The organism is Streptomyces lancefieldiae, from assembly GCF_031845825.1.
GTDB classification, from domain to species: Bacteria; Actinomycetota; Actinomycetes; order Streptomycetales; family Streptomycetaceae; genus Streptomyces; species Streptomyces lancefieldiae.
In genome coordinates this window covers 1-56368 of the sequence record NZ_JAVRFH010000015.1, presented here as the reverse complement: position 1 = coordinate 56368, position 56368 = coordinate 1, and the positions used below count along the sequence as shown (strand labels likewise).

Annotated in this window: 56 protein-coding genes, 1 other RNA gene, 1 pseudogene and 1 riboswitch (1 of these 59 cut by a window edge); of the genes and pseudogenes, 28 read left to right on the top strand and 30 right to left on the bottom strand. The window is 71.3% G+C overall.

The features are described 5' to 3' along the window. From RM812_RS17430 to RM812_RS17420, 3 genes are all read right to left on the bottom strand, one after another. Positions 1-140, bottom strand: the start of a protein-coding gene (locus RM812_RS17430; protein WP_311573495.1) for a DoxX family protein. 316 nt of this gene lie to the left of the window's left edge; only the first 140 of its 456 coding nucleotides appear in the window; it begins with the start codon at positions 138-140; its stop codon lies off the left edge, out of view. A gap of 230 nt (positions 141-370) precedes the next feature. Next, positions 371-2005, bottom strand: coding sequence for an alkaline phosphatase D family protein (locus tag RM812_RS17425; RefSeq protein WP_311573494.1), 1635 nt, complete (start codon positions 2003-2005; stop codon positions 371-373). An 88-nt stretch (positions 2006-2093) separates the two neighbouring features. Next, the gene (locus RM812_RS17420; RefSeq protein WP_311573493.1) at positions 2094-2738 is read right to left on the bottom strand and encodes an HNH endonuclease family protein; all 645 of its coding nucleotides are present in this window, start codon (positions 2736-2738) and stop codon (positions 2094-2096) included. A 529-nt stretch (positions 2739-3267) separates the two neighbouring features. Between RM812_RS17420 and RM812_RS17415 the strand changes: the two genes are divergently transcribed. Both RM812_RS17415 and RM812_RS17410 read left to right on the top strand, forming a co-directional pair. Further along, the gene (locus tag RM812_RS17415; RefSeq protein WP_311573492.1) at positions 3268-3849 is read left to right on the top strand and encodes a TMEM165/GDT1 family protein; all 582 of its coding nucleotides are present in this window, start codon (positions 3268-3270) and stop codon (positions 3847-3849) included. A gap of 149 nt (positions 3850-3998) precedes the next feature. Beyond that, positions 3999-4658 (top strand): HAD family hydrolase, encoded by a 660-nt coding sequence (locus RM812_RS17410; protein ID WP_311573491.1) that lies wholly within the window; start codon positions 3999-4001, stop codon positions 4656-4658. 432 nt (positions 4659-5090) lie between these two features. Here RM812_RS17410 and RM812_RS17405 read toward each other — a convergent pair whose 3' ends face one another. Next, on the bottom strand, positions 5091-6284 hold the full coding sequence (locus tag RM812_RS17405; RefSeq protein WP_311573490.1) for a peptidoglycan-binding protein: 1194 nt from the start codon (positions 6282-6284) through the stop codon (positions 5091-5093). Between the two features lie 193 nt (positions 6285-6477). Here RM812_RS17405 and RM812_RS17400 point away from each other — a divergent pair, with 193 nt between their 5' ends. Then, positions 6478-8562, top strand: coding sequence for an MDR family MFS transporter (locus RM812_RS17400; protein ID WP_311573489.1), 2085 nt, complete (start codon positions 6478-6480; stop codon positions 8560-8562). Between the two features lie 15 nt (positions 8563-8577). Here RM812_RS17400 and RM812_RS17395 read toward each other — a convergent pair whose 3' ends face one another. After that, positions 8578-9078 carry a GNAT family N-acetyltransferase gene (locus tag RM812_RS17395; RefSeq protein WP_311573488.1) on the bottom strand — a complete coding sequence of 167 codons (501 nt, stop codon included), beginning with the start codon at positions 9076-9078 and terminating at the stop codon, positions 8578-8580. Positions 9079-9241: 163 nt separating this feature from the next. Between RM812_RS17395 and RM812_RS17390 the strand changes: the two genes are divergently transcribed. Next, complete coding sequence (locus RM812_RS17390) at positions 9242-9907, top strand: hypothetical protein (RefSeq protein WP_311573487.1); 666 nt, start codon at positions 9242-9244, stop codon at positions 9905-9907. Positions 9908-10314: 407 nt separating this feature from the next. Continuing rightward, a complete protein-coding gene (locus RM812_RS17385) occupies positions 10315-10671 on the top strand; it encodes a hypothetical protein (RefSeq protein ID WP_311573486.1) in 357 nt (118 codons plus the stop codon). Between the two features lie 10 nt (positions 10672-10681). On the opposite strand, the gene RM812_RS17380 is transcribed toward RM812_RS17385, so the two are convergent. Beyond that, the gene (locus tag RM812_RS17380) at positions 10682-11107 is read right to left on the bottom strand and encodes a DnaJ family domain-containing protein (protein WP_311573485.1); all 426 of its coding nucleotides are present in this window, start codon (positions 11105-11107) and stop codon (positions 10682-10684) included. A gap of 21 nt (positions 11108-11128) precedes the next feature. Here RM812_RS17380 and RM812_RS17375 point away from each other — a divergent pair, with 21 nt between their 5' ends. From RM812_RS17375 to RM812_RS17345, 7 genes are all read left to right on the top strand, one after another. Beyond that, positions 11129-12649 (top strand): recombinase family protein, encoded by a 1521-nt coding sequence (locus RM812_RS17375; RefSeq protein WP_311573483.1) that lies wholly within the window; start codon positions 11129-11131, stop codon positions 12647-12649. 92 nt (positions 12650-12741) lie between these two features. Further along, the gene (locus RM812_RS17370) at positions 12742-12981 is read left to right on the top strand and encodes a hypothetical protein (protein ID WP_311573482.1); all 240 of its coding nucleotides are present in this window, start codon (positions 12742-12744) and stop codon (positions 12979-12981) included. A 66-nt stretch (positions 12982-13047) separates the two neighbouring features. After that, on the top strand, positions 13048-13263 hold the full coding sequence (locus RM812_RS17365) for a hypothetical protein (protein ID WP_311573481.1): 216 nt from the start codon (positions 13048-13050) through the stop codon (positions 13261-13263). After that, positions 13253-13684 carry a hypothetical protein gene (locus RM812_RS17360; protein WP_311573480.1) on the top strand — a complete coding sequence of 144 codons (432 nt, stop codon included), beginning with the start codon at positions 13253-13255 and terminating at the stop codon, positions 13682-13684. The genes RM812_RS17365 and RM812_RS17360 overlap by 11 nt, the downstream gene beginning before the upstream one ends. Before the next feature lie 690 nt (positions 13685-14374). Beyond that, entirely contained in the window at positions 14375-14635 is a 261-nt protein-coding gene (locus RM812_RS17355) for a helix-turn-helix domain-containing protein (RefSeq protein ID WP_311573479.1), read from the top strand. Positions 14636-14651: 16 nt separating this feature from the next. After that, positions 14652-16235 carry a right-handed parallel beta-helix repeat-containing protein gene (locus tag RM812_RS17350; RefSeq protein WP_311573478.1) on the top strand — a complete coding sequence of 528 codons (1584 nt, stop codon included), beginning with the start codon at positions 14652-14654 and terminating at the stop codon, positions 16233-16235. Beyond that, on the top strand, positions 16235-17026 hold the full coding sequence (locus tag RM812_RS17345) for a hypothetical protein (RefSeq protein ID WP_311573477.1): 792 nt from the start codon (positions 16235-16237) through the stop codon (positions 17024-17026). Before RM812_RS17350 ends, RM812_RS17345 begins: the two co-directional genes overlap by 1 nt. A 454-nt stretch (positions 17027-17480) precedes the next feature. Here the strand turns inward: RM812_RS17345 and RM812_RS17340 are convergent, their stop codons facing one another. After that, positions 17481-17696 carry a winged helix-turn-helix domain-containing protein gene (locus RM812_RS17340; protein WP_311573476.1) on the bottom strand — a complete coding sequence of 72 codons (216 nt, stop codon included), beginning with the start codon at positions 17694-17696 and terminating at the stop codon, positions 17481-17483. A gap of 150 nt (positions 17697-17846) precedes the next feature. Here RM812_RS17340 and RM812_RS17335 point away from each other — a divergent pair, with 150 nt between their 5' ends. Both RM812_RS17335 and RM812_RS17330 read left to right on the top strand, forming a co-directional pair. Then, positions 17847-18158: a hypothetical protein gene (locus RM812_RS17335; RefSeq protein WP_311573475.1), complete on the top strand. Its 312-nt coding sequence runs from the start codon at positions 17847-17849 to the stop codon at positions 18156-18158. A gap of 263 nt (positions 18159-18421) precedes the next feature. Beyond that, the gene (locus tag RM812_RS17330; RefSeq protein WP_311573474.1) at positions 18422-18814 is read left to right on the top strand and encodes an FHA domain-containing protein; all 393 of its coding nucleotides are present in this window, start codon (positions 18422-18424) and stop codon (positions 18812-18814) included. 47 nt (positions 18815-18861) lie between these two features. On the opposite strand, the gene RM812_RS17325 is transcribed toward RM812_RS17330, so the two are convergent. Then, positions 18862-19533 (bottom strand): O-methyltransferase, encoded by a 672-nt coding sequence (locus RM812_RS17325; RefSeq protein ID WP_311573473.1) that lies wholly within the window; start codon positions 19531-19533, stop codon positions 18862-18864. Positions 19534-19695: 162 nt separating this feature from the next. Continuing rightward, positions 19696-21093, bottom strand: coding sequence for a glycine betaine/L-proline transporter ProP (gene proP / locus RM812_RS17320; protein WP_311573472.1), 1398 nt, complete (start codon positions 21091-21093; stop codon positions 19696-19698). A 531-nt stretch (positions 21094-21624) separates the two neighbouring features. On the opposite strand from proP, the gene RM812_RS17315 reads away from it, so the two are divergent. Beyond that, complete coding sequence (locus RM812_RS17315) at positions 21625-23934, top strand: bifunctional glycosyltransferase 87/phosphatase PAP2 family protein (protein ID WP_311573471.1); 2310 nt, start codon at positions 21625-21627, stop codon at positions 23932-23934. On the opposite strand, the gene RM812_RS17310 is transcribed toward RM812_RS17315, so the two are convergent. Both RM812_RS17310 and RM812_RS17305 read right to left on the bottom strand, forming a co-directional pair. Further along, on the bottom strand, positions 23885-25570 hold the full coding sequence (locus RM812_RS17310; RefSeq protein ID WP_311573470.1) for a hypothetical protein: 1686 nt from the start codon (positions 25568-25570) through the stop codon (positions 23885-23887). The genes RM812_RS17315 and RM812_RS17310 overlap by 50 nt on opposite strands. A 106-nt stretch (positions 25571-25676) precedes the next feature. After that, positions 25677-26267 (bottom strand): cysteine hydrolase family protein, encoded by a 591-nt coding sequence (locus RM812_RS17305; RefSeq protein WP_311573469.1) that lies wholly within the window; start codon positions 26265-26267, stop codon positions 25677-25679. A gap of 145 nt (positions 26268-26412) precedes the next feature. On the opposite strand from RM812_RS17305, the gene RM812_RS17300 reads away from it, so the two are divergent. Next, complete coding sequence (locus tag RM812_RS17300; RefSeq protein WP_311573468.1) at positions 26413-27417, top strand: GlxA family transcriptional regulator; 1005 nt, start codon at positions 26413-26415, stop codon at positions 27415-27417. 116 nt (positions 27418-27533) lie between these two features. On the opposite strand, the gene RM812_RS17295 is transcribed toward RM812_RS17300, so the two are convergent. The 7 genes from RM812_RS17295 to RM812_RS17265 form a co-directional block, all read right to left on the bottom strand. Continuing rightward, positions 27534-27947 (bottom strand): aggregation-promoting factor C-terminal-like domain-containing protein, encoded by a 414-nt coding sequence (locus tag RM812_RS17295; protein WP_311573467.1) that lies wholly within the window; start codon positions 27945-27947, stop codon positions 27534-27536. Between the two features lie 264 nt (positions 27948-28211). Then, entirely contained in the window at positions 28212-29093 is an 882-nt protein-coding gene (locus tag RM812_RS17290) for an ECF transporter S component (protein WP_311573466.1), read from the bottom strand. Then, entirely contained in the window at positions 29090-30841 is a 1752-nt protein-coding gene (locus RM812_RS17285; RefSeq protein ID WP_311573464.1) for an ABC transporter ATP-binding protein, read from the bottom strand. Before RM812_RS17285 ends, RM812_RS17290 begins: the two co-directional genes overlap by 4 nt. Beyond that, positions 30838-31977: an energy-coupling factor transporter transmembrane component T gene (locus tag RM812_RS17280; protein WP_311573463.1), complete on the bottom strand. Its 1140-nt coding sequence runs from the start codon at positions 31975-31977 to the stop codon at positions 30838-30840. Before RM812_RS17280 ends, RM812_RS17285 begins: the two co-directional genes overlap by 4 nt. A gap of 94 nt (positions 31978-32071) precedes the next feature. Continuing rightward, on the bottom strand, positions 32072-32728 hold the full coding sequence (locus tag RM812_RS17275; protein ID WP_311573462.1) for an SCO2322 family protein: 657 nt from the start codon (positions 32726-32728) through the stop codon (positions 32072-32074). After that, positions 32725-33981 (bottom strand): prenyltransferase/squalene oxidase repeat-containing protein, encoded by a 1257-nt coding sequence (locus tag RM812_RS17270; RefSeq protein ID WP_311573461.1) that lies wholly within the window; start codon positions 33979-33981, stop codon positions 32725-32727. Before RM812_RS17270 ends, RM812_RS17275 begins: the two co-directional genes overlap by 4 nt. A gap of 130 nt (positions 33982-34111) precedes the next feature. Beyond that, positions 34112-34204, bottom strand: a riboswitch (cobalamin riboswitch). A 28-nt stretch (positions 34205-34232) separates the two neighbouring features. Beyond that, complete coding sequence (locus RM812_RS17265; protein ID WP_311573460.1) at positions 34233-34913, bottom strand: TetR family transcriptional regulator; 681 nt, start codon at positions 34911-34913, stop codon at positions 34233-34235. Between the two features lie 225 nt (positions 34914-35138). On the opposite strand from RM812_RS17265, the gene RM812_RS17260 reads away from it, so the two are divergent. From RM812_RS17260 to RM812_RS17250, 3 genes are read left to right on the top strand one after another with little or no spacing between them, the layout of a single operon-like run. Further along, positions 35139-36566, top strand: coding sequence for a glycosyltransferase family 4 protein (locus RM812_RS17260; RefSeq protein WP_311573459.1), 1428 nt, complete (start codon positions 35139-35141; stop codon positions 36564-36566). Then, positions 36560-37294 (top strand): class I SAM-dependent methyltransferase, encoded by a 735-nt coding sequence (locus tag RM812_RS17255; RefSeq protein ID WP_311573458.1) that lies wholly within the window; start codon positions 36560-36562, stop codon positions 37292-37294. The genes RM812_RS17260 and RM812_RS17255 overlap by 7 nt, the downstream gene beginning before the upstream one ends. Next, positions 37291-38388: a glucosidase family protein gene (locus RM812_RS17250; protein ID WP_311573457.1), complete on the top strand. Its 1098-nt coding sequence runs from the start codon at positions 37291-37293 to the stop codon at positions 38386-38388. The genes RM812_RS17255 and RM812_RS17250 overlap by 4 nt, the downstream gene beginning before the upstream one ends. Before the next feature lie 13 nt (positions 38389-38401). Here the strand turns inward: RM812_RS17250 and RM812_RS17245 are convergent, their stop codons facing one another. The 5 genes from RM812_RS17245 to RM812_RS17225 all read right to left on the bottom strand — a co-directional run bounded on the left by RM812_RS17245 (position 38402) and on the right by RM812_RS17225 (position 43415). Beyond that, entirely contained in the window at positions 38402-38695 is a 294-nt protein-coding gene (locus RM812_RS17245; RefSeq protein WP_311573456.1) for a hypothetical protein, read from the bottom strand. 103 nt (positions 38696-38798) lie between these two features. Further along, positions 38799-39668: a DUF5336 domain-containing protein gene (locus RM812_RS17240; RefSeq protein ID WP_311573455.1), complete on the bottom strand. Its 870-nt coding sequence runs from the start codon at positions 39666-39668 to the stop codon at positions 38799-38801. 158 nt (positions 39669-39826) lie between these two features. Continuing rightward, complete coding sequence (locus RM812_RS17235; RefSeq protein WP_311573454.1) at positions 39827-40816, bottom strand: N-acetylmuramoyl-L-alanine amidase; 990 nt, start codon at positions 40814-40816, stop codon at positions 39827-39829. Positions 40817-40838: 22 nt separating this feature from the next. Then, positions 40839-41489, bottom strand: a complete 651-nt coding sequence (locus RM812_RS17230) for a class I SAM-dependent methyltransferase (protein WP_311573453.1) — start codon at positions 41487-41489, stop codon at positions 40839-40841. Positions 41490-41645: 156 nt separating this feature from the next. Beyond that, the gene (locus RM812_RS17225) at positions 41646-43415 is read right to left on the bottom strand and encodes an MFS transporter (RefSeq protein ID WP_311573452.1); all 1770 of its coding nucleotides are present in this window, start codon (positions 43413-43415) and stop codon (positions 41646-41648) included. 422 nt (positions 43416-43837) lie between these two features. On the opposite strand from RM812_RS17225, the gene RM812_RS17220 reads away from it, so the two are divergent. Further along, complete coding sequence (locus RM812_RS17220; protein ID WP_311573451.1) at positions 43838-44713, top strand: MaoC family dehydratase; 876 nt, start codon at positions 43838-43840, stop codon at positions 44711-44713. Between the two features lie 98 nt (positions 44714-44811). On the opposite strand, the gene RM812_RS17215 is transcribed toward RM812_RS17220, so the two are convergent. After that, positions 44812-44979 (bottom strand): hypothetical protein, encoded by a 168-nt coding sequence (locus RM812_RS17215; RefSeq protein ID WP_311573450.1) that lies wholly within the window; start codon positions 44977-44979, stop codon positions 44812-44814. Positions 44980-45076: 97 nt separating this feature from the next. After that, positions 45077-46243, bottom strand: a complete 1167-nt coding sequence (locus RM812_RS17210; RefSeq protein WP_311573449.1) for a hypothetical protein — start codon at positions 46241-46243, stop codon at positions 45077-45079. Between the two features lie 198 nt (positions 46244-46441). On the opposite strand from RM812_RS17210, the gene RM812_RS17205 reads away from it, so the two are divergent. The 3 genes from RM812_RS17205 to RM812_RS17195 are packed head-to-tail and all read left to right on the top strand — an operon-like array spanning position 46442 to position 49466. Then, positions 46442-47299 carry a Nif3-like dinuclear metal center hexameric protein gene (locus RM812_RS17205; protein WP_311573448.1) on the top strand — a complete coding sequence of 286 codons (858 nt, stop codon included), beginning with the start codon at positions 46442-46444 and terminating at the stop codon, positions 47297-47299. Then, positions 47296-48039, top strand: a complete 744-nt coding sequence (locus RM812_RS17200; RefSeq protein WP_311573582.1) for a zinc ribbon domain-containing protein — start codon at positions 47296-47298, stop codon at positions 48037-48039. The genes RM812_RS17205 and RM812_RS17200 overlap by 4 nt, the downstream gene beginning before the upstream one ends. A gap of 11 nt (positions 48040-48050) precedes the next feature. Beyond that, positions 48051-49466, top strand: a complete 1416-nt coding sequence (locus tag RM812_RS17195) for a bifunctional RNase H/acid phosphatase (protein WP_311573447.1) — start codon at positions 48051-48053, stop codon at positions 49464-49466. On the opposite strand, the gene eda is transcribed toward RM812_RS17195, so the two are convergent. The 4 genes from eda to RM812_RS17175 form a co-directional block, all read right to left on the bottom strand. Then, complete coding sequence (eda, locus tag RM812_RS17190; RefSeq protein ID WP_311573446.1) at positions 49441-50100, bottom strand: bifunctional 4-hydroxy-2-oxoglutarate aldolase/2-dehydro-3-deoxy-phosphogluconate aldolase; 660 nt, start codon at positions 50098-50100, stop codon at positions 49441-49443. The two genes, RM812_RS17195 and eda, sit on opposite strands and share 26 nt — an antisense overlap. A 72-nt stretch (positions 50101-50172) precedes the next feature. After that, positions 50173-50955, bottom strand: coding sequence for a peroxide stress protein YaaA (gene yaaA / locus RM812_RS17185; protein ID WP_311573445.1), 783 nt, complete (start codon positions 50953-50955; stop codon positions 50173-50175). A gap of 46 nt (positions 50956-51001) precedes the next feature. Beyond that, positions 51002-51616: a hypothetical protein gene (locus RM812_RS17180; protein WP_311573444.1), complete on the bottom strand. Its 615-nt coding sequence runs from the start codon at positions 51614-51616 to the stop codon at positions 51002-51004. Then, positions 51613-52377 (bottom strand): MerR family transcriptional regulator, encoded by a 765-nt coding sequence (locus RM812_RS17175; protein ID WP_311573443.1) that lies wholly within the window; start codon positions 52375-52377, stop codon positions 51613-51615. The genes RM812_RS17180 and RM812_RS17175 overlap by 4 nt, the downstream gene beginning before the upstream one ends. 166 nt (positions 52378-52543) lie before the next feature. Between RM812_RS17175 and RM812_RS17170 the strand changes: the two genes are divergently transcribed. The 4 genes and pseudogenes from RM812_RS17170 (at position 52544) to rnpB (ending at position 55329) form a co-directional block, all read left to right on the top strand. After that, the gene (locus RM812_RS17170) at positions 52544-53134 is read left to right on the top strand and encodes a Uma2 family endonuclease (RefSeq protein WP_311573442.1); all 591 of its coding nucleotides are present in this window, start codon (positions 52544-52546) and stop codon (positions 53132-53134) included. Positions 53135-53161: 27 nt separating this feature from the next. After that, complete coding sequence (locus RM812_RS17165; protein WP_311573441.1) at positions 53162-54010, top strand: AraC family transcriptional regulator; 849 nt, start codon at positions 53162-53164, stop codon at positions 54008-54010. A 19-nt stretch (positions 54011-54029) separates the two neighbouring features. Beyond that, positions 54030-54857 (top strand): annotated as a pseudogene (locus RM812_RS43045) (DMT family transporter); the annotation flags it as partial. Between the two features lie 70 nt (positions 54858-54927). Then, positions 54928-55329: RNase P RNA component class A (gene rnpB, locus RM812_RS17160), an RNA gene on the top strand. A 157-nt stretch (positions 55330-55486) separates the two neighbouring features. Here rnpB and RM812_RS17155 read toward each other — a convergent pair. Further along, positions 55487-55648 (bottom strand): hypothetical protein, encoded by a 162-nt coding sequence (locus RM812_RS17155; RefSeq protein ID WP_311573440.1) that lies wholly within the window; start codon positions 55646-55648, stop codon positions 55487-55489. A gap of 211 nt (positions 55649-55859) precedes the next feature. Between RM812_RS17155 and RM812_RS17150 the strand changes: the two genes are divergently transcribed. After that, positions 55860-56189, top strand: coding sequence for a hypothetical protein (locus tag RM812_RS17150; protein WP_311573439.1), 330 nt, complete (start codon positions 55860-55862; stop codon positions 56187-56189). Positions 56190-56368 lie beyond the last annotated feature (179 nt).

The following is a 56368-nucleotide window of genomic DNA, read 5'->3' as shown; positions in this document are numbered from 1 at the left end:
TCGATCGTGCCGCCGGTGCCGGAAGCGCCGCCGAGGACGCCGAAGAGGGAGGCGGCACCGTGGCAGGCGAAGAGCAGGCCGACGACTATGCGGAACAGGCCGAGGGCGTAGGGCTGGGCGCTGTTGAGGCGTTCGGACATGTGGGGGGTGCTCCTTCGGTCGGGCCGGCCGGCGGGGCCGGTGGGGGACGGGAACCGAGTGGGGTGCCCACGTTAGGTGAGCCTAACGAGTACTTGCAAGTTCAACATTTGGCCATGGCTTGGCGCGTGGTCACCCGCCCGCTGTGGCGGCTCTTGCAGGTGGGAGCGCTCCCATGGCCGGGCCGAAGCCCACTGGTGTGACTCAATTCATACTCGGCCTCGTCGGCCTCTTACGCCAGCTCCCGGTCCGTGATCGTCCGCAGTACGGTCGTCCCGTCGCGCTCCGCCCGCGTCTGCTCCAGACGCAGCCGGGCCGAGCGCCCCCGCAGGGTCAGCGTCATGATCTGGTTGCCGAACCAGGGGCCTCCGGTCTTGCGCCAGCGGACCGCCGGTGGCGCACAGCGTCCGTGCCGTGCGATGCGCCGCCCGAGGGCACGCGCGGGGGCGCTCCAGCCGAAGCGGAAGCCGAGGCGGATCGAGAGCGGTACCGAGTTGTGGACGGGGGAACAGGTCAGCTGCGCCACCCGGGCGTCGGGCGCGCGGCCCGGCCAGGTCGGTTCGGCCACGTAGGCGTGGTGGACGTCGCCCGACAGCACACTCACCGTCGCGGGCGCCCCGGGCCCCGCGGCGACCTCGGCGATCAGTTCGGCGAGGGCGTCGAAGGAGGACGGGAAGGCGGACCAGTGCTCCAGGTCGGCCCCGCGCCTTATCCTCTCCCCGAGCCGGGCCCAGCGCGCGCCCCGTTCGCCGCCGCACAACGAGGCGTTCCACACCTCCACGTCGTGCACCAGGTGGGGCAGGAGCCAGGGCAGTGAGGTGCCGATGAGCAGGTGGTCGTAGGAGTCCCGCCCCTCCAGGACCTGCTCGCGCAGCCAGGCGGCCTCGCCCGGGTCGAGCATCGTACGGCGGCCCTCGTCCAGCACGCGGGCCGCGCGGGAGTCCACCATCAGCAGCCGTACGCGGCCGAAGTCACGCCGGTAGCTCCAGCGGACGGCGGCCGGATCGGCGTCGGCCCGCGCGGCGAACTCACGCAGCGCGTCGGTGCCGTCGGGGCTCTCGCGGACGGCGGCGTGGAGGGGGTCGGTGGCCAGTTCGTCCGGGGAGAGGTTGCCCAGCTGCTGGTACACCCAGTAGGACATCAGCCCGCTCAGCAGCCGCTCCTGCCACCAGGGCGTGGCCCGCATGTCGGCGAGCCACGCGGCGGAGGTGTTCCAGTCGTCGATGACGTCGTGGTCGTCGAAGATCATGCAGCTGGGCACGGTGGACAGCAGCCACCGCACCTCGGGGTCGAGCCACGACTCGTAGTAGAGGCGGGTGTACTCCTCGTAGTCCGCGACCTGGTCGCCCGGAGGCTCCTTCGGGTCGCGGCGGCCGGCGAGCCACTGGCGCGTGGCGTCGGAGACCTCGTCGGCGTACACCTGGTCACCGAGCAGGAGCAGCACGTCGGGGCGCGCGCTGCGCGGGTCGGCCGCGATGCGGGCGGAGAGGGCGTCCAGCGCGTCCGGGCCCACCGGGTCCTTCCCACCGGCGGGCGGCGCGGACCAGCGGCAGGAGCCGAAGGCGACGCGTATGCCCGCGCCCGCCGAGGGTGTGACGATCACCGAGGGCGGGAAGCGCGAGTCGGGCGGCGGCCACACGCGGGCGCCGTCGAGGAGCACCTCGTACTCCGTCGTGGTGCCGGGTGTCAGGCCGCTCACCGGGACCAGGGCGTAGTGGTGGCCCGCGACCTGGAAGGTGCGGGTCGTGCCGTGGCTGCCGTCGGCGCAGCGCACCTCGGCCGTGCAGGGCCGGTCGGTCTCGACCCAGACGGTCGCGCAGGAGCCGTCGGTGTACCTCAGCAGTGGTCCCAGGCGCAGTCCGGCCATGGCCATCCCCTCCTCCGTCGCCCCGTACGGTACGGAACGACGGAGGCCGGCGGGGAGGCTCCGCGCCGAACGCGTGGTGGGCGGGGCCTCAGCAGCTAGCGAGGTGGTTCTGCAGAGCCGACTTCTCGGCGGAGTCGACCGAGAGGCCGTAGTAGTACTTCACCTGGACCCAGGCGCGGACGTACGTGCAGCGGTAGGCGGTGCGCGAGGGCATCCAGGTGGCCGGGTCCTGGTCGCCCTTGGCCTGGTTGACGTTGTCGGTGACCGCGAGGAGCTGGGGGCGGGTCAGGTCGTTGGCGAAGGCCTGGCGCCGGGAGGTCGTCCAGGAGCCGGCGCCGGAGTCCCAGGCCTCGGCGAGCGGGACGAGGTGGTCGATGTCGACGTCGGAGGCCGCGGACCAGGTGGCGCCGTCGTAGGGGGAGTACCAGCTGCCGCTGGTGGCGGCGCAGGAGGAGTCGGTGACGACGCCGGAGCCGTCGCGCTTGAGGACGGTCTCGCGGGTGTTGCAGGAGCCGGACTGCGTGATCCAGTGCGGGAAGAGGTCGCGGTCGTAGCCGGTGCGGTTCTCGGTGGCCACGGTGAGGGAGGCGAGGTAGGTGCGGGCGGTGGTGGCACTGACCGGGGTGGGGAGGGCGGCGGAGGCGGCCGGGCCGTTGAGGAGCCCGGCGGAGGCTATGAGCCCGGTGAACGCGGCGAGGAAACCGAGTCGTCGACGCGCGTAGAACTTCGGCATGCGAACTCCCTTTGGGTGCGGGGGCGTTGGAGTGCGGGCAGGGGAATGCTCGCGACGCCGCATGGCGTACAGGTGTGCGGTCGGTAAGAAGTTAGTGACGTGTGCATGGCACGTCTATGGGTATGACAGGACTCGCGCCGGGAAGCGGTGCCGGCTTGCGGCGGGGTGCGGTGCCGGCTTGAGGTGGGGCACGCCGGTGTCGGCTTGGGATGGGGCGCGGTGCCGGCTCGGGGTGGGGCGTCGTGTCGGCTGGGGCGGGACTTTCGCCCCTCGGGGGCGCTCCCGGGCTCGCGTACCATGGATGACGCAGAAGGGGAGTAGCTCTTCGCCGGACCGTCGACATACTGCTCAGCCCGTTTGAGCCGGCGCCCGGAGGCGGACCTCGTTCACGGGGTCGGCCAGCGAGACCTTCGGCAAGCAGTGCACGCCCGTGCCGTTCGGCGGGGGCGACCGTGTGCTGCCGTGCCGAGGTGTCCTGCGCGAAGGATCAGCACTCTCGGCGGGGCGGCCCCGACCGATAGAGGACCCCTTGATCAGCTTCACCGTGACGGCGCTCGTCTTCGGCGTCGTCTTCCTCGCCGAACTCCCGGACAAGACCGCGCTCGCCGGCCTCGTCCTCGGCACGCGCTACCGCGCCTCGTACGTCTTCGCCGGCGTCGCCGCCGCCTTCGCGCTGCACGTCGTACTCGCCGTCGCGGCCGGCAGTGTGCTGACCCTGCTGCCGCAGCAGATCGTGCACGCGCTGACCGGAGTGCTGTTCCTGGGCGGCGCCGCCGTGCTGCTGATGAAGAAGGGCGACGAGGACGAGGACATCCGCAAGCCCGAGGACCAGTCCTTCTGGAAGGTCGCCGGGGCCGGCTTCATGCTCATCCTGGTCGCCGAGTTCGGCGACCTGACGCAGATCATGACGGCCAACCTCGCGGCCCGCTACGACGACCCGCTCTCCGTCGGCCTGGGCGCGGTGCTGGCGCTGTGGGCGGTGGCCGGGCTCGGCATCGTCGGCGGAAAGGCCCTGATGAAGCGGGTGCCGCTGGCGCTGATCACCAAGGTGGCGGCGCTGCTGATGACGGGCCTCGGCGTGTGGAGCCTGTGGGAGGCGGTCGCCGGCTGAGCGGGCGAACGGACGGTGAACGGTCGCCCGGGGCGGTGGCGCGAGCCCGACCTGTTTTGTACCGTGGAGAAACAAAGTGGCTCCCGCCCGTTTTCCCTGACCGGCGGGCGGGGCCGCCTTGTCCCCACCCCGCGCCTTGGAGTCTGCCGATGACGGCCACCACCGTTCTCACCGCCCGTGCCCTGCTGCTCGACATGGACGGCACCCTCGTCAATTCGGACGCCGCCGTCGAGCGTGTCTGGCGGCGCTGGGCCGACCGGCAGGGGCTGGACGGCGACGAGGTCATGAAGGTCGTCCACGGACGGCAGGGCTACGCCTCGATGGCGCTGCTGCTGCCGGACCGGCCCATGGAGCAGAACCACGCCGACAACGCGCGCATGCTCGCCGAGGAGACCGCCGACACCGAGGGCGTCGTCGCGATCCCCGGGGCGCCGGAGTTCCTCGCCTCGCTGCGCGGCCTGTCGCACGCCCTGGTGACCTCGGCCGACGTTCCGCTGTCCACCGCGCGGATGGCCGCTGCCGGGCTCGCCCTGCCCGACGTCCGCATCACCGCGGAGTCCGTCGGGGCCAGCAAGCCCGACCCCGAGGGCTTCCTCAAGGGCGCCGCCGAACTGGGCATCGCCCCCGCCGACTGCATCGCCTTCGAGGACTCCGGCGCCGGCATCACGGCCGCGCGCGCCGCCGGGATGCGGGTCGTGGGGGTCGGCCCGCGAGCCGGTCTGCACGGGCCGGACGTGGTCGTCGAGGACCTGACGCGGGTCCGGGTGGAGGCCGGAGCGGACGGAACGCTGCGGCTGCACATCGGCTGACGGGACGACGCGAGTCCGGGGGCCGAGCCCCGCCGACGGTCGCCGTGCGCGCGGGCGGGGCGTCTGCGCTTGCCGTGCCGGGGGCTCACGTGTTCGCGCTGCCCGTGCCCGGGGTTCTCGTGTTCGTGCCGCCCGTGCCGGCGCTTCCGGTGCGTGCGCCCCGCGTTCACGGCTGCCGTGTCTGCGCTTCCCGCGCCCTCCGCGCCCGCCCCACCCCTCACCTCGTGTGTTCGGGGCCGCCGTGCCCCCGCTTGGGCTTCTGCGTAGACGGCTCCGGCGTACGAGGCTCCTGTGAACCGCGGCGCCCGCGCCCGCGCCTCCGCCGACCGCGCCGCCGTGGACCGCTGGCCCTCGCCGACCGTGGCGGTTGCTGATGCCCTCGCACCGATGTTTCCCGCGCCCGCGCCCGCGCCTCCCGCATCCGCCGTGCGCCTACCGGCCCCGTGTCTCCGACTCCAGCTGGCGGCGGGTGGCCTGGCCGTACACGCCGAGTTCGTCCGTGCGGATGCCGCGGGACCACTGGAAGTTGCGGACCGACTCCTCGACCTGCTGGTCGAAGGTGCCGTCGATGTCGCCGGTGTAGAGGTACACCTTGGTCAGCCGCTGCTGGAGTTCGGCGACCTCGGGGCCGCGGTCGCCGCGGTGCAGCGGGGAGCCGTTGTCGTGGTCCTGGTCGTGCCCGTCGGACTCCTCCGTCGGGTCGGCGGTCGGCGTCGTCGTCGTGCTCTGCGTCGGTTCGGCCGACCGGGACGGCGTGGGTGACGCGTTCGATGCCGACGGGGACGGCGAGGTCGACGGACTCGTACTGGGCGATGCGGAGGCGGAAGCGGAGGCCGACGGCGACGCGGAGGCCGGCGGGGCGGACGTGGGGCTCGGTGCGGGGGTCGTCGAGGCCTTGCCGGTCGACGGGTCCGGCACGCTCGCCCTGACCTCGTCCGGCAGCGCCCCGTCCCGCGAGGGGGCCTCGTAGGAGAACAGCCCGCCGGCGAATCCGGCCGCGCCCACCACGACCACGACCGCCGCCGCGGCACTGAGCAGTACGCCCCGGCGCCGTCGGCGCGGTGGACGCCCGCCGTCACCGTCCGGGCCGGGGTCCACGGGCGTGGCCGGTCCGGACGGTCCCGCGGGTCCGGAGCCCGTGGGGGCCGACGTCTCGAACAGGCGCAGGTCGTGCGCGCTGGGCGGACCGGCCGAGGGTGCCAGGGGCGTGGGCAGTACCGAGGTCGCCTCCGTGGCCGCGCCGGGCGGCTCGGTGCCGACGGCGCGCAGCGTCATGGTGGCGTCCGGGTCGGGCGTCGGCGCGGGTGCGGAGGCCGGTGTCCCGGGTGCCGGCGTCCTGGACGGTGGCGTCGTGTCCAGCGGCGTGGCGGACGGCGGCGTGGCGGACGGCGGCGTGGCGGGTTCGCCGGTGCCGTCCAGTTCCACGTACGGCCGTATGCGCAGCGGATCGAAGTCCTCCGCCGCGGCCGCCTGTGCCGTGCGCGCGTCGCGCAGGGCGTCGGCCGCCCGCACCCCGCAGGAGCAGGAGGGCGTGTTGTCCGCCTCCCTGGCCGCTCCGCACTCCGGGCACGGGTGCCCCGGGGCCGCCCCCTGCGGGTCCTGCGACGGCTTCTTCTGCTGCTCCACGCGTTCGTCCCTCCCCTCGCGACTCCCCTCGCGAACTCCAGAGATTATGCAGATTTTCTCCATACTCCCGCGCGTACGCCCCCGGAATACCGGCTTCCCCCAGGACTGAACAGGCCGTAAACGGACACACCGGCCAGGATGGACGAGGTGCGCGACGCGACGGCACCTGGGAGACACCGCGTGGGAGGTTTCGATGGCTCCAGATGTGCGCGAGACGGCGGACAACCCGGCGGACGACCCGGCGAAGTCCCCCGGGCGGGAACCAGGGGGCGAGGGGCAGGAGCAGGTCTCCGGTGGCGTGCTCGTCTCGATCGGAGCCCTGCTCCTCGGCATGCTGCTCGCCGCCCTCGACCAGACCATCGTGTCGACGGCGCTGCCCACCATCGTCAGTGACCTGGGCGGCCTGGAGCACCTGTCCTGGGTGGTCACCGCGTACCTGCTGGCCGCGACCGCCGCGACCCCGCTGTGGGGCAAGCTCGGCGACCAGTACGGGCGCAAGAGGCTGTTCCAGGCGGCCATCGGGATCTTCCTGGTCGGCTCGGCGCTGTGCGGCGTGGCGCAGAGCATGCCCGAGCTGATCGCCTTCCGGGCGCTGCAGGGCCTGGGCGGCGGCGGCCTCATGGTGCTGTCGATGGCGATCGTCGGCGACCTGGTCCCACCCCGCGAACGCGGGCGCTACCAGGGGCTGTTCGGCGCGGTCTTCGGCGCGACCAGCGTGCTGGGGCCGCTGCTCGGCGGAGTCTTCACCGAGCATCTGAGCTGGCGCTGGGTCTTCTACGTCAACCTGCCCATCGGCGTCGTCGCCCTCGCCGTGATCGCGGCGGTCCTGCACATCCCGCGCCGGGCCACCCGGCACACCATCGACTACCTCGGCACCCTGCTCATCGCCTCCGTCGCCACCTGCCTGGTGCTGGTGGCCTCGCTCGGCGGCACGACCTGGGCCTGGGGTTCGCCGCAGATCATCGGTCTGGCGGTGCTGGGGGTCGTCCTCGCCGCCGTGTTCGTGGCCGTCGAGCGCAAGGCCGCGGAGCCCGTCCTCCCCCTCGAACTGTTCCGCGTCCGCACCTTCACGCTCTCCGCCGTCATCAGCTTCGTCGTCGGCTTCGCGATGTTCGGCGCGATGACCTACCTGCCGACGTTCCTCCAGGTCGTGCAGGGTGTCAGCCCGACCCTGTCCGGTGTGCACATGCTGCCGATGGTGGTCGGCGTGCTGCTGGCGTCGACCGGCTCCGGGCAGATCGTCAGCCGCACCGGCCGCTGGAAGGTGTTCCCCGTCCTGGGGACCGCCGTGACCACCCTCGGCCTGCTCCTGCTGCACCAGCTCGACGAGAACAGCTCGACCGCCGAGATGAGCGCGTACTTCTTCGTCTTCGGCCTGGGCCTCGGCCTGGTGATGCAGGTCCTCGTCCTCATCGTGCAGAACGCCGTGTCGTACGAGGACCTGGGCGTCGCCACCTCCGGTGCGACCTTCTTCCGCTCCATCGGCGCGGCCTTCGGTGTCGCCGTCTTCGGCACGATCTTCGCGGGCCGCCTCGGCGACCGGCTCGCCGACGCCTTCCGGGGCCAGGGGCTCCCGCCCGGAGTCTCCGCGGACACCCTGAAGGGGGACCCGCGCGGCATCGCCGCCCTGCCGCCCGCACTGCGTCCGGAGGCGCTGCACGCATACGCCTCCTCCATCACCGACGTCTTCCTGTACGGAGCCCCCGTCGCCCTCCTCGGCTTCGTGCTGGCCTGGTTCCTGAAGGAGGACCGGCTGCGCGGCTCCGTCACGGCACCGGACGGCACGCAGACCTTCGCCAGCAACCCGGTGGAGCGTTCCTCGCACGACGAGGTGTGCCGTGCGCTGTCCGTGCTCGGCACCCGCGAGGGCCGCCGGGAGATCTACCGGAGGATCACCGCGCGGGCGGGCTACGACCTGCTGCCGGCGTCGAGCTGGATGCTGCTGCGGGTCAGGAGGTACGGCCGGGTCGAGCCGGCCGTGCTGGCCGAGCGCAGCCCGGTCCCGCTGGCCACCGTCATGGCCGCCGCCCGCCAGGTGGAGGAACGGAACCTCGCCGTCCGCGAGGGCCCCGACCTGGTCCTCACCGACCGGGGACGCGAGGTCGCCGAGGGGCTGGCGCGGGCCCGTGAGGACTCCCTGGCCGAGCTGCTCGGCGACTGGTGGGGCCCGGACCGCCCGACCGACCTGGTGCGGCTCGTGAAGGAACTCACCGGTGAGCTGTGCGGCTCGGAGCGGGAGCGCCCGCACGACCGGCGCACACCGGCGCGGGTCGGCTGACCCGGTCGGTCGGAGTCAGGCGACGGGCGGGAGCGGCTTCACGAACCAGTGCTCGGCGTACGGGCCCTCCTTGTACGCCTCGGTCTCCGTGTAGCCGAGGCGCGCGTACAGAGCGCGGGCCTCGACGAGGTCGCCGCGCGTGTCGAGGACCATCCGCGACGCCCCGAGCGCCCGTGCCGCGTCCTCGGCGGCCCGCACGAGCAGCGCGGCACCGCCCCGGCCGCGCATCCCCTGGTACAGGAAGACCCGGGTGAGTTCGGCGGTGGTGTCGTCCAGCAGCCGTACGCCCGAGGTACCGGCCGGTTCGGCGCCGTACCGCGCGACCAGCAACTGCCCCCGGGGCGGTACGAGGTCGGCGCCGGAGTCGGCGGCGATCTCCCGCTCCAGCTCGCCCGGGTCGGTGCGCCGCCCCTCGTGCAGCAGGTACCAGCGGTCGCTGACCTCCGTGTAGTACGCGCGCCAGAGGGCGGCGGCGACGGGGGAGTCGTGCGGTTCCGGGGCGACGGTCCAGGTCATGACCGGCATTGTCGGGACGGACCGGCCCGGTGCGCGAGCGTATTTTCCCATCGCTGGGCCGTCGGCGCGCGCCGGGCGCCGTTTGAGGGCGGACTCCGGGGCAACCCGGACGACGAACCGGCCCGCTCGGAAAGCCGGCGGGCCGAGAACCCGGAAGGCACTCATGTCCACAGGCGTGATCATCGCTTTGATCGTGATCGTGGCGGTCGTGCTCGTCGTCGCGGCCGTCCTTGCCCTGCGCGCACGGGGTCCCCAGCACGGCGGAAGCCTGAAGCGGCGCTTCGGGCCCGAGTACGACCGGGCCGTGGCCCGGCACGACGGCGACACCAAGGCCGCCGAGCGCGAGCTGGCCGGGCGCGTGGAGCGGCACGGGTCGCTGCACGAGAGGCCGCTGGAGCCGGCCGAGCGCGAGCGCTTCGAGGCGCGCTGGACCGCGGCCCAGGAGCGCTTCGTCGACTCCCCGCGGGAGGCGGTCGGCGAGGCGGACAGGCTGCTCGCGGAGCTGGCCGGCGCCCGGGGCTTCCCGGACGGCGGGCAGTACGAGGAGCAGCTCGCGGCGCTGTCCGTGCACCACGCGCACCACGTCGACGGCTACCGGCGCGTGCACCGCGTGACGCACGCGCGCGGGGACGGGGCCCAGGACAGCGGCGCGGGCACGGAGGAGATGCGCGCGTCCATGGTGGAGGCCCGCGCGCTGTTCGAGGACCTGGTACGCCCGGGCCGTCAGGACGGCGGCCGGCACCGTGCCGGGACACCCGGCGACGGACGGGCGCCGGCCCGCGCGCACCACACCTGGTCGTTCCACAAGAGCCGGCCGAAGGAGAGTTGAGGGAGATGTCCGAGGTGACCCGGCAGCCCGGCGGCACCCCCGCCGAGCGAGAGGGGCAGACACCCGACGCCCGCGGCGAGACGGCACTGGGCACGGGCCCGCCGAGCGGGACCGGCCCGGCGCCCGGTACCGGCTCTGCGCTCGGTACCGGCTCTGCGCTCGGTACCGGCTCTGCGCCCGGGACCGGCCCGGCGTCCGGCACGGAACCGGGGGCCGGTACAGGCTCTGCGCCCGGGACCGGCCCGGCGTCCGGTACCGGCTCTGCGCCCGGGACCGGCCCGGTGGCCGAGAGCGGCCCGGCGTCCGGCGCGGGCTCGGCGGCCGGTACCGGTCCTGCGGTCGGCGCGGGCCCGGTGGGCGGTGCGGGCTCTCGGCCTGGGACCGGCCCGGCGCCCGGGACCGGTTCGGTGTCCGGCACGGGCTCGGCGGCCGGTATCGGTCCGGTGGCCGGTGCCTCCGGTGGGACGGCGGCGGGCGGCGGGGCGCTTCTCCCGCATGAGGAGAGCGACAGGCTCGGTCAGCGGCTGCACCACGCGGTGGTGGGGTTCGTCGACGCGCCCCGAGCCTCCGTCGAGGAGGCCGACCGCGTCCTCGAGGAGCTCACCGCCCGCTTGACGGACGCCGTGACGCACCGCCGCCGCAGCCTGCGCGCGTCCTGGCAGAACACCGGCGACGACAACCGCGCGACCAGCACCGACACCGAACAACTCCGCCTCGCCCTGCGGGACTACCGCGAGCTGGCGGACCGCCTGACGCGCCTGTGACGCGCGGGCGTCACCGATCCGCCCGGCGCTCCCGCCACTGCCGTACGACCTCTTCGACGTCGTAGGGCTTCAGACCCAGTGGGGGGCCGGGCGGCGGCTTGAACATGACGTCGCGGATCTTGACGTTGATCTCCTCGACGATTCTGCGGACGATCCGCTCCGACGGCGCGTTCGCCGCCGCCTCCAGGGCGTCCTCCGCCTCCTTGCGCAGCGCCAGCGTGGGCGGCACCACCGAGAACCCTTCGCGGGCCATCTTCCGTTTGACCCACCACAGTTCGTCGTACGTGGACTCGACGTCACTCGGAAGGGGCTTGCCCGCGCCGGGCAACCGGTCGAACTCGCCGCGCGCGTCCGCATCGCGGATCTGTTTGTGGATCCAGACTGAGTGACGAAACTGCGCTACTCTGAAGACAGAGGGTGCGGCAGGGGGCCGCACCCCTGGGGGAGAGGTCAGTCAGTGCGAAGGGTCCTGTTTGCGGAGCGCATCTCTGATGACCGCAATGAGAAGTCAGATTCCATTGAGAGCCAGCACGACAAACTGACCCGGCGTGCTGAGACAGAGGGCGCCACGGTCGTTGGTACTGCGGTTGACCTCTCTGTCTCGGGTGACGTTGACCCGTTCCAGCGCAAGGAACTTGGCCCTTGGCTGACAGAGGAGAACCTGTCCAAGTGGGACGAACTTTGGGTGTCGACACAGGACCGACTATCCCGGGATGACATTCACTTCCTGCGCTTTGTCTTTTGGGCCATCGAGCACAACAAGACTGTCCTTGTGTTGGATGACCCTGGCTTCAATGAGCAGATGCACTCCCGTACCGGCCGGCTGCTCCTGCATGCCAAGGGCCTTGGCCCTGCTATGGAGCTGGACAGGATCAAGGCACGGACCAAGGACAGCCACGAACGACGCAGGTTCACCACTCGATGGACGGGAGGTATCCCCCCGTTTGGCTACCGTCCGGTCAAGCGGTACTTGGACGGGAAGACAGCGACGTACCTAGAGCAAGATCCTGACATGGTCAAGGTGTTGCAAGAGATGCGGCGACAGGTTCTTGCCGGACAGTCGTTCTTTGGTGTGGCCAAGGCTCTGAATGAGTCAGGGGAACACACTGCCCGGGACCGTGCCAGGCTGCGCCGCGGTAAGCCTGTGCACCGTCGTGGCGCGGCAGAGGGCGTACCGGAGCAGTGGAGCGAGACAACCGTTAAGTCCTTGCTCAGGGATCCTGCCCTACTCGGCTACAAGAAGCACAAGGGTGAGGTGCTGTACGACAGTCAGGGACAGCCTGTACAGGTGGCAGAGCCTATTTTCACAGAGGAAGAGTGGGAAGTCCTACAAGCAGCCGTTGAGGCTCGGATCCAGACCAAGGTGCGACGAGTCAACGGCACGTCACCTCTGTACGGTGTTGTCTGGTGTGGACAGTGTGGCAGTAAGGCAATCCACAAGTCATCCGTCCATAGCGGTGTGGACTACCGGTACTACACCTGTGGGGCGTGGCCCAAGGAAGATCGGTGCCGCGGTATTTCGGTCCGTGCTGCGGAAGTTGAAGAGTGGATTGAGATCTACTTCCTACAGCGCTACGGACAGGAGCGAGTGACCGAGAAAGTATGGGTCCCTGGGACGGACAACACTAGGGAGCTGGAAGCTACCCGCAAGCGCATCTCTCGTCTGCGGCACCTGTACGTAGAGGGGGAGTTCGAGGACAACCCCAAGGAATACAGGGATCGCATGCATGCTCTGAGGGCGCGAGAGACAGAGCTAGCCGCGGAACCTGTGGTTGAGGGCCACTGGTCTGAAACAGACACAGGACAGACGTTCCTAGAGCTGTGGGGGACTCTGGACTTGGAAGGCCAGAGGAAGCAACTGATCAAGTCTGGCTACCGGATTGAGGTAGGGCGTAAGACGTTTGACGTCACGCCGGCCCCGGAATCCTGGCCAGAGCGCAAGACAAGGATGGAGCACCTAGGCCTGTCCGGGGAATAACCCACGCTACACCGTTGTTACATTGGCAGAGGGGCGCCCTGTCGCCAAACTGAACGCCCCTCTGTCTCTCGTGAGAGAGAGGTAACCCTAACATGGGTCTGTACGTAGACGAGAACGGTGAGGAACTGTCAGACTGGGAGGAAGGACAGTTGGAGACGTTGACCGAACTGGTCAACACTTTGGGGGATCACTGGAGTGCAGGAACCTTGACCCTAGGAGCAGCGGTCAAGATCTACGCACAGACTGCATGCCTGTCTGAGGACGAGTCCGCAGAGTTCCTGACAGGGATATGGGCAAACCATATGCTTGAGTCTCTGAGATACAACAACTGAACAAGTAGTAGAAGCAGGGCCCGTGACACACGTTACGGGCCCTTTGTCGTGTCTGGAGAGGACAGGATGACTAAGGCAGAAAAGGAACTTGCCATCGAACGTGTGGGATCGATGGTTTGGCGTGGAGCTATGGACATGACTGCGGCTGTCTGGTTTGTGGCCGGCCTGTACAAGGTGGATTGGCCTGAGGCAGAAGACATGATTCATGACGCCATGGTCAATTCCATGGCAGAGGAGATTGACAAGGTAACCGCAAGGATGGGAGACAAGCGTGACCACTGAACAGATCAATAGCGGGAAGGTAGATTGTGATCCTTGGGCGGAAAAGAGCCCTTGGATAGTCGATCAAGAGCGACGGGAGGCTGCGGAGAAAGCGGCTGAGGCTGCTAGAGAGAAAGAGCGCTTTAAGGCCGCATGGGTGGACATGACCAAACGCCCTAATGAATGGCTTCAGATAGTCAACCGACAGGATGTCAAGGACTCCGCGGTACGTGTAGCCGTGGCCTTGGCTAGCTTCGGAGGAAACGGGAACACCCAAGGCGTGTTCCCCACTATCGACACGGTTACAGAGATGCTGCCCAAAGGCCGGCGAACTGTGGAACGAGGGTTTGAGGCTCTGAGGGAGGCAGACCTCATCCGAGAGCAGAGCCGAACCTTTAACGGACCGGTGACCTACCGACTTGGAGCTATGCCGGACGCCTAGGGTGTACGTCAGATCTGACGGGGGGTGTACGTCAGATGTGGCGTACTAACTTCTAACACTAACTTCCTCCTAGTCTCCTTAAGAGACTAGGAGTATTTACCTTGGCTAGTAGGAACAAGATCCTTTGACTGTCTGTCTTCGATTAGGGATCTCAGACAGCCACGGCAAGGAGGGAACGGAGAGACCGACTGTCAAACTAGTCAGCCTTCAAGGCTGGCAGTGAGACCAGCCATTTAATGGCTGTGAGGAACGAAGGTGACGACATACCTTGTCCCGCGCCCCTCAGAGCCTCTGTATGGCTCTGAGGCGGCTTCAGAGTGGTTCCCTGGCCTCCTTGGTCATCTGAGCCCCTGGGAGGCTCTTAGAAGGCCGTACAGAGCCTTGGTAGCTCTGTGGTCCCTCCTGGTGTGATCTGTGCCTCACTTCCCCCCTTGGGTGTCACAAAGGGGTGTCGAGTGACACCTACGTCATAGGTAGGGAGAAGAGCGGAGAAGTTCTCACCCCTAGTCGGCATCAGCAATGCTGACGCCTCTTCCGCGGTTTGTAGTCATGCATGATCCCCCTCCTTGCTCAGCGCTGGTCCCGAATTGCCCAGGGAAGTGGCCCCGGTCTTTCTGGCCGGGGCCATTTTTCATGCATGCTGATACCCCTTTCACACCGCATGACACCTCACAGACAAGGAAGCAACCAATGAGCGATATCAACGTGTGGGACCCCGGTAGCTGGGGCGTCATTAGGAAGGTCCGTGGCATCTCTTATTGCGAGATAGCCAAGGCATGCCAAGTCCATGACCACACACCACAGAAGTGGTTTACAGGCGCCACGGCCCCCACATTGTCCCATCAACTCAAGTTGGCCAGGGTGCTGGGTATCTCCCTGGAAGACGCCCTCTCTGGCGTTTCTGACCCTGATGTGCGTAGCGCCATTCGCTACGCCCTGAACAACGACTGACCAAAGGGGAACTTGTATGGCTAGGAACTTGTTTGGCGGCACAGCCGCAGATGTGGCCGAGAATATAGATGGTTCTCGGGCCCCCGGTGCTGAGGGGACCGTATGGAACGGTCCCACAGAGGAAGCTACACAGATCACTGACCTATTGGATTCCTCGGGTATTCCCATGCAGGTGCTTACCGCGGACTCTCAGGGCATGGTGGGGCCTTTTTACGGCCCGGATAATATCACCCTGGTCTACGCCGACTTTGGCGCCGGCCGTGTGGCCATGGTCCCGATCAACACTGCCGGAGTGCTGGCCTTCCACCTGACCGCGGATGACCCTCACGGCTCCAAGCGAGCTGCTGTTGCCGAGATTACGACTCAGAGGGGCGTTGCAAATGGCTTTGCCACTCTTGGCCCTGATGGCAAGGTACTGCCTGCACAGCTCCCTGACGCCCTCGGAGAGGGCGGGAGTAGCAATGACTGGCACAACGTCAAGGCAGCTTCATATGGGGCCCTAGGAGACGGTATAGCGGATGACACCCCGGCCATTCAGGCAGCTATTGAAGCTGCTGACTATGGCGGGGTTGTCTACTTCCCCAAGGGGGTCTACAAGGTCTCACAGCCCCTAGACCTTCCCCGCGGTGTGACTCTCCTGGGGTCCCACAGCAACCTAATGGTGGGCCCCGGGATGGTTGGTGACGAGTGGCCGTGCTATTTGCAGGCTGCGCCCACGTTCAATACAGGCGCCATGATTACCATCATTGGTGAGGACGATGGGGATCATCCTGCAATCAATGGGGAGCAACGCATCATTAATCTGATGCTTGATGGCTCTAAGGTGCCTACTGGTGGCCTTGACGGTATCTATGCCAAGGGTAATGTGCAGAACGTTGTGCTGAGGGACGTCTGTATTCGTCAGATGCCGAACAACGGCATCATTACCGCAGGTGCTGCCAACGGTGATTGGCCTTACTCGTGGCGTCTTCACTCCGTGATGGTAGACAACTGTCACGTCAATGGGATGGTGTTCGAACGGAACACTGATATCACCCTGGAAGACTGCCAGGTAATTGGATGTTGGTCTACGGGATTTAAGCTCATCAACTGTGCAAACGGCATAGTGACTCATTGTCGTGCCGAGTGGAACGGCAACTATGGGTTTCACATTGCCGGGGGTTGGGGTAACTGGCCCGGGTCGGGCTCCATGTCCCTAATCGGATGCTCTACCGACAGGAATGGTTGGGATGGGGTGCGCCACGATGCTAGCGGCAATGGTGGCTTCCTTATCCAGGGGCTCATGACCCGTAGGGATGGCCGTAATGGTGGTCCTGGTGGTGGAGGTTATGCCGGCCTACGTCTTAGCGGTACTGCTCCTGTAGTTGTCACTGGTCTTACTTGCTATGTGGGTACGGATGACGGGGGTACCGCGAACACGTCCCCTGACTACGGAGTGCACATTTCCGGGGCCAAGGATGTGAGTATCAACTCCGCCTACCTCCATGCCCTCTTGGAAGGCATCCACAACGACGGTACCAATGAGCGGATCAGGCTTGGTACTGAGATTACAACGACCGTAGGGAACAACTTCTCTGAGGACCGGACACCGATCGTTTAATGGGAGACAACATGACTACGAATAACTTTGAGCCCCCGAAGGACCTTTCGCTTTCCTCTAAGGTTAAGGGGCTGCGTAAGGCGTATGAAGATGCCGTGGCTAGGTTGGAAACGTACCGGCAGGAGAATGCCCGGTACGCCCCTCGTAGGACTCTCAATGCCTTGGATCAGTACGTGTACCACGTTTCCGCAGTGCAGGAGGCTGAGAGGGACCTCCGAGAGCAGGAGATTGAGGCCGCTGCGGCAGGTAAGGCGCTGCCTGACCGCGATAAGGTGCTGCGCGCTATCCTGACCAAGGTAGACGAATACAAGCGCATGGTGCCGGCTCTTGAGGCTCTGGTTACCAAGGCTCGTAAGGCCTTTGAGGACGGGGTCCGGGAAGAGCTCGTGCCGATGGGCCTTAGGGAAGCTGCCAAGGCTGTCAAGGCTCGTGAGGAATGGGAGCGACTGTATAAGGCTGCCATGGAAGCCAAGGCGACTCTGGAGAGGCATGCAGGGCTGTTCTCATGGGTTGTGACCGCCGGCGATATCGACACCGTTCCGCGGCTCGGACACTCCCAGGGTGACAACCTGGAGTATTGGGAACTCAACTCCGATGGGATGCTTACTTGGGAAGCATCCCTGGCCCTGGAATATCAGAGTGAGACCGTTGGGATTACGTCTCTCGTCAAGGTTCCTGGCCTTATTGAGCCGAACCCCAACCCGCCGGTTGTGGAGGAGTACAACCACAATCCCAAGCCCCGGCATTTCCTTGCCAAGGCGAATGGCTATGGAGATGATTGGGAACACTGACACTGGCAATTGGGCCCCTGCTTCGGCGGGGGCCCTTGTTCTGTTTCTCGGGATTTCAAGCCAAGTAGAAATAGAATGTCTTCCGCTGTCTCATCTGATAGTGGAGGGGCTTTCTCAAGCCACTTTGCAATCCACTCTTCTTGGTTCAACCGTACTGCTCCTCAGACTTCTGAGAATTTCAAAACCCGTACATGACGGGGTGCAAGGACCACGTACGGGTATGTTCGTGATCTTGAACGAGAACAACCCGTACACGATTGAAGGAAGGCCACCCCGGCGGGTCTCACGACATGGAACACAAGCATTACCCCGGGTATGTGCAAGGGAATAAAGCGTGTGAGTTCATAGCGTGCCAGCATGTCCTAGATGAGTGGCGCCTGAAACAAGTGCAGTCATCCCAAGGGCAAGCAGGAGACAGGGCGCCTAGACAGGGCCAAAGTGTCCCTAGGAAACGTCAGGCGACGAACGTGCCCCAACCTGGGGAGGCTATGAGCAGTCCACGGTTCTTGAGGTCACGTACAGCCTTGGCCACAGTCGACGGAGCGACGTCGAACTCCACACTGAGAGGCACGGCACCAGGAAGCTGTGAGCCCTTGGGGTAGGTGCCGTCGGCTATCCGCTCCTCAAGTGCCTTGGCTACACGTCGCCACGGCGGCAGTGCTGCGTCCATGCGGATCATGCTCAGCTATCGCGCTAGATACTGCATCCGCGCTATGCTCGCTATGCGCGATTGGCTTGCTACGAAGCAAGCTACAAAGGACGGGCCGGCAGGGAGCTAGCGACTCACCTACCGACCCTTGCCCCTATGGAGGTAGGGACCATGAGCATCATCCCAGAGGGACAGGGAGCGCCGGGGAAGACTGTCATCTGTGAGGCAGGTGGCAGGGTCGAGCAACTTCTACAAGGGGCACTCCTCGTGCCGCGGATCTCTGAGGCTCAGGATGTGCAGTCCCGAGAAGAGACAGTGCTCAGGGTTGCCAGGCAGGACATCGCACGGGCTCTGTCTGTGGCAGAGGACGGAGCGGTGACCAAGGCTGAACTCACTAGGGCTCTGTTCTTCCTGGCACAGTCCACCAGGGCCGCTGTCGACGTGGCGGAGTCTCGGCAGGAGCGGATGGACGACATGGCCTAGCCGGCCCCCACACCCTGAGACTGACCCCCTGGTGAGCCGATGACCAGGGGGTCTACTCATGCCCAGATCTACGGACAGTCATCATCCCTGGTCACGAGCGGTCTTTGTGTAAAGGTCTGAATCTGTTTGTCGACCCAGGACTCGAAGTCGACGCCGGGTGGCTTTCGCTCGGTCATGACCCCATTGTGCCGGACACCGCCGCGCCGGCCGATCTATCATGCGGCGGCGATACGCCAACGAGGGACCTCTCCGAAGGAGCGCACGTGCTCGAACTCACCATGGCCGCCGTCACCGCGGCGGACGCGGGCGCCACGGCCGGCATGCAGATGGCCGACGCGCCCAGCGAGCCGGGCACGGTGCTGCGGGTGGGCCGGGACAGGTCCGTGTGCCGGCTGGTCACGCCGGACGACTGGCTGTTCGTCTCCCGGGTCCACCTGGAGTTCCGGTGCGGCCCCGACGGCACGTGGCAGGTGACGTGGCTGCGGGGCTCGCAGCCGGACCCGTCCTCCGACGTGCGGCTCACCGTCGGCACGTACGCGCAGTCCCTGGCCTACGGCGGCACCGCGCCGCTGCCGAGGGGCGGCAGCGGCGAGATCGTGGTGCAGGACCGCACGGAGCCGCGCAGCGTCAACGTCGGCTTCTACCACGAGGCCTGAGACGCCAGGCTGAGACGCGAGGCGTGACACGCGAGGCCTGAGACGCGTCAGGCGAGCACCCGCGCCAGCGCGAACCCGTCGTACCCCTTGCTGCCCACCGTCTGGACGGCCGTGCCGCTGAGCCGCGGGTGGCTGCCGATCAGCTCGATGGCGGCGCGGGTGCCCCGCACGTCGTCGGCGGTGCTGTCGGCGTCGGCCACGCGGCCGCCGCGGACCACGTTGTCGACGACGATCAGGCTGCCGGTGCTGGTGAGCTTCAGGGCCCACTCGAGGTAGTGCGGGTTGTTGCCCTTGTCGGCGTCGATGAAGACCAGGTCGAAGGGCGCCGGGTTCTCGTCGGCGAGCTCCGGCAGCGTCTCCAGCGCCGGGCCCACGCGCACGTCGACGAGGGCGTCGAGTCCCGCGCGGGCGATGTTGCGGGTGGCGACCTCGGCGTGCCGGTCGCTGTACTCCAGCGTGACCAGGCGGCCGTCGGCGGGCAGGGCACGGGCCAGCCAGATGGTGCTGTAGCCGCCGAGGGTGCCGATCTCCAGGATGGTGCGGGCGCCCTGGATCTGGGCGAGGAGCTGCAGGAGTTTGCCCTGGTTGGCGGTGACGTTCACCTGCGGCAGCCCGGCGGCGTCACTCTCCCTCAGGGCGGCCTCCAGCGGGTCGTCGTTCGGGCTGAGGTGGTTGATGAAGTAGGCGTCGACGTCGTCCCAGAGCCGCGACTCGCTCATGCCGGGGGCCTTCCGTGTGCGTCGTTAGGGTTTCTAAGTAGATGCGCTAACGAAGATAGCCCCGGGGCGGTGGTGTGTCAGGCGATGGCGTGGGCGTGTCCCCCGCGGGGCCCGGCCTGTCGTGGCGACCTGATCCGAACGACAGGCCCTGGGCCCCTGTCCTCAGGCCTCCACGGCCGGCGCCGACCCCGGCAGCGGCCGGCCCGCGGACTCGCTCATGAACCACACCGCCACGCCACCGACCACGGCCGCGGCCATCATGTAGTAGGCGGGCATCATCATGTTGCCCGTGGCCCCGATCAGCGCGGTCACCACCAGCGGCGTCGTCCCGCCGAACAGCGACACCGACACGTTGAAGCCGATCGACAGCGACCCGTAGCGCACGCGGGTCGGGAACAGCGCCGGCAGCGCGGACGGCATCGCCGCCGTGAAGCACACCAGCAGCAGGCCCAGCGCCGCCATGCCCAGGGCCACCGCCACCAGACTGCCCTGGCGGATCAGCAGCAGCGCCGGGACGGACAGCAGCAGGAAGCCCGCGCAGCCCGCCGCGATCACCGGCCGCCGCCCGACCCGGTCGGTCAGCGCGCCCGCGAACGGCTGCACGACCATCATCAGCGCCATCACGGCCAGCACGACCAGCAGCCCGTGCGTCGCGTCGTACTTCAGCTCGCTCGTCAGATAGCTCGGCATGTACGACAGCAGCATGTAGTCGGTGACGTTGAAGACCAGCACCAGGCCGACGCAGAGCAGCAGTGCCTTCCACTGCCCGCTGACCATCTCGCGCAGCGGCACCTTGGGCCGCTCCGCCTCCGCCTTCTCGACCTCGGCCGCGAACGCCGGCGTCTCCTCCAGCCGCATCCGCAGGTACAGCCCGATGATGCCCATCGGCCCGGCGATCAGGAACGGGATGCGCCAGCCCCAGGACGTCAGGTCGCCGTCGGACAGCAGCGCCGTCATCAGGGTCACCAGTCCCGCACCGCCGATGTACCCGGCGAGGGTGCCGAATTCCAGCCAGCTTCCGAGGAACCCGCGCCGCTTGTCCGGCGCGTACTCGGCGATGAAGGTGGACGCGCCCGCGTACTCACCGCCCGTGGAGAATCCCTGCACCAGTCGCGCGGCCAGCAGCAGCACCGGCGCCCAGACGCCGATCGTCGCGTACGAGGGGATCAGCCCGATGGCGAACGTGCCCGCCGCCATCATGATCATCGTGACGGCGAGGACCTTCTGCCGGCCGACCCGGTCGCCCAGCGGACCGAAGACCATGCCGCCGAGCGGCCGGACCAGGAACGCCGCGGCGAAGGCGCCGAACGTGGAGAGAAGCTGCGCGGTCGGGTTGCCCGACGGGAAGAAGACCTTGCCCAGCGTCACGGCGATGTAGCTGTAGACGCCGAAGTCGAACCACTCCATCGCGTTGCCGAGCGCCGCCGCCTTCACGGCGCGCCGGACGAGGGCGGGGTCGGTGGCGGTGGGGGTGGTACCGGTCCCGGCGGAGGGGACCGGCGCCGGAGACGAGGAGGAGTTCGTGCGGGACGGATGAGCGGCGATGGGGACGGCCGACAAAACTTCGCTCGCCTGCTTTCGACGGGGACAGGGACACCACGACCCGCACGGCGGCACTGTCGCCGGGCCGGAAAGAGGCCCGCGACACGCGCCGCAGGCCGAAAAGCGACCATAGGCGCTGATGCGCCGCTTACGCCCGGTACGCCTGTCGTTGCACAGTGCACCAAAAGGACCCGCACGCAGGGACGTCTGCGGGTGGCGGCGCGCGCCGCCGGTTCGTGACCTGTGATCCTTCTCGCTCCGGCGGGAGGCGTCCGAACGGCTCCCGCACTATCGTCGTCCGGATGAATGGCCGAACGGATGACCGAACGGGTGCGGCCGGGCGAATAGCGGAAAATCGAACAGACAGTCGGACAGTCGGCCGGGTGACTGGCGGACAGTCGAAAAATACGGGATAAAACGGGCGTCTGTCAGGTGGAACGAGGGCTGCCTGCGTCTCCCTCCGGGGGTGGTGCGAGCCTCATAGGGTTCGCAAGGACAGCACTCCGCGTTCACGGGCGCGGGACGAGCGGGGCGGGAGGCCGACGAGGCGTGGCGAATGCGGAGCACAGTGGGCGACCGGCGGAGGCTTTCGGAGCACCCGCCGTCGATGCGACCAGAGCGCGGATGCGCCTCGCGCGGTTGGGCCTGTGGCTGGTCGCCGCCGTCCTCGCCGTACGACAGCTGGCCACGGTCCTCGGCAGCCCCAGCGGGGAACGGCTGACGGACCTGGAGACCTGGGTCGGGGAGCACGGGGTCCTGCACGTGGAGGGGTCCCTGTACGACTCCACGCAGTTCACCGGCACCCCCTTCGTCGGCCTCGTCCTCAAACCGTTCACCCGCGCCGCCGAGCAGGCCCTCGGCTGGGGCTGGACCTTCGGCTCACTGCTGCTGGTCGTCGCCCTCGGCCTGGTGGCCGCGCGCGCCCTGCCCCGGCCGGTGGGACGCCGTACGGCGCTGCTGGCGGCGCCCGTGGCCATCAGCCTGCTGATGCTGTCGCTGCCCGTGCGCAACGCGCTGTGGCTCGGCCAGACCAGCATCATCCCGGTGCTCCTCGTCCTGCTGGGCTGCTTCGCCGTACGCGGTGAGCACGGCGACCGGATCGGCGGCGCGCTGATCGGCGTCGCCGCCGCGTTCCAGCCGACCGTGCTCCTCTTCGTCCCCCTGCTGTGGTTCACCGACCGCAGACGGGCCGCCGTCTCCACGGGAGTCACCTTCCTCGCCTGCACCGCCGTCGCCTGGGCGGCCATGGCGCAGGACTCCTACACCTACTGGGTCCACCACATGGCCGGCGTGGGGCTGGGCGGCGAGGCCGACGACCTCGCCAACCAGTCGCTGCACGGCGCCCTGCTGCGGCTCGGCCTCTCCGGCCCGCTGGAGACCGTCCTCTTCCTCGTCCTCGGTACGGCCGTGGCGGTGCTCGCCCTGCGCCGCGCGGTGCGCTACGCCCGCGACGGCCAGCTGCTGCTCGCGGTCGCCGTCACCGGCTGCGCGGCCGTCGTGGTGTCTCCGGCCACCTGGCAGCACCAGCTCCTGTGGGTGCTGCCCGCCGTCGTCGGCAGGGTCGGCAAGCGCGCCTCCGACCGGTACGTGTGGCCGGTCGCCGTCGTCCTCGTGATGACGCTGCCCGCGAAGATGATGCTGCCGAACATGGCGTCCCTCTACCCGCTGCGCGACAACGTCGTGCTGCTCGCGGCGCTGGCCGCCGCCGTCGCCGTGCCCTTCCTGTCCCGCACGTCGCCGTACTTCGACACCCCGGTCCCGACGAGCTACGCGCCCCCGGTCCCGACCCGCTTCAGGCACGTCCCCCTGCTGCCCTTCCTGCGCCGGGTCCTCACCCGACCCAACCTGCTCCTCGAGCTCCTGCTCATCCGGGTCACCTACGCCGCCTACTCCCAGGTCCGCCTCGCGGCGACCGGCGGCAGCAACTCGGCCGGCCGGACCCGTGCCGAGGAGCACGGCCGGCAGATCCTCGACATCGAGCGCTTCCTGCACATCGACATCGAGCACGCGATCAACCACGCGGTGGTCGGGGTCGGCTGGCTGCGGGACTTCTTCGACTTCTACTACACGTCGTTCCACTTCGTCGTGCCGCTGACCGTCCTCGGCGTCCTGTACTGGCGCCGCCCCGTCGACTACCGCTGGGCCCGCGCCTCCCTCGGCTTCGCCACGCTGCTGGCCCTGGTCGGCTTCTGGCTGTACCCGCTGGCGCCGCCGCGGCTGATGCCGGGGCTCGGGATCATCGACACGGTCCACGGCGTGCAGGACTTCTCGAAGCCGGACTACGGCACGCTGACGCACCTGACCAACCAGTACGCGGCGATGCCGTCGCTGCACTTCGGCTGGTCGCTGTGGTGCGGGCTGGCGATCGCGATCATCGCGCCGAAGGTGTGGATGAAGGCCCTGGGCCTCCTCCACCCCCTCTTCACCGTCTCGGCGATCGTGGCGACCGGCAACCACTGGGTGCTGGACGCGGTGGGCGGCGCGGCCGTGGTCGTGGCGGGCTTCGGCCTGGCCTACCTGTTCCAGGGCCCGAGGGCCCGGACGGTGACCGCGGCGGCCACGGCCACCGGCACAGCGGGGGGCGCGGTCGAGGCCGCGGCCGGTGTCCCGGCCGGGACGGCCAGGACACTGGCCCAGACGCTGGCCGAGTCCCCGGCCCAGACACCGGCCAAGTCCCTGACCAAGCCCCCGGTCCAGACACCGGCCAAGTCCCTGACCAAGCCCCCGGTCCAGACACCGGCCAAGTCCCCGGCCAAGCCCCCGGTCCAGACGCCGGCCGAGGAAACGACCGCCGCCCCGGCCGACGACGTCAGCAGCGGTCCTGCGCCGGGGCCGGCGGAAGGCCGTACCGTGAGCTGATCCGGTACTCGCCGGGCGCCGGCACGGTCAGCCGCGTGAACTCGCCGTCGCGGGTGAGGCACCCGCCGTCGGTGCGCAGCCACGGCGACCAGGCGACCCGCACGGTCACCGGGCCGGGCCGGTCCACCCGCAGCACCAGTTCGGCGCTGCTGGTCGTCACCACGGTGCCGGGCGCGGAGACGAGCGGTACGGCGTCCCGCACCCGGTACACCCGCCAGTGCTCGTCCTGCCAGACGGGTTCCAGCCACTCGGGCCGCAGGGCCGGGTCCCGCACGAGCGCGGCCTCGTCCTCGGCGGGGCCGTCCGGCCTGCCGAGCGGCAGTACGACGAAGCCGACCGCCCAGCGATCCAGCCAGGCCCGGTAGGTGGCCGCGGAGAAGGTGCCGTCGTAGAAGAGGCGCGCGCGTTCCACATCGAGCTGCCGGTTCCAGCCGCGGGCCATGTTGACGTGCGGGGCGAGGCCGACCGCCTCGCGGTGGTTGCGGGCGGGCACCACCTCCACCCGCGTGCGGTCGGCACCGAGTCCGTCCAGTGCCCGCACGACACCGTCCGTCTCGGCGGCCCAGGCGGGAACGACGGTGGACACCCTCAGGTCGGAGACGGTCTTCTTCCCCACCCACCCGACGGAGAAGACGAGCGCGACGACCAGCAGACCGCGCCCGAGCTGCCGAAGCCGGGGCGCCGTGAGCAGGGTCGCGAGGAGCGGGGGTGCGGTGAACTGGGGCGCGGCGAGCAGGGCCGCGGCCAGCACGGCGGGCGCGAACAGCTCCGCGAACCGCTCGACGTTCGTGCCGACCGGCGAGGCGACGAGGTACGTCAGCACGGTCCCGGCCGCGTAGACGGCGCCGCTCCACCGGGCGATCCGCCACGTGCGCGGGGCCAGCACGGTGACGGCGAGGCCGAGCACGACCGGCGGCCATATTCGGTCCGCCGGCATGGGCTGCTCCCCGGTGAAGGGGAACAGCAGCGTGATCAGCCCGACGACCGCGGCGGGCGGTACGAGGAGCACGAGAGCGCGCCCCCAGTCCCGTACGAGCAGGAACGCCGCCCCGACGACGGCCAGGAACAGCCCGGCCACCGGCGAGGCCATGGTCGCGAGCGCGGCGTAGGCGGCGGCGAGGAACAACCGCCTCTCGCCGGTGAGCAGCACACAGGCGGCCAGTCCGAGGGCGACGCCGAGGGCGAAGGTCGTCCGCCCCGAGGCGACGTCGCACCACAGGGCGAGCGAGGCGAGCAGCGCGGGCCACACCGGTCTGGGCACGCCGGTCCGCTTGATCAGCACGGCCGCCAGCCAGGAGGCGGCCACTCCGGACGCCACGGTGACCGTGCGCACGCCGAGCGCGGCCATCAGATACGGCGAGATCACGCTGTAGTTGGCGGTGTGCATCCCGCCGTACCAGAACAGCCCGTAGGCCGAGGAGCCGTGCCGTGAGGCGAAGTCGGCCCACGCCTCCTGCGCGGCGAGGTCACCGCCACCGGTGGCGAGGAACGCCCACCACACCGCGTACAGCGGGACGGTGGGCAGCGTGGCGAGCAGGGGCACGCGATGCCGGCGCGCGAAGGCACGCAGGGTGTCGCTCGGCCGTCTGTCCGTACGCCGTTCTGGCCGGGGGACGGTGACTTCGGCAGGGACCACGGTCGGGGTTTCCGTTCGGCTTCCAGGGCGTGCCCGGCGTGGGCACACGTGCGAAGACGATAAATCGAACAGAAACGTTGACCGTGGCCGGGTCGTCACTGTCGTCTCAGGTCAGCGACTTCTGCGACGGGACCACGACCCCGTACAGGTCGGCGATGGTGGCGAGGGCGCTGTGGTGCACCTGGCGGGCGTCCAGTTCGAGGCCCGCGACGGGCAGGGCGCGGGTGGCACTGGCGTCGGCCACGACGGTGGGGCGGTTGCCGCGCAGGAAGGCGCCCTGGGCGGTGAAGGCCACGCACATGTGCGTCATGAACCCGGCGATGACGAGGTCGCCGTTGCCCGCGGCGTCGACGTGCTCGGCCAGATCCGTACCGACGAACGCGTTCGGCACCTTCTTGACGACGACGGGCTCACCGTCGGCCGGCGCGACGCTCGGGTGGATCTGCCCGATCTCGGCCCGGATGTCGTACGGCGTGCCCTCGCCGCCGTCGTTGACGACGTGGATGACCTTGGTGCCCTCCCGGCGGGCACGTGCCAGGAGCCCGGCGGCGGCGTCGAGCGCGGCCTGCCAGCCGTCCAGTTCCATGACGCCGGTCGTGTAGGTGTTCTGGTAGTCGACGAGGACCAGGGTGGACTCGGAGAGCTTCGCGGGGGTGTCGTCGAAGCCGTTGAGCTCGCGCAGCGTCGTTCTGGGCATGGGAAACCGCCTGGATTCGCGTGTCGGGGAAGGCAGTTCACCGGTGCGGTGACCTGCGCCCATGACGTTATGGCTCACCGCCGGGTGTCGGCAATGTCGTCTAACCTGCAGATACCGACATGGCAGTTGTGAGCGTGGGGGCCCCTTGAGTACCACCGTCGGACGACTGATCGTCATCGTCCTCTTCGCAGGCGTCGACCTGCTCGACGTCACCGGACCACCGGAGGTGTTCTCCCTCGCGCGGCGCGAGACGGACGAGGCGGCGGGCTACGACGTGGTCCTCGCCGCCGAGACCATGGAACCGGTCACCACCGGCGCCGGGGTCCGGGTCCTGCCCGACACCACCTTCGGTGAACTGACCACGCGGCGCATCGACACCCTGATCGTGCCAGGCGCCGTCGAGGTGGACGACCGGCGCCGCGTGCACCCGCTCGTCGACCCCGCCGTGGTGGAGCGGGTGGGGCAGCTCGCCGACCGGTCCCGGAGGGTCACCTCCGTCTGCGTCGGGGCGCACCTCCTCGCCGCCGCCGGACTCCTCGACGGCAAGCGCGCCACCACGCACTGGTCGACCGCGCGGCAACTCGCCGCCGACCACCCGGCCGTCGAGGTCGACGCCGATCCGATCTTCATCCGCGAGGGCGACGTGTGGACCGGCGCCGGCATCAGTGCCTGCCTCGACCTCTCACTCGCCCTCATCGCCGACGACCTCGGCGAGAGCGTCGCGCTGCGCGTCGCCCGGCAACTGGTGATGTACCTGAAGCGGCCGAGCGGGCAGAGTCAGTTCAGCGTCCCCCTGGAGCAGGTCGCCACGACCCGGCGCATCGAGGACCTGCGCCACCACATCATGCGCAACATCGCCGAACCCCTCACCGTCGCCGACCTCGCCGCCCGCGCCCATGTCAGCGACCGGCAGCTCACCCGGATCTTCAAGACCGAACTCGGCACGACCCCGCACGCCTACATCGAGTCGGCCCGCGTGGAGGTGGCACGCCACCAGCTCGAATCCACCGACGCCACCCTGGAACGGGTCGCCGCCACCTGCGGATTCGGGACCGTCGACACCCTGGTCAGGGCGTTCCGCCGCAGACTCGACACGACACCGACGGAGTACCGGCGCCGGTTCCGGACCGGCCCGGCGCAGGTGGGGTGACGTCGCTTCGGCAGCTCGCCCGGACGCACGAAGGCGGCGGCCCCGGGGATCAGGGGGCCGCCGCCTCCGGTCCGGGGGAGCGGGGTGCGGGCCGGGTCGGTGCCGGCCCGGCCGGGTCAGTACCAGCCGTTGGACTGCCAGAAGTCCCAGGCGCCGCAGGCGCTGCCGTAGCGGTCCTTCATGTAGTCCAGGCCCCACTCGATCTGGGTGGCCGCGTTGGTCTTCCAGTCGGAGCCGGCCGAGGCCATCTTCGAGCCCGGCAGGGCCTGGACCAGGCCGTAGGCGCCGCTGGAGGCGTTGGTGGCGTCGACGTTCCAGCCGCTCTCGTGATCGACGATCCTGGAGAAGCACTGGTACTCGGCCGAGTTGCCGATCATCTTCTTCGCGGTCGCCTGGGCCGAGGAGGCCGACGTCGCGGCCTGCGCGGGCGCGGCGGCGATCAGGGTGCCGCAGGTCGCCGCGGCGACGGCGGCACCGGCGAGGGCCTTCTTCGGGGTGGCGACGGTGCGGAGGAGGGAGGCGGCGGTCAACAGGTGGCCTTTCTTCGGGGACGGGGGCGTCGGCGCACGCCGGCCGGGTCCTCACGGTGTGCGTGGGGTGCGGCGGGGGCGTGCGTCGGCGCCGTGGCCCGTGGGGGCGTCGGCGCCTGGCGACCGGTTCAGAGAAACAGGCCGGCCCCTCGTCCGCAATCACCCCTTTTGCTAGGAATGGTCGTAGGCGGGGGACGGGGTGGTCGGATGAGGGGCCCGGGGCTCGGCCCGTCGTCTACGGTCCGGCTTCGTAGGTGAACCGGGTCACGTGGGGCGGCTCACCCCGTCGGCCTTCTCGAACGTGACCGGGGCCTCGAAGGCCGCCCGTCGTGTGGCCCGGCGCAGTGCCTTCAGGACCGGGGTGCCGAGCACGAGGGTGAGCACGACGGTCAGGGCGGCGCGGCCCCCGTCCCAGCCGAGGGACGTGGCCAGGCAGTAGGCGACGAAGCGGGCCAGGTTGGCGGCGACGCCGACGTCCGGGTCGGGGCCGATGGCCGAGCCCTCCGGATCCAGGAAGGGCCAGCCCTGCATGTTCATGATCGCGCCGTAGGCGAAGGCGGCCAGGAAGCCGTACGCGGCGAGCACGAGCAGTTCCGCACGGCCGCGCAGGCGGTCGGGGAAGGGCAGCAGCCCCGCGCCCATCGTGAACCAGCCCATCGACAGCATCTGGAACGGCAGCCACGGCCCCACCCCGCCCGTGAGCAGCGCGGACGCGAACATCGTGACCGAGCCGAGCACGAAGCCGAAGCCGGGGCCGAGCACCCGGCCGCTGAGGACCATGAGGAAGAACATCGGCTCCAGGCCCGCGGTCCCCGCGCCGATGGGCCGCAGCGCCGCGCCCGTCGCCGCCAGGACGCCGAGCATCGCCACGGCCTTGGGACCGAGGCCCGACTCCGAGATCGTCGCCCCCACCACGGCGACCAGCAGCACCAGCACGCCCGCGAACAGCCACGGCGCGTCCTGGGCGTGCGCGTTCACCGAGGCGTCGGGCGGCGCGAGGAACGGCCAGCCGAAGCCCGCCACCCCGACCGCGCTGACCAGGACCAGGGCGGCGACGGAACGGGGGCCCAGGCGGACGGCCCGGGCCTGACGGTCACGCCGCGGGGTCCGGCGGTCACGCCGCGGGGCAGGACGGCCGCCGGTCATGCCAGCGCCTCCCGCACCTGCGCCACCGTCAGCCACTTCCGCGGCGCCAGCACCTTGGCGACCTGCGGCGCGAACGACGGGGACGCCACCACGACGTCCGCCGCCGGACCGTCGGCGATCACCTCGCCCTCCGCGAGCAGCACCACCCGGTGGGCCAGCTCGGCGGCCAGCTCCACGTCGTGCGTGGCCAGCACGATCGCGTGGCCGCCGGCGGCCAGACCGCGCAGGATGCCGGCCAGCCGGGCCTTCGCCGCGTAGTCCAGGCCGCGCGTCGGCTCGTCCAGGAGGAGCAGGGGCGGGCGGGCCGTCAGGACGACGGACAGGGCGAGGGTCAGCCGCTGGCCCTCCGAGAGGTCCCGGGGGTGCGTGTCGTCGGTGACGCCGGGCAGCAGCTCGGACAGCAGGGCACGGCAGGTGCCGGGAGCCGCGTCCGCGTCCCGGTCGGCGGCCACGCACTCGGCGGCGACCGTGTCGGCGTACAGCAGGTCGCGCGGCTCCTGCGGGACCAGGCCGACGCGGCGTACGAGGTCACGGGGGGCCGTGCGGTGCGGTACGGCGTCGCCCGTGCGGACCGAACCGGCGGACGGTTCGACGAGGCCGACGAGCGCGGAGAGCAGGGTGGACTTCCCGGCGCCGTTGCGGCCCATCAGGGCGACGGTCTCGCCGGGGGAGACGGTGAGGTCGACGTGGCGCAGGGCCTGGACGCGGTCGCGCCGCACGGCGAGGGAACGGACCTCGGCCGCGTAGGGGGAGGGCGAGGGGACGGGGGCGGTGGAGGCCGCCGGGGAGTTCCTGCGGCGACGCAGGCGGGAGAAGGGGGACGCGGGCCGGGCGGACCGGGGAGCGGGGAGTGCGGCGGCGGACGACGCGGACGGCGCAGACGACGGAGACGGCGCGGCCGTCGCGGCCGGTGTGTGGTCCGGGATCTCCCGGTCGGCCAGCCGCTCCCGCAGCGGGGCCGCACGGCGGCGGGCGTCCCGGATCGTCAGCGGCAGCGGGGACCAGCCCGCCAGCCTGCCCAGGCCCACCACCGGCGGGTACACCGGGGACACGGCCATCACGTCCGCCGGGGGGCCGAGGAGCGGCGCCGCGCCCGGGGCCGGGAGCAGGACGACCTGGTCGGCGTACTGGATGACGCGTTCCAGACGGTGCTCGGCCATCAGGACCGTCGTACCGAGGTCGTGGACGAGACGCTGGAGGACGGCCAGGACCTCCTCCGCCGCGGCCGGGTCCAGCGCGGAGGTCGGCTCGTCCAGGACCAGCACGTCGGGGTGCGGGGTGAGGACCGAGCCGATCGCCACCCGCTGCTGCTGGCCGCCGGAGAGGGTGGCGATGGGGCGGTCCCGCAGGTCGGACAGGCCCAGCAGGTCGAGGGTCTCCTCGACGCGGCGGCGCATCACGTCCGGGGGCAGGCCCAGGGACTCCATGCCGTAGGCGAGCTCGTCCTCGACGGTGTCCGTCACGAAGTGGGAGAGCGGGTCCTGGCCGACCGTGCCGACCACGTCGGCGAGTTCGCGCGGCTTGTGGGTGCGGGTGTCGCGGCCGGCCACCGTGACCCGGCCGCTCAGCGTGCCGCCGGTGAAGTGCGGCACGAGGCCGCTGACCGCGCCGAGCACCGTCGACTTGCCGACCCCCGACGGTCCGGCGAGCAGCACGAGTTCACCCTCGGGGACCTCGAAGTCCACGCCCCGGACGACGGGTTCGGCCGCTCCGTCGTACGTCACGGAGACATCCTCGAAGCGGATCACGACGGCTCCTTGGCGGGTACGGGGTGGGGGGCGGGGGTGACGAACGCCGGGAGCAGGCCGACGAGTACGGCCGCCGCCGGCCACAGCGGCAGGGTGGGGGCCACCAGCGGGACCACGCCCGGGTGCAGCGCCGCCGGGTCGCGGTCGGCGGCGAGGAACAGCAGGGCCGCGACCGCCGCGCCGGAGGCGGTGACCAGCCAGGCGCGGGCGTCCCAGCGGTCCGGGCGGTAGCGGGTGCGGACCGACCGGCGACCGCCGAGCCACAGGCCCGCGAGCGCGGCGGCGACGCCGGCCAGGAGCACGGGGACGCCGTAGGTGCCGCCCGCGGCGGTCAGCAGCCCGTACGTTCCCGCGCAGACGCCGAGCAGCCCGCCCAGGGTGAGGGCGGCGGTGGTACGGCGTACGGGGGCGGGGACCTGGGCGGTACGGCCGTAGCCGCGGGCGTCCATCGCGGCGGCGAGGGCGACGGAGCGCTCCAGGGCGCCTTCCAGCACCGGGAGTCCGACCTGGAGCAGGCCGCGTACGCCCCTGTCCGGGCGGCCCCGCAGGCGGCGGGCGGCGCGCAGGCGCTGGACGTCGCCGATGAGGTTCGGGGCGAAGGTGAGCGCGACGACGACGGCGACACCCATCTCGTACAGGGCGCCGGGGAGGGACTTGAGGAGGCGTGAGGGGTTGGCGAGGGCGTTCGCGGCACCCACGCAGATGAGGAGGGCGGCCAGCTTCATCGCGTCGTACAGCGCGAAGGCGAGGCCCTCGGCGGTGACCCGGCCACCGAGGCGGATGCCCTGCGCCCAGTCGGGGAGGGGGACTTCGGGGAGGGTGACGAGGGTGTGGGTGCCGGGGATGGGGGAGCCGAGGATCGTGGTGAAGAGGAGGCGGATGAGGAGCACGGTGAGGCCAAGCTTGACGAAGGCGCCGTAGGAGCGGGACCAGGGGGCGTGGGGGCGGCGGGCGATGACGACGTAGGCGGAGACGGCGACGAGGAGGGCGAGGAGGAGGGGGTTGGTGGTGCGGGTGGCGGCGGTGCCGAGGGAAAGGGCCCAGAGCCACCAGGCGCCGGGGTGGAGTGGTGCGGTGCGCTGGTGGCGGGGGGCGGGGGCGCTTGCCGGCGCGTGCCGGGTGCCGCCTGCGCGCACCCTCCCCCACTCTCGGCTTCGCTCGAGCGGGGGGACCCCCGTCGCCCCGGCGGCACGGCTGCCCGCGGGCTGCGTGGCACGACGGCCCGCTGGGTCAGTCGGTGGCATTTCTGCGCCGCCTTGCCTGCCAGGCCCCTGCCGCGCCCAGGGCGGCGATGATCGCGACGCCTGCGACGAGGCCGACGGACGGGCCGCCGTCGTTCTCGTCCCCGCCCTCGGCCGGCGTGCCCTTCTGCTCCGGGGCCGCGTCCTTCTGCGACACCTGCTCCCCGCACCCCGATTTCGGGTAGCCCGCGATGGCGCACAGCAGGGCGTTGGTGTCGTAGCGGAGCGGACCCGCCACGGCTGCCAGGGCGTCGGCGGTCGTCGCGTCGGGGGAGACGCGGGCGCAGGCCGTGCGGCCGGCGGGCGGGGTCTCGCCGGACGGGGCGTCGGACGCCGTACCGAAGTCCAGGACGAGCGCCACCCGTTTGCTGCCGTCCTTCGCGGGCGTCTTCGCGCAGATCGCCGCGAAGTCCGCGGTGCCGCCCGGCTGGGCCGCGGCACCGGAGTTCTCGCTCACCGCGAAGCGGAAGCCCTGGACGTCGCCGTCGGAGGGGCGGGTGAGGGACGGGCCCTGGGTGGCGTACGTCCAGTGCTCGCCGTCGCGGTCCCAGAAGGACCAGTAGCGGTAGCCGGCGGCCTGCGCCTGGCCCGCCCCCGCGATCAGCACGAGCGCGGCCAGCAGCAGCGGGGCGAGGCGGCGGGTCACGGCTGCTGCTTCTTGTTGCGGCCGCTGAGCAGGAAGCCGACGCCGATGCCGAAGACCAGGCAGATGCCGACGAACCACCAGACGCCGAAGGGGGAGTCGTCCTCCTTCTCGTCCTTCCCGTCCGTCTTGTCCTTCTCGTCCTGGGCGCTCGCGGTCGCGCTGTCACGCGCCTCGACGCCCTGCGGACCCGGCCCCGTCGCGCCCAGCAACGCCACGAGGTCCTGGCCGCCGAAGTCCCGCGGGTCGGTGCCCGTGGCGTGGGCGGCGAAGATCAGCTGGGCGTAGGCGGCGGGGCCGCTCTGCTTCGCCCAGGCCGCGGCGTTCTTCTGCAGCCAGGCCAGCGGCTTCGCCGCCTTGTCCGCGCCGCCCTGCGCGGCGAGTGCGACGACGGCGTCGGCGGTGTTGCCGTAGTCGGGCTGGTCGGCGGAGCCGCCGAGGGCGGACGTGAGGTGACCGTCCTCGGCGAGGGCGTCGGCGAGGTACGCGGCGCCGTTGGCGGCGGCCTGGTCGCGGGTCGGCTTCCCCGCGTCGGCGCAGGTGGCGGCGCCGGCCTTCTCGCCCGCCCCGGTGACCAGGCCCTTGCCGAGCGCGCCGAGGACACCGGCAGCCGTGGCGTCGGCGTTGGCGAGCAGCTTGCCGTCCTTGTCCGGCTGGAAGGCGAAGGCGCCCGCGCCCTTGTCCTTGCCGCAGGGCAGAGCGAACGTCAGCAGGGCGTCGTAAGGGGACTTGCCGTCCTTGACGACCCGCGCGGGGTCGGTTTCCGTGGCGGTCAGCGCGCCGATGACGACGGAGGTGGAGTTGGCGTCGCTGGGACCGCCGGGGCTGTAGCCCCAGCCGCCGTCCTTGTTCTGCACGGACTTCAGCCAGGTCAGGGCATCCTCGACGACGTCACCGTGCCCGCCGACGGCCCACAGCGCCTGGACGGCGGCGGCCGTGCTGTTGGTGTCGACCATGGTCTTGGCGTCGCAGGCCATGGCCGGGTCGGCCCGGAAGGGGGCGAAAGCACCGTTGTCGCACTGCTGGTCCGTGAGCCACTTCACGGCCTTCGACGACGGGACCAGGCCCTCCGTCTTCTGCGCGAGCAGCGCGAGGGACTGGCGCCAGACACCGTCGTACTGGGGGTCGGTACTGCCGAACAGGCCGGACGGAGCCGAGGCGGAGGGTGAAGGGTCGGCGGCGACCGCGGGCGCGGCGGCGGCGCCGAGCACGGCTATGGCGGCCAGGGCCGCGGCGCTGCGACGGCGGACGTTCATGATCGGGTGGGTGCCTTTCCCTGCGCGGAGTCGGGCAGCACGGGCACCCCCGGGCGGCTCGGCCCCGTTTGCCTCGACGGTGCCCGTGCTCCGGCGGGCGCCGGGCACGTGAGCCGGTCACGTCCGTGCGGGGCATTCCGGCTCACCGTCCGAGGAGGCCCTCCAGGGGCCGGACGGACGGCTCACGGTTGCGGGACAGCGCCGGAATTGCACCGGCTTCCCCCCGTACGGGTGATGACGACGCCGCCACTTTACCCGGAGGTAAGGGGGCCGGGCCGGGGCGCCCGCCCACCCGTCCCGGGCTCCGTCAGCTCGATCAGTCGGCACACCGTCTCGATGTCGACCCTGACCTGGGCGATGGACGCGCGGCCGGAGAGCCAGGTGATCAGGGCCGAGTGCCAGGTGTGCTCGATGACGCGGACCGCGGAGAGCTGCTCGGGGGTCGGATTCTCCAGGCCGCCCATCGCGTCCAGGATGATCGCCGTGGTCTGGCAGGAGACCTGGTCCACCTCCGGGGAGACGCTGCGGTCGGCGAAGGTCAGGGCGCGGGCCATCGCCTCGGCCAGCCGGGGCTCGCGTTGCAGCGCGCCGAAGGCCCGCATCAGGGTCAGCGCCACCCGGTCCGCCGCCGTCGCGCCGGGCGGCGGGCTCTTGCGCAGGTCGCCGTGGAGCCGCTCCAACTGGTCCTGCATGGTGGCGACCAGCAGGTGCACCTTGGACGGGAAGTAGCGGTACAGCGTGCCGAGGGCGACCTGCGAGGACTCCGCGACCTCCCGCATCTGCACCGCCTCGAAGCCGCCCCGGCAGGCCAGTCGGGCGGTCGCGTGCAGGATACGGCGGCGGCGTGCCTCCTGCCGTTCGGTGAGGGGCGGGGTGGTGGAGTGGGGTGCGGGACCGGACGTCTGGTCCGCCGGACTGTCCACCTTGGTCACCTTCTCCCCGTTGTCCGACCCGCCGGACGCCCCGCGGTCGTCCCGCGGACGCCCTGCGGAGGTCGCGCCGGATGCCGCGCCGTGGCGTGAATCACCTGATCCACTCGTCACAGCTTCCCTACCTGCCGGTAGATTCGGAGGCTCTGACGATCAAGTATGAAACTTGTTCTAGATTATCGTCCCGGCGTAGTGTCGCGGGACAGCGCAGTGAGAAGGGGGCCCAGAGTGACCGCTGAGGCCAGTCAGGCGGATCCCCGTGAGGAGCCCGCCGTTGGTGGGGGCCCCTCCCGCTCGAGCGAAGCCGAGAGTGGGGGATTGCGACCGCTCCGCATCGCACTCCTCACCTACAAGGGAAACCCGTTCTGCGGCGGTCAGGGCGTCTACGTCCGGCACCTCTCGCGCGAACTGGCCCGCCTGGGCCACCGGGTCGAGGTCATCGGCGCCCAGCCCTATCCCGTCCTGGACGTCCTCGACGGCCGCGAAGACCGGCTGTCCCTCACCGAGCTGCCCAGCCTCGACCTCTACCGCCAGCCCGATCCCTTCCGCACCCCGAAGCGCGACGAGTACCGCGACTGGATCGACGCGCTCGAGGTCGGCACGATGTGGACCGGCGGCTTCCCCGAACCGCTGACGTTCTCCCTGCGCGCCCGCCGCCATCTGCGCGCCCGGCGCGGCGACTTCGACGTCGTCCACGACAACCAGACGCTCGGCTACGGCCTGCTGGGCGACGTGGGCGCGCCCCTCGTCACCACCATCCACCACCCCATCACCGTCGACCGGCAGTTGGAGCTCGACGCCGCCGACTCCCGCAAGCGCCGGTACTCCGTGCGCCGCTGGTACGCCTTCACCCGCATGCAGAAGCGCGTCGCGCGCCGGCTGCCCTCCGTGCTCACCGTCTCCGGCACCTCCCGCCGGGAGATCATCGACCACCTCGGCGTGCGGGACGACCGCATCCACGTCGTCCACATCGGCGCCGACACCGACCTGTTCTCGCCCGACCCGTCGGTGCCGCGGGTGCCGGGCCGGATCGTGACGACGTCCAGCGCGGACGTGCCGCTCAAGGGCCTGGTCTTCCTCGTCGAGGCGCTGGCCAAGACGCGCACCGAGCATCCCGGGGCCCACCTCGTCGTCGTCGGCAAGCGGCCCGCCGAGGGGCCCGTCGCCCAGGCGATCGAGCGCTACGGCCTCGAAGGCGCCGTCGAGTTCGTCAAGGGCATCTCGGACGCCGAACTGGTCGACCTCGTGCGGTCCGCCGAGGTCGCGTGCGTGCCGTCGCTGTACGAGGGGTTCTCGCTGCCGGCCGCCGAGGCCATGGCGACGGGTACGGCGCTGCTGGCGACGACCGGCGGGGCCGTCCCGGAGGTCGCCGGACCCGACGGGGAGACCTGCCTCGCGGTGCCGCCGGGCGACGCGGGCGCGCTGGCCGCCGGGCTGAACCGGCTGCTGGGCGACCGCGACCTCCGTGCCCGGCTCGGCGCGGCCGGACGCGAACGCGTCCTGCGGCACTTCACCTGGGCCCGCGCCGCCGAGGGCACGGTCGCCCGCTACCGCGAGGCCATCGGCCTCTCCTCCACGACCACCCCGAGGATCGTGCCCGCGACCCCGACCACCAGTGACACCGGCGTCTACCCCGAAAGCAGGGCCACGTGCTGACCGTCGACTTCTCCCGGTTCCCGCTCGCCCCGGGCGACCGCGTCCTGGACCTCGGCTGCGGCGCCGGCCGGCACGCGTTCGAGTGCTACCGGCGCGGCGCCCGGGTCGTCGCGCTGGACCAGAACGGTGAGGAGATCCGCGAGGTCGCCAAGTGGTTCGCGGCGATGAAGGAGGCCGGCGAGGCCCCGGCCGGCGCCACCGCCACCGCGATGGAGGGCGACGCGCTGGCCCTGCCCTTCCCGGACGAGTCCTTCGACGTCGTCATCATCTCCGAGGTGATGGAGCACATCCCCGACGACAAGGGGGTCCTCGCCGAGATGGTCCGCGTCCTCAAGCCCGGCGGGCGGATCGCCGTCACCGTGCCCCGCTACGGCCCCGAGAAGGTCTGCTGGACGCTGTCCGACGCCTACCACGAGGTCGAGGGCGGCCACATCCGCATCTACAAGGCCGACCAGCTTCTCGCCCGCATCCGCGAGGCGGGCCTCAAGCCCTACGGCACCCACCACGCGCACGCGCTGCACGCGCCGTACTGGTGGCTGAAGTGCGCGTTCGGCGTCGACAACGACAAGGCGCTGCCGGTGCGGGCGTACCACAAGCTGCTGGTCTGGGACATCATGAAGAAGCCGCTGGCGACGAGGGTCGCCGAGCAGGCGCTGAACCCGCTGATCGGCAAGAGCTTCGTGGCCTACGCGACCAAGCCGCACCTGCCGCCGGTGGACGCCGCGTGACCTCTTCCCGCACTCCCGGTACGCCCCGCACGCCTCGCACGGAACACCTCGTCCTGCCCGGCGTCCTCACCGAGACGCAGGCCGCCGCGACCGTCCGCGGCATCCTCGCCGGGCAGCGGGAGGACGGCGCGATCCCGTGGTTCCGCGGGCACCACCTCGACCCGTGGGACCACATCGAGGCGGCGATGGCCCTGGACGCGGCCGGCGAGCACGCGGCCGCCGCGCGGGCGTACGCATGGCTGGCCCGGCACCAGAACCCCGACGGCTCCTGGTACGCCGCCTACGCCGACGGCGACTTCGCCGACGTCACCGACCGGGGCCGGGAGACCAACTTCGTCGCCTACGCCGCCGTGGGCGTCTGGCACCACTACCTCGCCACCGGCGACGACCCGTTCCTGGACCGGATGTGGCCCGTCGTCCACGCGGCGGTCGAGTTCGTGCTGCGGCTCCAGCAGCCCGGCGGGCAGATCGGCTGGCGCCGCGACGACGACGGCACGGACACGCCGGACGCGCTGCTGACCGGCAGCTCCTCCGTCCACCACGCGCTGCGCTGCGCGCTCGCCATCGCCGAGCAGCGCGAAGAGCCGCAGCCCGACTGGGAGTTGGCGGCGGGCGCCCTGCGGCACGCCATCCGCCGCCACCCGGAGCGGTTCCTGGACAAGGACCGCTACTCGATGGACTGGTACTACCCGGTGCTGGGCGGCGCGCTCACCGGCACGGAGGCCAGGTCCCGCATCGCGGAGAGCTGGGACCGCTTCGTGGTCCCGGGCCTCGGCGTGCGCTGCGTCGTCCCCAACCCGTGGGTGACGGGCGGCGAGTCGGCCGAACTCGCGCTCGCGCTCTGGGCGGTGGGCGAGTCCGACCGCGCCCTGGAGATCCTCCAGTCGATCCAGCACCTGCGCGACCCCGACAGCGGCCTGTACTGGACGGGGTACGTCTTCGAGGACGAGGCGATCTGGCCGCGCGAACTGACCACCTGGACGGCCGGCTCCCTGCTCCTGGCGGTGGCCGCCCTCGGCGGCCACGAGGCCACCTGCCAGGTCTTCGCCGGCGACCGACTGCCGAGGGGCCTCGACCCGGACTGCTGCGTCTGACCGCCGCGCGGCGTCAGTGCCGGTTCAGGCGGTTGGCGATGGCGTGGCCGACGAAGAGGTAGACGACCGCGGCCAGTCCGTAGCCGGCGACCACGCGGGCCCAGGCCTCGTCGAACGTGAAGAGGTCGCGTGACCAGCCGGCCAGCCAGTTCGCCGCGTCGTGGACGAACCGCACCAGGTCGTTGGCCCGGTTGGCGTCCAGCAGATACATCAGGATCCACAGTCCGAGGATGACGGCCATGATGTCCGCGATCACCGCGACGGCCGTCCCGGCGGAGTTGGAACCAGTGCGATATCGAGGGGACATGCCTTCCGTCTGACCCCGGACGTCCGCCTGAAACCTACGGCCCCTCGCCCGGAAGTCCCGGTGGGCGAGGGGCCGTTGGCGTTGAGCGGGCGGGCGGCTGCGGTCAGCCGCGCTGGATGCCCGAGGTGTCCTGCAGGACGCCGCGGCGGCCGTCCTGCGTCTGGGCGACCAGGTTGGCGCCGCGCTGCTCGACGGCCAGGTACCAGGTGCCCGGCGCCAGCTCGGCGATCGGCGTGGGGGAGCCGTCCTCCGCGAACAGCGGACGCGGCACCGGCACGGCGAACCAGAACGGCGAGAAGTCCGCCGCCGGCTGCGCCTGGGCCGGCTGCGCCTGGGCCGGCTGCGGCTGCGGGGCGTGCGGCTGAGGCTGCCCCGGCTGCGGCTGGCCGCCGAAGGACTGACCGGGCTGGCCGGGCTGGCCCGGCTGAGCGCCGTAGGGCTGCTGCTGCGCGCCCGGGTAGCCGTAACCGCCCTGGGGCTGGCCGCCGTAGGGCTGCGGGGCGGCAGGACGGGCGGCCGGGATCAGGGAGCCCTTGAGGGCGGGGACCAGCGGGGTGGCCACGGCCGCGGCGGCCATGACCAGCGTGGCGATGAGGGCGAGGATCAGCCCCGTGCCGGCACCGAGGTTGTCGGTGAAGCCCCCGTCGCCGTCGAAGGCGCCCGCCGGGTCGAAGATGTTGCCGAGCGCGCACCAGGCGGCGAAGACCGTGAACGCGACGCCGAACTGGCCGAGGTCCAGGCCCGCCACCTTCTTGGGCTGCGGCAGGGCACGGGCCACGATGACGAGCGCGGCGCCGATGATGCCCGCCAGGACGACACCGAGCACGACCGGCCCACTGCCCCACAGGCTGGGAATGTCGGCGCTGTCCGAGGCGCCTTCGATCGAGTAGATGTCGAGGAACGACGCGATGAACAGCAACACCGCTGCTCCGATCACCACGCCGTCGCCTCGAGTGAGGGAGCGGATATTCACTTCAGGTCCTTCGTAGGTCGTCTCGTCGTCGGTAGAGGCGTCGCTGTCACGATGTCGCCGAAAGGTTCCGGTGTGAAGCGCGGGGGTGGCCCCTCATCGTACGGGCGACACTATCGTCCGCACATCGGGGCTGTCCGCAGGGATCGGGGCGCTGATCACTACCCGCGCAGGAAACCCACGATTCCCTCAGACATCCCTCGCGCCGCCTTCTGCCGCCAGTCGCCGCTGGTCAGCAGCGCCGCGTCCGTGCTGTCACGCATGTTGCCGCACTCGATGAACACCTTGGGAACCGTTGACAGATTGAGACCGCCGAGATCCGTGCGCGTGACGAGACCGGTGCCGCCGCCGATGTAGTTGGAGGGCGCGGTGCCCGTGGAGCGGACGAAGTTGCCCGCGATGCGCCGGCCGAGGTCGGTGGAGGGGGCGACGATGGCACGGGTGTCGGCGGGGCCGTCGTGCACCGCGCCCGGCAGGATGACGTGGAAGCCGCGGTTGCCGGCCCCCGACCCGTCGGCGTGGATCGAGATCGCGGCGTCCGCGTGCGCCTCGTTGCCGATCCGGGCCCGCTCGTCCACGCACGGCCCGTAGGAACGGTCGTCGTCCTGCGTCAGCTTCACCGTGGCGCCCTGCTCCTCCAGCAGTGTGCGCAGCCGGTGGGCGACGTCGAGGGTGAACTTCGCCTCCGGCCAGCCCGCGTTGGTGGCCGTGCCCGTGGTGTCGCACTCCTTCCAGTGCGTGCCGACGTTCACCTTGCGGTTGATCTCGGTGGCGTACTGGAAGTTGCCCGGGTTGTGCCCCGGGTCGATGACGACGACCTTCCCCTTGAGGGGCCCGGAGGCGGCGGCGGGCGCGGACGGCGAGGCGGAGACGGACGGCTTCCTCGCGGTGGGTGAGGGCGACGGGCCGGTCGCTGTGCTGGTGTCGTCGGACGCGGAGGCCGGACCGCCGGTGGACGGCGCCGGTGACGTCCGTACGCCGCTGCCCGCCCGGTCCGTGCCGCCCGCGTCGTCCGGGCCGCCGACCGCCGCGTACACCCCCCACCCGAGCAGCGCCCCGGGCACCAGCGCGGCGACCGCCACGGTCAGCGGGCGGCGCAGCGGGGAGCGGCGGGGCTGGGGAGGATCGAAGTCCGGGCCTGTGTACGACACGTCAGCGACTCTAACCGCGCCCTCAGATCCCCGTGCCCGTTCGCCGCAGCACGCGCAGCGAGTCGGTCACCGAGACCTCGGCGAACGCACCGGACGCGAGAGCCCTGAGGTAGACGCGGTACGGGGCCTGGCCGGTGAACTCGTCGGCAGGGTCCGGGAAGACGTCGTGGATGACGAGGAGACCGCCGTCGGTCACGTGCGGCGCCCAGCCCTCGTAGTCGGCGTTCGCGTGCTCGTCGGTGTGGCCGCCGTCGATGAAGACGAGGCCGACGGGGGAGTTCCAGACCGCCGCCACCTGGGGGGAGCGGCCGACGAGGGCCACCACGTGCTCCTCCAGGCCGGCTCGGTTGAGGGTGCGGCGGAAGGTGGGGAGGGTGTCCATCACGCCCAGCTCGGGATCGACCGTCTCCGGGTCGTGGTACTCCCAGCCCGGCTGCTGCTCCTCGCTGCCCCGGTGGTGGTCGACGGTGAGCGCGGTCACCCCGGCCCGGCGGGCCGCGTCGGCGAGCAGCACGGTGGAGCGCCCGCAGTACGTGCCGACCTCCAGCAGCGGCAGCCCGAGCCCGCCGGCCTCCACGGCCGCCGCGTACAGCGCGAGGCCCTCGTGCGCGGGCATGAACCCCTTCGCGGCCTCGAAGGCGGCCAGGGTGTCGGGGGTGGGTGCCGCGGGCATGCGGGTCCTTTCGGTGGTGCGGGCGCGCCTTCTCGGTGGAGCGGGTGTGCCGGTTTCCGGTGGTGCGGGTGCCGGCGCCCCATGCTGCCGTACCCCCTGCCGGGCGTGCGGCAGGGGGTACGGCTCGGTAGGGGGTGAGGTACGGACCGCGTGCGGTCAGGCGGAGACCGTCTCGCCCGGCAGGAACAGGTCCAGCTCGACCGGGAGGTCGGCGCCGGTGTGGGTCGCCGAGTGGGCGAGCGGGCCGTGGCCCGTGGCCCGGGCGGCCAGGACGTACGGGCCCTGGGCGGGGACGGCGAGGGCGTAGCCGCCGTCGTGGGCGGAGAGGGTCGCGCCCGCCTGGCGGCCGTGCCGGTCGATCAGCGTGACCTTGGCGCGGGCGACGGGGGCGCCGTCGGCGGCCAGTACCCGGCCGCGGAAGCCGCGCAGCGGCTCGCCGGCCACCGGCTCCCCGGACAGCGCCTGCTCGGCGCGGGCCAGGTTCGCCTCCTCCTCGCTGCTCGCGCGCAGCTGCGTGGTCGTCGCCGGGCCGCGGCCGGGAAGGCAGAAGGCCAGTGCCAGTCCGACGGCGACCGCGGCGGTCGCGATCAGGAAGGAGACGCGGAAGCCGTGCATGGTGGGGACGGCGACGCCGTTCACGTCGTTCGCCGTGTTGGCCAGCACCATGCCGATGACGGCGCTGGACACCGAGGTGCCGATGGAGCGCATCAGGGTGTTGAGCCCGTTGGCCGCGCCCGTCTCCGAGGCCGGCACCGCGCCGATGATCAGCGCGGGCAGGGAGGAGTAGGCGAGACCGATGCCCGCACCCAGGAGGACCGCGATGACGAGGCTCTGCCAGGCGGCGCTCATCAGACCGAGCCCGGCGCCGTAGCCGATCGCGATGATCAGCAGGCCGAGGATCAGCGTGACCTTGGGCCCGTACTTCGCGGACAGGCGGGAGTAGACGGGCGCGGTGAACATCATCGTCAGGCCCAGCGGCGCCACGAGCAGGCCCGCGGTGACCATCGACTGGCCGAGGCCGTAGCCGGTGGCCTTCGGGAGCTGGAGGAGCTGGGGCAGGACCAGGGAGACGACGTAGAAGCTGACGCCGACCATGATCGAGGCCAGGTTGGTGAAGAGGACCGCGGGGCGGGCCGTGGTGCGCAGGTCGACCAGGGGAGCCTTCACGCGCAGCTCCATCAGGCCCCACAGGAGCAGGACCACGGCGGCGGCGGCGAACAGGCCGAGCGTGGTGGCGGACGACCAGCCCCAGTCGCTGCCCTTGGTGATCGGCAGGAGGAAGAGGACCAGACCGGCGGAGAGGCCGAGCGCGCCCGGCAGGTCGAACGAGCCCTTCGCGCGCAGCGGGGACTCGGGAACGACGAGCAGGGTCAGGGCGATGGAGACGACACCGAGGCCGGCGGCGCCGTAGAACAGGGCGTGCCAGTCGGCGTGCTGCGCGACCAGCGCCGCGGCGGGCAGGGCCAGGCCGCCGCCGACGCCGATCGAGGAGCTCATCAACGCCATGGCCGAGCCGAGGCGTTCGCGGGGCAGCATGTCGCGCATCAGGCCGATGCCGAGGGGTATCGCGCCCATCGCGAAGCCCTGGAGCGTACGGCCGACGATCATCGGGAGCAGGGCGTCCGTGAACGCGCTGACCAGCGCGCCCACCACCATCACCGACAGGCTGGCGATCAGCATGCGCCGCTTGCCGTAGAGGTCGCCGAGGCGGCCCATGATCGGGGTGGCCACGGCTCCGGACAGGAGTGTGGAGGTCAGGACCCAGGTGGCGTTGCTGGGTGTGGTGTCCAGGAGTTGGGGCAGGTCCTTGATGACCGGGACCAGCAGGGTCTGCATCACCGCGACGACGATGCCCGCGAAGGCGAGCACCGGGACGGTGGCCCCGCTCGCTTTCCGGGCGGGCTCGTCGGTCGTCGTGTGGGACATGGGGTGGGGCCTCCAGGCCGGGAGTCGGCGAACGCGATGCGTGATCGGTGGTCTGCGATGTGTGCAGGCTGAACCTCGTGCGCCCGGGCAACTATTCCGTTGCTTCGTGTCCCTAACGAATTCTTGACCTTCTCTTGTAAGTTCCTACGTCCCCTGTCGTATGTGCCTGCGTCCGTGGGCCCGGGAAGGCCGGGGACCACGTCCCGATGCGAGGGGTGCACCCGGTGCCGGCTCCCGTGAAGGAGACGGCGGGAGCGGTGCGTTGCCGGTGGCATACGGGCGACGCTACGGAGTCGGCGGGAGCGGGCGGCAGACGCGGTTGCCCGGAGTCCGGGAGGACGAATGTCACGGGTGGCCGGCGTCCCGTACGGTCGAGGCTGACCGTGATCGTCGTCGTGACCCGACCGGGGGACAGGAGAGCCATGCCCATCGACGCGGCCGAGGCGCTCGCCGCCGGTCCCCGGGTGCGCGAGATCGCCTGGGACCACAAGGACGTCCAGCTCTACCACCTCGGCATCGGCGCCGGTCTCCCCGCCACCGATCCCCGTGAGCTGCGCTACACCCTGGAGTCCCGGCTGCACGTGCTGCCGAGCTTCGCCACCGTCGCGGGCGGCGGCCCGCCCGGCGTGATCGGCGGGCTGTCCGTGCCCGGCGTCGACGTCGACCTCGCCCGGGTGCTGCACGGCGGGCAGCGCCTGCGCCTGCACCGGCCCGTTCCGGTGCGCGGCCGGGCGAGCGCGGCCTCGCGCCTCGTCGCCGTGTACGACAAGGGCACGGCGGCCGTCCTGGTCCTGCGTACCGACGTCACCGACGCGGACGGGCCGCTGTGGACCGACGAGGCCGAGATCTTCGTACGGGGAGAAGGCGGCTGGGGCGGTGAGCGGGGACCTTCCGCGCGCCCGGCACCGCCGCCCGCCGACGCGCCCGACGAGGTGGTCGAGCGGCCCGTACGCGAGGACCAGGCCCTGCTCTACCGGCTCAGCGGCGACTGGAACCCCCTGCACGCCGACCCGGAGTTCGCCGCGCGCGCCGGCTTCGACCGGCCCGTCCTGCACGGGCTGTGCACCTACGGCGGCACGCTCAAGTCGGTCGTCGACGCGCTGCTCGACGGCGACGTGACCCGGGTGCGCGAGTACCGCACGCGGTTCACCGGGGTCGTGTACCCGGGACAGACGCTGCGGGTGCGCATGTGGCGGTCCCGGTCGCCGGTCGGGGGCGGGACCGTGCGGGTCGCCGTGAGCGTGCCCGAGCGGGACGACGCCCCCGTCCTCGCCGACACCGTCGTCCGGTACGCGTGACGACCACGGCCCCGTCCGTCGGACGTGAACGGCCCCGTCCGTCGGATACGACGAACGGGGCCGGTGCTGCTTGCCGTGTGTGTTTGTCCCCCGTGCCGTCAGGCGGCGGTTCCGGACTCCTCGGCGGGCTTGCGGTGGCGGCCCCGAGGAGTCGCCGCGCCGTCCTGGTCGGAGACCGGTCCCCGGTGTTTGCCGTGCCCGGTGTCGGTCTGGGAAACGTCGGCACCGTCGGCCTGCATCGGCTGGGTCGTGCTGGCGTCGTTCATCGGAAGGAATTCACCCCGTCAACATGATCTTTCCTACAGCCGGGCGAGTGTAACCGGCACACCTCGGCCCGAATCCAGGCAGTCACGCCAACCGGCACTAGTTCGTTACAAGCCGTGCCAGCGGGGCCTGTTGGAGCGGTACCGGACGCGGTGGGGCGGGGTCCGGGACATCCGTTTCGGCGGGCCCTTCCGGAGGCGTGGCCTCCGCCGTTCCCCCGCTCCCCGGCCGCTCGTCGTCGGTCCAGGGCACGGACAGCCGCGCCACGCCACACGGCAACTCCGGTGTGGCGCAGGGCAGACGGAGCTCCCCGCCGGCCGTCAACACCCCGGCGCCCGCCAACCACCCCGCGGGCGCCGGAACGTGACGCACCCGCCGCTCGGTGGGCCGCCACAGCCCGACCCAGCTGCCGAACGCGCCGTCCATGCGCAGCGCCACCGCGCAGCGCTCCGGCGTCAGCGCCTGGCCGGGCTGGACCGCGAACGGCGTGACGACGCAGTCCGGCAGCTGCAGGCACTCCGGGAAGCGCACCGGCAGGGTGCTGCCCAGCACCCCCCAGCCCAGCCGCTCCTGCCCCGGAGAGGGCGCGTCCGAGCGGATCAGCACCAGCCCGCTGTCCGGGTCGGCCAGCAGTATCCGGTCGTCGCTGTCCTCGGTGATCTGCAGCAGCGGCGACACCTCGCCGCCCCGCTCCAGGTCCACCACGACCGCCTTGGTGCGCCCGCCGGTCTCCCGGTCCACGGCCAGCAGCCGGCCCGTGCGGTCCAGCCACACCCCGCCCGAGCAACGGCCGGGGATCTCGGCCAGCCGCTCGGGCCCGCAGGCGTCACCCGCGACCTGCCACAGCACCGACGTCCGCGGACCGACGGCGAGCGCGTAGGCCCGCTCGCCGTCCGGAGCCGGCGGCAGCAGCCGCAGCGCGGTGGTCTCCTCGGGGCACTCGACCGCGCCGAGGGGCAGTTCGCCGGTGCCGGGGCCGGTCGGGTAGAGCAGCGAGAAGACGTGCCGTCCGGCCGCGACGCGGTGGACCAGGACCCGTCCGTCGCCCATCGGCTGCACCTCGGTGCCGGGCTCCTCCGGCTGGTTGCCGGGCAGCGGCACCGCGTACGGCTCGGGGCCGTCCAGGGTCCAGCGCTCCGGGAACCAGGAGTCGCCCCTGAGGGCGAGGCGCGCGGCGTAGCCGCCCTCCGCGGTGATGGTGCAGCCCGCACGCGGCGGCCCGCCGTTCCCGGGGTCCGCCGAAAGCTCGATCGCACAGACCGTCATTATTCGGTCACCTCCGGCGAAGAAGCTAGTTTTCGTACGCACGGCCGGGGGTCGGTGGGCCGTCCTCATCACACGTACGTGTGGCACAGGAACGATTCGCCTGAGCGGAGGGAGACGAGTGTGCTGTGCCGGAGCGGGGCGGCCGCGAGGGCACGCTGCGGGTACAGCGGCGCAGAACGGCCAGGTAGCCTTGCTCATGTGCCCCGTCTGTCAGAAGTCATCGCCGCGCTGGAGAGTCTGTGGCCCGCCGAGCGGGCCGAGTCCTGGGACGCGGTCGGCACCGTCGTGGGCGACCCCGACCAGGAGGTCTCCCGGGTCCTGTTCGCCGTCGATCCCGTCCAGGAGATCGTCGACGAGGCGGTGAAGCTGGGCGCCGGCCTGCTCGTCACCCACCACCCGCTGTATCTGCGGGGCACGACGACGGTCGCGGCCTCCACCTTCAAGGGCCGTGTCGTGCACACGCTCATCAAGAACGACATCGCCCTGCACGTCGCCCACACCAACGCCGACACCGCCGACCCGGGCGTCTCCGACGCGCTGGCCGGCGCGCTCGACCTGCGCGTCGTACGGCCCCTGGTGCCGGACCCGACCGACCCCGAGGGCCGCCGCGGCCTGGGCCGGGTGTGCGAGCTGGAGCATCCGCTGACCGTCGGCGAGCTCGCCGCCCGCGCCGCCGAACGGCTGCCCGCCACCGCGCAGGGCATCCGCGTCGCCGGCGACCCGGGCGCGACCGTCCGCACGGTCGCCGTCAGCGGCGGCTCCGGCGACAGCCTCTTCGACCACGTACGGGCGGCCGGCGCCGACGCCTTCCTCACCGCGGACCTGCGCCACCACCCTGTGTCGGAAGCCCGCGCCCACAGTTCCCTCGCGCTGCTCGACGCGGCACACTGGGCCACCGAATGGCCCTGGTGCGAGCTGGCCGCAGCCCAGCTCGACGAGATCTCCGACCGGAACGGATGGGACCTGAGGGTCCACGTCTCCAAGACGGTCACCGACCCCTGGACCGCCCACGCGGCGTCCACCCCGACCTCCAACACAATGGGAGCCCCCAACTGAAAGCCGCGTCCGCCGACCAGATCCGACTCCTCGACGTCCAGGGCCTCGACGTCCGCCTCCAGCAGCTCGCGCACAAGCGCCGGTCCCTGCCGGAGCACGCCGAGATCGAGTCGCTGACCAAGGACCTCACGCAGCTGCGCGACCTGCTCGTGGCCGCGCAGACCGAGGAGAGCGACTGCGCCCGCGAACAGACCAAGGCCGAGCAGGACGTGGACCAGGTGCGCCAGCGCGCCACCCGCGACCAGCAGCGCCTGGACTCGGGCGCCGTCACCTCCCCGAAGGACCTGGAGAACCTCCAGCGGGAGATCGCCTCCCTCGCCAAGCGGCAGGGCGACCTCGAGGACGTCGTCCTGGAGGTGATGGAGCGCCGCGAGTCCGCGCAGGAGCGGGTCGCCGAGCTGACCGAGCGGGTCGGCGCCGTGCAGGGGAAGATCGACGACGCCACCGCGCGCCGGGACGCGGCCGTCGAGGAGCTGGACGGCGAGGCGGCCTCGGTGACCAAGGAGCGCGAGGTCGTGGCGGCCTCGGTCCCCGCGGACCTGCTGAAGCTCTACGACAAGCTGCGCGAGCAGCAGGGCGGCGTCGGCGCGGCCAAGCTGTACCAGCGCACCTGCCAGGGCTGCCGCCAGGAGCTGGCGATCACCGAGCTGAGCGAGATCCGCTCGGCGGCTCCCGACACGGTCGTACGCTGCGAGAACTGCCGCCGCATCCTGGTGCGTACGGCCGACTCCGGGCTGTAGGGGCGCGTCCCGTGGCGGATCGGGAGTTCGTCGTCGAGGCCGACGGCGGGTCGCGGGGCAACCCGGGGCCCGCGGGCTACGGAGCCGTCGTGGTGGACGCGGCGACGGGCCAGACCCTGGCCGAGGCCGCCGAGTACCTCGGCGTCGCCACGAACAACGTGGCCGAGTACCGGGGCCTGCTGGCCGGCCTGCGCGCGGCCAGGGAGCTGGACCCGGACGCCACCGTCCACGTCCGGATGGACTCCAAGCTCGTCGTCGAGCAGATGTCGGGCCGCTGGAAGATCAAGCACCCCGACATGAAGCCGCTGGCGGCCGAGGCGGCACGCGTCTTCCCGCCGGGGCGGGTGACGTACGAGTGGATCCCCCGCGCGAGCAACAAGCACGCCGACCGCCTGGCCAACGAGGCGATGGACGCGGGGGCGCGCGGTGAGCAGTGGTCGCCGTCCGCTTCGACGGCGGAACTGGACGCGGGTGCCGCCGCCGACGGACGCGTCGTCCGCGCCGGTCGTGGCCGAGGTGAGCCGGGGGTCGCTCCCGCCGGGGACGTGCCGGAGGCCGGCGGTGAGGGGAGCGGCGCCGGTGCCGCCGTGGGCGAGCGTCTCGCCCGGGCGGCCGGGACCGCCGCCCGGACCGCGCCCGGAGCCGGCGCCTCCGCCTCCGCCGCCGATGTCACGGGCACCGAAGCCACCGGCACCGCGGACGCGACCGCCACCGTGGACGCCACCGTCCTCGAGGCATCGGCGGACGCCGACGTGCGGGCCGCGAAGACCGTCGCCTCGCCCGGCTGGGGTCCGCCCGACATGGGTGCTCCCGCCACCTTCGTCCTGCTCCGGCACGGCGAGACGCCCCTCACCCCGCAGAAGCGGTTCTCCGGAAGCGGCGGCAGCGACCCGGCCCTGTCGTCCGTCGGACGCGAGCAGGCCGAGAAGGTCGCCGCGAGCCTCGCCCGGCGCGGCACGATCCAGGCGATCGTCGCCTCCCCCCTGGCCCGCACCCGCGAGACCGCCGGCATCGTCGCCGCCCGCCTCGGTCTGGAGGTAACGGTCGAGGAGGGCCTGCGCGAGACCGACTTCGGCGCCTGGGAGGGGCTCACCTTCGGCGAGGTGCGCGAGCGGCACCCGGACGACCTGAACGCCTGGCTGTCCTCCCCGGACGCCGAGCCGACCGGCGGCGGCGAGAGCTTCGCGGCGACCGGCGCCCGTGTCGCGGCCACCCGCGACAAGCTGGTCGCGGCCTACGCGGGCCGCACGGTCCTCCTGGTCTCCCACGTGACGCCGATCAAGACGTTCGTACGGCTCGCGCTCGGCGCCCCGCCCGAGTCCCTGTTCCGCATGGAGCTGTCGGCGGCCTCGCTGTCGGCGGTGGCGTACTACGCGGACGGCGGCGCCAGCGTCCGCCTGTTCAACGACACGTCCCACCTGCGCTGAGCGCCGCCGCCTCGCGGGCCAGCGCCTCGACCCGGACCCAGTCACGCTCGGCGACCGCATCCTTCGGGAGCATCCAACTGCCCCCGACACAGCCGACGTTGGGCAGCGCCAGGTACTCCGGTGCCGAGGCCGGTCCGATGCCGCCCGTCGGGCAGAAGCGGGCCTGCGGCAGCGGGGCGGCGAGCGCGCCGAGGTAGGCGGTGCCGCCCGCGGCCTCGGCCGGGAAGAACTTCATCTCCCGCACCCCGCGCTCCAGCAGCGCCACCACCTCCGACGTGGTCGACACCCCGGGCAGGAACGGCACCCCGGACGCCCGCATCGCCTCCAGCAGTACGTCCGTCCACCCCGGGCTGACCAGGAACCGCGCCCCGGCCGCCACCACCGCACCGACCTGCTCCGGCGTGATGACGGTGCCCGCACCGACCACCGCGCCCGGCACCTCCTCGGCGATCGCCCGGATCGCGTCGACCGCGACCGGCGTGCGCAGCGTCACCTCGATCGCGGGCAGCCCCCCGGCGACGAGCGCGCGGGCGAGCGGCACGGCGTCCGCGAGGTCGTCGACGACCACGACGGGGACGACGGGGGCGAGGTCCAGCACCGAGGCGGCGGGGGAGGAGGGCAGCGGTGAACTCATGGCCTCATCGTGCCGCCGGAGAGCATCAGACGCAACGAGCGTTGCAAAATGCGCAACGGTGCGTCGGTCGTTTCAGTGGATCTCCGCCACCAGCACGTCCAACGACCACGGCTTCCCCGCCTTCGTGGGCGCCTGCGCCTCCACCTCGTACCCGAGGTCCCGCAGCGCCTCCACCAGCTCGGCGGGCCCCCCGGGCGCGCTCGCGGACGCCAGCAGACTCCGAACGATCCGCCCCTTGGTCGCCTTGTTGAAGTGGCTGACCACCTTGCGGGTCGGCGCGTGCAGCACCCGCACGGTCGCCGTCCGCCCGGCGACCTCGCCCGTCGGCTTCCACGCCGCCGCGTACGCAGACGAGCGCAGGTCCAGCACCAGCCGGTCCCCGGCCGCCTCGGGCAGCACCTCGGCCATCGGCGCCCGCCAGAACGCGCCCAGAGCCCCGAGCGCGGGGAGCTTCACGCCCATCGGGCAACGGTACGAAGGAATTCGGTCGGTCACCCGGACCGCGCCCCACAGCCCCGAGAAGACGAGGAGGGAGCGGGCGGCGCGCCGCTTGGCGGCCGGGTCCAGCGTGCCCAGGTCCAGGGCGTCGTACAGCACGCCGGTGTAGATCTCCCCGGCCGGCCGCGCCCCCGCCGTCCGCAGCTCCGCGTTCTTGGCGACCTCCCCGCGCAACCCCTCGCTCAGCCCGAGCACCTCGCGCGCCTTCTCCTCGTCACCGGCGCACAGCTCGACCAGCTCGCCGAGGACGGCCTCCCGGGCGGGGGCCAGTCCCGGCAGGGACAGCGACTCCGGCTTCAGCGGGGCGCCCCGGCCGGACGCGGCCTTCCCCTCGGACGGCGGCAGCAGGACAAGCACACGTACTCCTTCACTCCGAGCTCCGGGGCTCCCGGTGGGCTCCCGGTCAGGGTACGGCGTACCCCTCCCGTGCCTGATCGACGGCCCGGACCAGGCCACCGGGGTCGTCGGCGTGACAGCGCACGACGCGCACCTCGCGCCGCCGCCCGAGGAAGGTGACGTGGGTGACGGGCTCGGCGAGTTCGACGGTGACGGAGGTCTGCGCGCCCACGGCGAGATCCAGCTCACCGTCCGCCGGCTCATGGGTCATGCGCAGTTCCCGGCGGACGGAGGCGATCCGGTCCAGCGGTATCCGTATGTCGACGTGCACGGCCCGGCGGATCCGCAGCGTGCCGCCGGCCGCGTGCAGGACGTGCGGGCGTACCACGGACGCGGCGTGCAGTCCGATCACGAACACGACGGTGTACACGTCCAGGACAAGCACCACGTGGTGCGCGGTGGGCCAGTCGCGCAGCAGCACGGACATTCCCACCGACTCGACCACGCACACGAACGCGAACCCGAACATCATCGCGCCCTGCCCCCGCACGTACCCGAAGGCCGCCCCGCCGCCCTCCGTCCCATGGGTTCGCCGGGTCACCCACAACCACAGGCTCGCCAGCAGCCGCAGCTCGTGCCGGACGAGGAGCCAGGGGACCATGACCAAGGCCGGACGTCTCATGACCGCCGCCCCCGGGAGGCGATCTCCATGGCCTGCCGGATCGCCTCCGCCTGGGCCGGAGCGAAGTCGGCGTAGAAGGCCCGCAGGAAGCTGTGCCCGGAGTCGAGGAGGACGTTCTCCTCGGGCAGCATCTCCTCGGGCAGACAGTCGGCCAGCGCGCGGGCCGCCTCGCCGACGCGCGGATCGTCCGGGCGGGCGTCGACGAGGTCGTCGAGCAGCGCGTAGACGCGGTGGGCCCGTGCGACCACCTCCGGCGAACCCAGCGCACCGCGCAGCGTCTCCAGCAGCCGTGCCCGGTCCTCCGGAGCCACCGTGGTTTCCAGCAGCGCCAGCATCTCCCGGTCCCGGGCGGCCATGGGCGAGTCGTCGGGGGCCTGCGGGATGCCGGCGAACAGCGCGGCCAGCTCCGGCGAGACCGGCCCCTCGGCCGGCAGTCCGCCCTCCGCCTCCAGCAGCGCCCGCAGCCGCGCCCGCCGCTCCTGGATCGCCGCTTCCTGCCGCGCCAGATCCGCGTCCAGCTCCTCCAGCACCTCGGCCAGATCCTTCCCGGCCTCGTCCGCGAGCACGTCCCGCACCTCCGCCAGCCCGAGCCCCAGCTCGGTCAGCCGCCGGATCCGGGCCAGCACGACGACGTGCCGCAGGGTGTACGTCCGGTACCCGTTGGCCAGCCGCTCCGGCTCGGGCAGCAGGCCCTGGTGGTGGTAGTGCCGCACGGTCCGCGTGGTGACGCCGACGGCGCCGGCGAGTTCTCCGATCCGCATGACCCCAGTAGAGACGTTGACGTTGCGACAGGGTCAAGCGGCTGCTGGGTCGGTAACCGACGGTGGCTGTGATCCTGTGCCACGATCGAGGGAACGGTTCCCGATCTCTCGGACAGGTGATCAGCGGATGTCCCAGTCTGGCGAGCGACCGAAGGAGGGGCGTGACATGACCGCCATGGCACACGAACCGCTGACGCAGGCCGAGGTCCTGCTGGAGGGGTTCCTCGCCCTGGACACGCCGGAAGGCTTCCGGGCCGAGCTGATCGAGGGGGAGATCGTCGTGACGCCGCCGCCGGACGGGGATCATGAGGACTACATCAATCTGATCGTGAAGCAGGTGATCAGGCGATCCCGGACCGACATGGATGTCTCCGGCAACAAGGGGCTGAAACTCAGGGGCGGTCTCGACCACCCGATGGACCACCTCATTCCCGACTGCACCTTCGCCCCCACGGCACAGCGCCTGTATCGCGGCGCGGACCCCTGGATGCCATGTGAGGGCGTCGCCATGGTCCTGGAGGTGACGTCCAGCAAGCCCCGGGTCGACCGTGAGGCCAAACGCCGCTGCTATGCCGGCGGCGGCATCCCCCTCTACTTGCTCGTCGACCGACAGGCGTCCTCGATCACGCTGTTCAGCAGCCCGGAGAAGATCGACCACCGCGACGACTACCGCGAGCACCGCACCCTCCCCCTCGGCAAACCGCTGGCTCTTCCGGAGCCCTTCGCCTTCGAACTGGACACCGCCGACTTCCTCTGATCCCGTGGGGGCAGGGGGTGGGAAGCGGTGGACGCACGCGGGGAACAGGCACGGTGGACCAGGGCCCGGCTCGGCACGGCCGGCCCGCCCCTCGACCTCCTGACCGCCCGCTTCGACCGCCACGTCTACGCCCCGCACGCCCACGACGAGTACACGGTCGGCGTCACCGTCGGCGGCCTGGAGGTCATCGCCTACCGGGGCGGGCACATCCACTCCGGTCCGGGCTCCATCGTCGTCCTCGAACCCGGCGAGGTGCACACCGGCGGCCCGGCCGCCCCCGACGGCTACTCCTACCGCGCCCTGTACGCGACCCCCTCCCTCCTCGCCGACGGCACGCGCGGCAGCGGCCTCCCGCACTTCCGCGAGCCCGTCCTCGACGACCCGGAACTGGCCGCCGCCCTGCGCGCCACGCACATGGACCTGGCCCACCGCCCCGACCCGCTGGAGGCCGAGTCCCGCCTCCCCTGGCTGCTCACGGCCCTGGCCCGCCGCCACTCCACGGCCCGCGCGGCCGACGACACGGTCCCCGGCGCCGACCGCATCGCCCGCGTCGTACGCGACCGCCTCGCCGACGAACTCCTCGCCCCGCCGTCCCTGGCATCCCTCGCCACGGACCTCGGCCTGTCCCGCTACCAACTCCTGCGCGCCTTCCGTACGACGATGGGGATACCCCCGTACGCCTGGCTCGCCCAGCACCGGGTGGCCAGGGCGCGCGGGCTGCTGGACGCGGGCCTGCGCCCCGCCGAGGTGGCGGCTCTGGTGGGGTTCGCCGACCAGGCGCACCTGACCCGCTGGTTCCGCCGGGTCCTCGGGGTGACCCCGGCGGCGTACCGCGACAGCGTGCGGCGCAACAGCGTTCAAGACGGGGCCGTCTGAGGAGGCCGAGACTCGCCGCATGACTGCACGCGGCTGGTTTCTGTTCTCCCTGATGGGCGTGGTCTGGGGCGTCCCCTACCTGATGATCAAAGTGGCGGTGGACGACGTGTCCCCGTCCGCGGTGGTGTTCACGCGCTGCGCCCTGGGCGCGGCCCTCCTGCTCCCCTTCGCCCTGCGCAAGGGACATCTCTTCGGGACCGTACGGACGCACTGGAAACCCCTCCTCGCCTTCGCCGTCATCGAGATCATCGGCCCCTGGTGGACCCTGACCGACGCCGAACGCCACCTGTCCAGTTCCACCGCGGGCCTGCTGATCGCGGGTGTGCCCATCGTCGGCGTGGTCCTGGCCCGCTTCTTCCATGACACCGAACACCTCGGCACACGCCGCCTGACCGGCCTCGGCCTCGGCCTCGCCGGCGTGGGCGTCCTCACCGTCCCGCACCTGACCGGCGGCGACGCCCGGTCCCTCGCCGAGGTGCTGCTGACGGTGCTGGGCTACGCCACGGCCCCGCTGATCGCCGCCCGCCACCTCAAGGACGTACCGTCCCTCCACCTCACGGCGTCCTGCCTCACGCTCGCGGCCCTCGTCTACGCCCCCGCCGCCGTCCTCACCCGCCCCGACACCCTCCCCTCCACCGAGGCGCTCGCCGCGCTCGCCGGCCTGGGCGTGGTCTGCACGGCGATCGCCTTCGTCGCCTTCCTGGAGCTGATCAAGGAGGTCGGCCCGACCCGCGCCACGGTCATCACCTACGTCAACCCGGCGGTCGCGGTGACCGCGGGCGCCCTCTTCCTGGACGAATCCCTGACCCCCGGCGTCATCGCCGCCTTCGCCCTGATCCTCGCGGGCTCGGTCCTGGCGACGGCGGCCACGGGACCGAGCCGACGCCCACGCCCGGTACCATGGTCGATACGGCAGACGAGCCGGGCGGGCGGCCGCGTGGAGTCCCTCACGGGACTTCCCGAGGAACGTCCGGGCTCCACAGGGCAGGGTGATGGCTAACGGCCACCCGGGGTGACCCGCGGGACAGTGCCACAGAAAGCAAACCGCCCGGGACCTCGGTCCCGGGTAAGGGTGAAACGGTGGTGTAAGAGACCACCAGTGCCCAGGGCGACCTGGGCAGCTAGGTAAACCCCACCCGGAGCAAGGTCAAGAGGAGACACCCCGGTGTCTCTGCGCGGACGTTCGAGGGCTGCCCGCCCGAGTCCGCGGGTAGACCGCTGGAGGCCGGTGGCAACGCCGGTCCTAGATGGATGGCCGTCGCCCCGAGGTCCGCGAGGACCTCGGGGAACAGAACCCGGCGTACAGCCCGACTCGTCTGCCGCCACCTGCGGCTTGCCGCGAGGCTCGGATACGCGCCGCCTGCCCGAGGCCGACTGGAATCGGCAGGGCGTCCGCGCGCCTACGAGTGTCGGAAGCCCGCTCCGACAGGGCACGGGATCCCTGCCGTGACCGTTGCCGGAGACTGACCGGGAGAGCTACCAGGTGGGGCCGCTGTGCGGCTGTTCGGCCGCCCGGCGCGCCGCTTCCTCGGCGATGCGGGCCTGGCGCTCGGCCTCCTGCCGGGCCATGAACTCCGCGTGCTCCCTTGCGGCCCTCTCCTGGGCCTCGCGGGTGATGCGGATCTCTTCGTCGCTCATCGGCATGCTGTCCCCCTTCTCGTGGTGGCGGGGCCGACGGCAGTGCCGTCTTCCCCTTCCCGAGCGTAAGTCGCGCAATGCGTGTGTCAACGCTCGAGTGACACCCGTGAGTTGGGGGAGGTTCGCTAGTGCGCACGGTTCTTGAGTGGCAAGTCCGAGTCCGTCCTGGAGTGCATTCGCACCTCCGTCATACGCGTATTACGTTGCTTTCGTGGCTAAGACGCGGATCAGTATCAGCCTGGAGCGAGACCAGGCCGAACGCATCAGGCAGCACGCGGAACGGGTGGGCATGGACGTCTCGGCGTACCTGGTACACGCCGCGACTCGGCAGATGGCCGAGAGCGATGCCATAGAGGAACAGTTCGCCGAGGTGGACACCCTCATCGCCCGGGCGGAACGGGCAGCGGACGGACTGCCCTCCGAACCCGCCCAGGAACCGGTCGCGGAACTGACGGAGCAGGAACGCCGCGAGGTCGAGGAGGCCCTCGGTCTGGCGCACGGCCGGGACCGGCACGGCCGCCACCCGGGGCGCGCCGCGTGAGCGCACGGGTGCCGGTTTACGACACCGGCATGCTCGTCGCACTCGCCGCTGGCTAGGTGTATTGATCACGAGCGTTGTTGACACTCGCCGGTGCTTGATCATGGCGAAGACCTCCGGTGTGGTGGAGCTGTCTAGGACTGCACCGCACGGAGGTCTTCGTGTCCCACCGTAATGCCCGG

Coding starts and splice junctions, on each gene's coding strand:
- RM812_RS17425 (WP_311573494.1), bottom strand. CDS start 2,005: ATGGCCGGACTGCGCCTGGGACCACTGCTGAGGTACACCGACGGCTCC.
- RM812_RS17420 (WP_311573493.1), bottom strand. CDS start 2,738: ATGCCGAAGTTCTACGCGCGTCGACGACTCGGTTTCCTCGCCGCGTTC.
- RM812_RS17410 (WP_311573491.1), top strand. CDS start 3,999: ATGACGGCCACCACCGTTCTCACCGCCCGTGCCCTGCTGCTCGACATG.
- RM812_RS17400 (WP_311573489.1), top strand. CDS start 6,478: ATGGCTCCAGATGTGCGCGAGACGGCGGACAACCCGGCGGACGACCCG.
- RM812_RS17395 (WP_311573488.1), bottom strand. CDS start 9,078: ATGACCTGGACCGTCGCCCCGGAACCGCACGACTCCCCCGTCGCCGCC.
- RM812_RS17390 (WP_311573487.1), top strand. CDS start 9,242: ATGTCCACAGGCGTGATCATCGCTTTGATCGTGATCGTGGCGGTCGTG.
- RM812_RS17370 (WP_311573482.1), top strand. CDS start 12,742: ATGGGTCTGTACGTAGACGAGAACGGTGAGGAACTGTCAGACTGGGAG.
- RM812_RS17365 (WP_311573481.1), top strand. CDS start 13,048: ATGACTAAGGCAGAAAAGGAACTTGCCATCGAACGTGTGGGATCGATG.
- RM812_RS17355 (WP_311573479.1), top strand. CDS start 14,375: ATGAGCGATATCAACGTGTGGGACCCCGGTAGCTGGGGCGTCATTAGG.
- RM812_RS17350 (WP_311573478.1), top strand. CDS start 14,652: ATGGCTAGGAACTTGTTTGGCGGCACAGCCGCAGATGTGGCCGAGAAT.
- RM812_RS17345 (WP_311573477.1), top strand. CDS start 16,235: ATGGGAGACAACATGACTACGAATAACTTTGAGCCCCCGAAGGACCTT.
- RM812_RS17340 (WP_311573476.1), bottom strand. CDS start 17,696: ATGGACGCAGCACTGCCGCCGTGGCGACGTGTAGCCAAGGCACTTGAG.
- RM812_RS17335 (WP_311573475.1), top strand. CDS start 17,847: ATGAGCATCATCCCAGAGGGACAGGGAGCGCCGGGGAAGACTGTCATC.
- RM812_RS17325 (WP_311573473.1), bottom strand. CDS start 19,533: ATGAGCGAGTCGCGGCTCTGGGACGACGTCGACGCCTACTTCATCAAC.
- RM812_RS17305 (WP_311573469.1), bottom strand. CDS start 26,267: ATGCCCAGAACGACGCTGCGCGAGCTCAACGGCTTCGACGACACCCCC.
- RM812_RS17290 (WP_311573466.1), bottom strand. CDS start 29,093: ATGACCGGCGGCCGTCCTGCCCCGCGGCGTGACCGCCGGACCCCGCGG.
- RM812_RS17270 (WP_311573461.1), bottom strand. CDS start 33,981: ATGAACGTCCGCCGTCGCAGCGCCGCGGCCCTGGCCGCCATAGCCGTG.
- RM812_RS17245 (WP_311573456.1), bottom strand. CDS start 38,695: ATGTCCCCTCGATATCGCACTGGTTCCAACTCCGCCGGGACGGCCGTC.
- RM812_RS17230 (WP_311573453.1), bottom strand. CDS start 41,489: ATGCCCGCGGCACCCACCCCCGACACCCTGGCCGCCTTCGAGGCCGCG.
- RM812_RS17225 (WP_311573452.1), bottom strand. CDS start 43,415: ATGTCCCACACGACGACCGACGAGCCCGCCCGGAAAGCGAGCGGGGCC.
- RM812_RS17220 (WP_311573451.1), top strand. CDS start 43,838: ATGCCCATCGACGCGGCCGAGGCGCTCGCCGCCGGTCCCCGGGTGCGC.
- RM812_RS17215 (WP_311573450.1), bottom strand. CDS start 44,979: ATGAACGACGCCAGCACGACCCAGCCGATGCAGGCCGACGGTGCCGAC.
- RM812_RS17210 (WP_311573449.1), bottom strand. CDS start 46,243: ATGACGGTCTGTGCGATCGAGCTTTCGGCGGACCCCGGGAACGGCGGG.
- eda (WP_311573446.1), bottom strand. CDS start 50,100: ATGAGTTCACCGCTGCCCTCCTCCCCCGCCGCCTCGGTGCTGGACCTC.
- RM812_RS17180 (WP_311573444.1), bottom strand. CDS start 51,616: ATGAGACGTCCGGCCTTGGTCATGGTCCCCTGGCTCCTCGTCCGGCAC.
- RM812_RS17175 (WP_311573443.1), bottom strand. CDS start 52,377: ATGCGGATCGGAGAACTCGCCGGCGCCGTCGGCGTCACCACGCGGACC.
- RM812_RS17170 (WP_311573442.1), top strand. CDS start 52,544: ATGACCGCCATGGCACACGAACCGCTGACGCAGGCCGAGGTCCTGCTG.
- RM812_RS17155 (WP_311573440.1), bottom strand. CDS start 55,648: ATGAGCGACGAAGAGATCCGCATCACCCGCGAGGCCCAGGAGAGGGCC.